Genomic DNA, 47,954 nt, shown 5'->3' with positions numbered 1-47,954 from the left:
CGATGGGTGTCTCGACTTCGCTCGACACGAACGGGTAGAGGGGTTGAATGGCGTTCTGGACCTATATCCTGCTCTGTGCCGACGGCCTCTACTACACCGGGCATACCGACAATCTCGAATATCGGATCGGCCAGCACCAATCGGGCCAGATTGGGGGTTTTACGTCGTCGCGATTGCCCGTTCGCCTGATGTGGTCACAGGATTTCCCGAGCCGATATGAAGCGCTGGACGCCGAAATGCGGATCAAGAAATGGTCGCGCGCCAAAAAGGAAGCGCTGATCCGGAGAGATTGGGAAGCCATGAGCTATTTCGCCAAGCCCCCCAGCGAGCGCCCTCATTTTCCGTTCGTGTCGAGCGAAGTCGAGACACCCATCGGGCCAGGCGTTACCTCGATGGGTGTCTCGACTTCGCTCGACACGAACGGGATTAGAGGATCTGCTAGACGGGAGGGAGATTAGTGGCCCTCACCCCGCAATGGCTGGACGAACTGCGCTCGCGCATCACCCTGTCGACCCTCATCGGCCGCACGGTGAAGATCACCCGCGCCGGCCGCGAGTATAAAGCCTGCTGCCCCTTCCATAACGAGAAGACCCCCAGCTTCACGATCAACGACGAAAAGGGTTTCTACCACTGCTTCGGCTGCTCGGCGCATGGCGATGCGATCCGCTGGATGACCGACCAGCGCGGCCTCTCCTTCATGGACGCGGTCAAGGAGCTCGCCGCCGAAGCCGGTATGGACGTCCCCGCCCCCGACCCGCGCGCCGCGAAAAAGGCCGAGGAGCAGGCGAGCCTGCGCGACGTGACGCAGGCGGCGGCCGACTGGTTCGTCCAGCAGCTCGGCAGCAGCAACGGTGCCCCCGCCCGCGATTATCTGAAGAAGCGCGGCATTTCGGACGCCACCCGCGCCGCCTTCGGCTTCGGCCTCGCCCCCGACAGCCGCAGCGCGCTCAAAGAGGCGCTCAAGAAATTCCCCACCGCGATGCTCGTCGAATCGGGGATGCTGATTTCGGTCGAGGACAAGGAGCCCTATGACCGTTTCCGCGGCCGGCTGATGATCCCGATCCGCGACGCGCGCGGGCGGGTGATCGCGTTCGGTGGGCGCATCCTCGGCGACGGCGAGCCCAAATATCTGAACTCGCCCGACACGCCTTTGTTCGACAAGGGCCGTACCCTCTTCAACCTCGACAAGGCGAGCCCCGCGTCGCGGCAGACCGACCGGATCATCGTCGTCGAGGGCTATATGGACGTGATCGCGCTCGCCGAGGCGGGGATCGCCGACGCGGTCGCGCCGCTCGGCACCGCGCTCACCGAGAATCAGCTCGGCCTGCTTTGGCGGATGGTACCGGTGCCCATCCTCTGCTTCGATGGCGATGCGCCGGGGCAGAAGGCGGCGATGCGCGCGGCGATGCGCGCGCTGCCGCTGCTCCGGCCGGGATTCAGCCTCGCCTTTGCGACGCTCCCCGCCGGGCAGGATCCCGACGACCTCGTCCGCACGCGCGGCGCCGAAGGCTTTGCGGCGGTCCTCGACGAAGCGCAGCCGCTCGTCGAACGGCTCTGGACGCACGAGGTCGCGGCGGGGCCGCTCGCGACGCCCGAGGAGCGCGCCGCCTTGAAGACGCGGCTCCTCGCCCACGCCGACGCGATCGAGGACGCCGACGTGCGCCACCATTATCGCGAAGCGTTCCGCGAAAAGCTCGACACGCTATTCGCACGGGCACGCCCTGATCGCGGCCCGCGCGTGCCCTGGGCGCCGCAGCCGCAGCGCGGTGGCCGCCGCTTCGCGCCCGACCCGCGACTTCAGCCCCCCGCCGATGAAACCCGCGCGCTCAGCCGGACCGGTATCGACGCGCCTTATGCGGCCGCGCTGCTCGGCGGATTGCTCCGCTATCCCGAGGCCATAAGGCGCAACGAGGAAGCGCTTTTCCGCCTCGCCATCCCCGATTCCGGCGACGCCGAATTGCTGGGCGCGATGCTTGACATCGCAAATGCCCAGGAAGGGCTTGATTGCGAGGGGTTGCTTGCCATATTGGAGCCCATGAAAGTGTATAATAGGGCGACGACATTGCTCAGAGCCGACGGAATGCACTTCTCATTCAATCGAAGGCTTGAAGGCGAAGAGGCTGATGCAGCACGCGAAATCGCGCTGCGCGACCTCGACGAATATATCGGCGTGCTGGTCACCCAGCCCGAAATCCGCGCCCGGCTGGCAGAGGCCACCGCGGATTTCCAGCGCACGATGGATGAGGAAGGATTTGCGCGGCAGCAAAAGCTGCGCGCGATCGACAAGGAACTGACCCGCCGCCTGGCCGCGCTGTCCGACAGCAGCAGCCAGTGAAGACCGACCCTTTTTGATGCCCCAAGGCAGGAAGATTTGATGGCCACCAAGAACGAAGCCGACACCGACGCCCCGCTGATCGACCTCAACGAAGCCGACGTCAAAAAGCTGATCGCGCGCGGCAAGAAGCGCGGTTACCTGACCTATGACGAGCTCAACGAGGCGCTGCCGCAGGATCAGATGTCGTCGGAGCAGATCGAGGACATCATGTCGGCGATTTCCGACATGGGCATCAACATCGTCGAAAGCGACGAGGATGTGCAGGAAGAGGCCGAGCAGGAGGTCGACGACGAGGTCGATGTCAGCGCCGGCACCGGATCGGTCTCCAACCCCGCGATCGAGAAGAAGAAGGAAACCATCGACCGCACCGACGACCCGGTGCGCATGTATCTGCGCGAGATGGGCGCGGTCGAACTGCTCAGCCGCGAGGGCGAAATCGCGATCGCGAAGCGCATCGAGGCGGGCCGCGACACGATGATCCTCGGGCTTTGCGAAAGCCCGCTGACCTTCAACGCGATCATCGAATGGTCGAACGCGCTCAACAACGGCGACATGCAGCTTCGCGAGATCGTCGATCTCGAGGCGATGCTCTCGAAGGACCCGGCGCCCGAAAACCTCGACGACGAGGCCGAGGGCGACGACGGCGAGATCAGCGAAAAGACCGCCGGCGTCTCGTTCAAGGACGAGGATGAGGTCGAGGAAGAACCGTCCGCCGACGGCGACGACGAGGACGGCGAAGGCACCTCGGGCAAGCGCGAGAGCTTCGAGGAAGACGACGAGGACAATACGCTGAGCCTCGCGGCGATGGAAGAATTGCTCAAGCCCGACGCGCTGGAGAAATTCGCCGCCATCACCAAAAGCTTCAAGGCGTTCCAGAAGCTGCAGGAAGCGCGGCTCGAATCGCTGTCGGGCGGCGAGGAGTTTCCCGCGGCGTCGGAGAAGAAATATCACAAGCTGCGCGAGGAACTGACCGCGCAGGTCGAGAGCGTGCAGTTCCACGGCACCAAGATCGAATATCTCGTCGACCAGCTCTACAGCTACAACCGCCGCCTGACCGCGCTCGGCGGCCAGATGCTCCGCCTCGCCGAGCGGCACAAGGTGCCGCGCAAGTCCTTCCTCGACAATTATGTCGGGCGCGAGCTCGAGGAAAACTGGCTCGACAGCGTCAGCGGCATCGACAAGAAATGGGCTGCTTTCGCCGAGAATGAAGCCGGCGCGGTCGACCGCATCCGCATCGAAATTTCGGAAATCGCGCAGGCCGCGGGCATGAGCCTGACCGAATTCCGCCGCGTCGTGAACATGGTGCAAAAGGGCGAGCGCGAGGCGCGCATCGCCAAGAAGGAAATGGTCGAGGCGAACCTGCGCCTCGTCATCTCGATCGCCAAGAAATATACGAACCGCGGCCTGCAGTTCCTCGACCTCATTCAGGAAGGCAATATCGGCCTGATGAAGGCAGTCGACAAGTTCGAGTATCGCCGCGGCTACAAGTTCTCGACCTATGCGACCTGGTGGATCCGGCAGGCGATCACCCGCTCGATCGCCGACCAGGCGCGCACGATCCGAATCCCGGTCCACATGATCGAGACGATCAACAAGCTGGTGCGCTGCAGCCGCCAGTTCCTCCACGAAAGCGGCCGCGAGCCGACGCCGGAGGAAATGGCCGAGCGCCTCTCGATGCCGCTCGAAAAAGTCCGCAAGGTGATGAAGATCGCCAAGGAGCCGATCAGCCTCGAAACGCCGATCGGCGACGAGGAAGACAGCCACCTCGGCGATTTCATCGAGGACAAGAATGCCGTCATCCCGGTCGACGCCGCGGTGCAGTCGAACCTCAAGGAAACGGTCACGCGAGTCCTGGCGTCGCTGACGCCGCGTGAGGAGCGTGTTCTGCGGATGCGCTTCGGCATCGGCATGAACACCGACCACACGCTGGAGGAAGTCGGCCAGCAGTTCAGCGTCACCCGCGAGCGCATCCGCCAGATTGAGGCGAAGGCGCTGAGGAAGCTGAAGCACCCGTCGCGGTCGCGAAAGATGCGGTCGTTTCTGGACCAATAGCGGAAATCAGGGGCGGCTCGGAAACGAGCCGCCCTTTTTCTGCACCTCGTCATGCTGAACTGGGTTCAGCCTCCATGATCCGCCCATTCCGTATGCGCGGCGCCAATTGATTTCACGCAAAGGCGCAAAGGCGCGAAGAAGAAAATCTCACACAAAGACACAAAGGGGGCGTGCCATCAACGCGACAATTTGTGCGCCACTTGCGCGAAGCGCGTTTCAAGGTCGCCTGCGGCGACGAGCCGGGCGCGCAATCGCACCCGACCTCTTTGTGTCTTTGTGTGAGGATTTTCCTGTTTCCTCTTCGCGCCTTTGCGCCTTTGCGTGAAATCAATTGGCGCCGCCCTGTCGAACGGGCGCCCTGCCATGAACGTGGCACCCGGCTCGCAACGGCGTTGATTTGCGCACCGCACAATTTTTTCGCCGTCATCCTTTAAATCTTCATATATCCTCGCCAGATAGCGCTCGTCATCGGATGCGGGGGCTTCATGCGCGGTTCAGGCGCCACCCATCAAATGGCGAACATTCCCACTCGATGGGAAATGATTCGAGGATCGGGGTGGGTGACCGGCATCGGCCGGCACGGGAAAAGCCCGGAAATTCGGGGGCTGCACAAATTGGCACGGCCTTTGCGATGCACTCGGCATCGGCACGGGGCGATGCCCGCAGCCAAAGGGAAAGACAATATAATGGAAAACGAAACCACCAATCTCTTCCGCCGCCGCGACACCTTCTTCGGTATCTGCGAGGCCGTGGGTCAGGATTTCGGCTTCAACCCGCTGTGGCTCCGCCTTGCCTTTATCGCGCCGCTTTTCTTTCTGCCCGTGCAGACCTTCATAGCCTATTTCGCGCTCGGTGCCGTCGTGTTGCTGTCGCGGCTCCTCTTCCCGAACAAGGCCGCCGCGGCTGCCGCGCAGCCGCTGCCGGTCGTCGTGGAGGATACCGCGCCGACTGGTGAAAAGGTCGGCGAAATGGCTCTCGCGGCCTGACGGGCGGCGGGCCGGCTCTCCCCTCTTCCCCCGCACCCCCGATCGGCGCTGCCCGGCGCCGTCACCGGACCGGCAAGCTTCCCCGGGCTTGCCGGTCCTTCTGTCTTCGCTTCCGGCCGGCCCGTCTCTATCCGGCACAGCAATGCGACGAATCGAAGGCTGCTCATAAACGGGGCGTTTACGACGTTGCCTTAAGAATGGACGCTCGACATCCACGCGATGGGGGGACCAGCCCACGCAACAGGCAAGGATCTAGCGTTGAGTTCTTCAACCCAGCCCCAATCGGCCCGGCCTGCCTCGCAACCGCGCGGCGTCGCCGAACTGCTCGATAATCTGGTCGCCAGCGACGGCACGGGCGCGCATCCCCACGTCCGATCGGGCGCGCTGTCGAGCGGGCCAGAGGCGATGCGCAATCTGGCCGACGCCGTCCATTTCCTCTGCCTGCTCCACGGCCGCTATCCCGGCGTCGTCGACAGCGCGGCGCGCAAGACAGTCGATCCCGCATCGCGCAAATGGATGGAGGAAGCGGCGCAGGCCTTTGCGCAGGAGCGCGCCTTCCTGTCGAAGATCGCCGCCGCGGTCGGCCCGGTGCCGAGCACGCAGGGCCAGGCGCAGTGCGAAGCCGCCGTCGCGGCGCAGCGCCGCGCGCTCGACATGCTCGCCGAATCGGACCGCCAGGGCTGCGCGATGGGCGCCGCGATCGCGCTGACGCTCGACTGGCGCACGATCCGCGTGCTGCTCGACATCAGCGCGCAGCGGCTCGAACTCACACCGCCGCGCTGCACCCTGCCCGACCTGCGCGACACCGCACGCGTCGCGGCGCAGATCGCGGACGGCCCTGCGGTCGAACGCGCGATCGTCTTTGGCGCCCAGCAACTGATCGCGCAGCACAGCGGCCTCTGGGACTTGTTGGCGGCGCGCGCCGCCAGCCGCGCACACCCCTGACCCTCCTCTCCCGCAAGCGGGAGGGGAGATTCTCTTGCGCCTCTTCCTCCGCTGTGCCATTCGCTTGACGTTCACGTTAAGGGAAAGGCAGCGCACCGATGCGTTTCGAAGGAACCAGCGCCTATATCGCGACCGACGACTTGAAGGTCGCGGTCAATGCCGCGACGATGCTTCGCCGGCCGCTGCTCGTGAAGGGCGAACCCGGCACCGGCAAGACCGTGCTGGCCGAAGAGATTGCCAAGGCCTTCGACGCGCCGCTGATCACCTGGAACATCAAGTCGACGACCAAGGCGCAGCAGGGCCTGTATGAATATGACGCGGTCGCGCGCCTGCGCGATGGCCAACTCGGCGAGGAACGCGTCCACGACATCCGCAATTACATCAAGAAGGGCAAGCTGTGGGAAGCGTTCACCAGCCCCAAGCTTCCCGTCCTGCTGATCGACGAGATCGACAAGGCCGATATCGAATTCCCGAACGACCTGCTTCAGGAACTCGATCGCATGGCCTTCCATGTCTATGAGACCGACGAGACGATCAGCGCGAAAGAGCGCCCGATTGTCGTCATCACCTCGAACAATGAAAAGGAACTGCCCGACGCCTTCCTGCGCCGCTGCTTCTTCCATTACATCAAATTCCCCGACCGCGACACGATGGCCGACATCGTCGAGGTCCACTTCCCCGGCATCCAGAAGACGCTGGTCAGCCGCGCGATGGACATCTTCTATGAGGTGCGCGACGTGCCGGGGCTCAAGAAAAAGCCCTCGACCAGCGAGCTGATCGACTGGCTGAAGCTGCTGCTGGCCGAGGACATGCCGCTGGAGGTGCTCCAGAACCGCGACGTCGGCAAGGCGATCCCGCCGCTCCACGGCGCGCTGCTCAAGAATGAGCAGGATGTGATGCTGTTCGAAAAGCTCGCCTTCATGGCGCGGCGTCAGGGCGCCTGATCTTTCATACACCTCGTCATTGCGAGCGCAGCGAAGCAATCTCCAGCCATCGACCTAACGCGATCTCGATAGCAGGAGATTGCTTCGTCGCTTTGCTCCTCGCAATGACGAAACTTAAAGCTGATACGCCACCTCGACGTCGCCCCAGCGGCGCCCGCCGATCACCGCGGGCATATAGACGTTGCGCACGGTCAGGTAATTGATCCCGTCGCCCTCCTGCCGATAGACGGTCATGAAGAAGGGCGCGCTGCTGCGCTTCGCCGCCATGTCGGTCTCGTCGAGCAGGATGCGGCCGTTGCGGCAATGCGCGGTGTCATGCTCCAGATCGCCGGTCGGCGCGCGCGAGCAATCGGTGATGTGCGTCGGCAGAAAGCCGTTCATGTCGCCCGCCGACGACATTTTGATCTCGGGATGCTCGGCGACGATCTGGTCGAACAGCGGACGCCAGTTGGCATCGGCCCAATCGCACAGGCTGGTGCGAAAGCGTTCGGGGTTCGAGCCCGGCACGCGAACATAGTCGGTGTCGAACAATTGCTCCATCGTCAGCTTGCCGTCAGCGATCGCATCTTCGGCCAGCGTCACGAAGCGGTCGCGCACGCGCGCCGCCAGTTCGACGATCGCCGAGTCCGCGGGGCTCACCCCGGCCGAAATCACCGCGTTGAACATGCGGCTCGACACATGTTCCATCGTCAGGATCGACGTGCGCGTGCCGTCGAGGATCGCGCTGTTGTCGCGCACCGACCCCACCACGCGGTCCATCGCCTCGCGCACCCTGGCGCCATTGGCATGAACCATCGCGCTCGACTGCGCGATGCGGTCGCTCTGGCCGTCGAGCAGCGCGACGAGGTGCGTCGCGTCGTGCAGCGCGTCGGTGATCGTCTCGAACTGCGCCTCGGCGCGGCTCGACTGCTCGACCCCCGATTGAATTTCGGTGACCAGCCCGCTCGCTTCGGCGGCAAGGCTGCCGATCGAGCGCCGGATTTCGTCGGTCGCGCCGCGCGTGTTCTGCGCCAGCTTCTTCACTTCGGAGGCGACGACCGCGAAGGTGCGGCCGGCATCGCCCGCGCGCTCGGCCTCGATCGCGGCATTGAGCGCGAGCATGTTGGTGGTCTTGGCAATCTGCTCGATCGACTGGCTGACCTGCTGCACCTGTTCCATCACCGCGGCGAAATTGGTGACATGCGTGCCGAGACGCGCGACGAGATCGATGACCGAACGGAATTCGCTGACGGCAAGATTGACGCGCTCCGCGCCCGCATCGAGCTGTTCGCACGCCCGCGCCGACAACAGCTTCGCTTCGTCGGTCGAATCGGCGATCTGGCGCTGGTCGGCCTCGAGCCCGACGACATATTCCTCGAGCCGCCCGAGTTCGGCAATCTGGCGCTCCATCTGATCGGTCGCGCGCTTGATCCGCCCCGCGGCATCGCTGCACCCGACGGCCAGCTCGCCGCAATCGCTGGCGACCGACTGGTCGAGCATCTGCGCCGCCGGATTGATCGGATCATATTTCATTGCGCCACCCGCGTCTTTGAATGATCGCAAAGCTATGCCCAACATTGGTTAATGGGGCGTCAATGGGTGGGCAGCGGCCATAACCTGCCCCTCCTCTTCAGAGGAGCGGATGAGGACGCCACGTCGGGGCCATCGTCAGTTCTGGCCGGTCGCCCCGACCGTCGCCACCGGCTTGGGCGCGATCGCCTCCGCCGCGACGACGCGCTTCGTGTCGCTGGTCGCGATCGCCTTTTCAAGCGCCGCGACCTGCGGGCATTTATCCTTGCACAGCCGCTGCGCCTCGGCGAGCTTTTCGCGTGCCAGTTCGAGCGCGCCCTTGTCGGCGAGCGCTTCGCCCTGGCCGGTCAGCGCGGTGAGATCATTGGGTTCGAGCAGCAGCGCCTCGCGATAGAGAGCGATCGCCTTGCCCGGCAGTCCCTGCGCCCGCGCGACCTGTGCCATCGCGATCACCGCCGAACGGTTGCGCGGATCAGCGGCGAGCGCCGATTCATAATAATCGACCGCGCCCTTCAGATCGCCCGCGCTCTGCGCCGCCTCGCCCTGCTTCTGCAAGGCGACCGAGGTCGGCGATATGTCGCTGTCGGCGCGTTGCGCATCGGAGGCGACCGGCATACTGGCGAGGATGAAGCCCGCACCCAGGGCCAGAAAACTGACGCGCATCGCATTCTCCCATGTCTTCATGCGGGGCGATGCTAACATGGCGCCGTCAGCCGTGCGAGAAAAAACCCGTCGCAGCCGTCGCGCGCCGGAGTCAGCAGAAAACCGCCGCCCGCCGCGCGGCCAACGCCTTCGGGAAGACAGGATTCGTCGGCGGTCCAGCCGGGATGCCGGTTCAGAAATTCGTCCACCTGAGCCCGCCCCTCGCGCGCGATGATCGAGCAGACGGCATAGAGGAGTTTGCCGCCCGGCGCCACCAGATCGGCGCCGATGTCGATCAGCTTCGCCTGATCGGCGAGATGGCGGTCGAGCCGCGCGGGCGTCAGGCGCCAGCGCAGTTCGGGGCTGCGCCGCCACGTCCCGCTTCCCGAGCAGGGCGCATCGACGAACACGCGGGTCGCCCGGCCCTGCCAGTCAGCGAGCATCGCGCTCTCCTGCCCCGGGTTGAGCAGGCGCGTCTCGATCCGCGTCGCGCCCGCGCGTTCGGCGCGCGGCGGGAGCTGCTGAAGGCGCGCGCGATTGGTGTCGCAGGCCAATATGTCGGCGTCATTGACGGTGCATGACGCGATGGCGAGCGTCTTGCCGCCACCGCCGGCGCAGAGGTCGACGATCGCCTGCCCCGGCGCAGCGTCCAGCGCCGCGGAGGCATATTGGCTCGCGGCATCCTGCACTTCGAAAAGGCCGTCGGCATAGGCGGGGTGCTGGACCGCTGCGGTCTCGGGCGGCAGGCGCCAGCCATCGGGCGCACCGGCGATCGCCTCGCCATCGGGAAACAGCGCCGCAAGCGCGTCACGATCGGCCCTGATGCGGTTGGCGCGCAGGTCGAGCGGCGCGCGGGCGAGCATCGCTCCGCCTTCGTCCGCATCGACGAGCGGATCGAACAGATCGACCAGCGCCTGTGCGGCAAGGCCGGTCTCGGCGCGCGCTTCGCCGGGCGCGATCGGGGCGGGGCCATAGGCCGAGCCATCGAACAGCCCGATCAGCGCGGGATCGGCATCGGCGAGCGCCAGCATCGCCGCGCGTCCCGACGCGGGCGCCGAACGCACCGCGCGGATCGCGTCATAGACATGGCCGCGGATCGCGCGCCGGTCCTTCGACCCCGCATAGCGGCGCGCGCGCATCGCCTCGGCAAAGATCGCATCGGCGGGCGCCCCGCCCTCGCGCGCCGCGGCGGCGATGGCGTCGAGGATTTCGATCGCGGTCTGGAGACGGGCGGCGGGGGTCATGGTTCAACCTACCTCGTCATTGCGAGCGAAGCGAAGCAATCTCCAGTTCGCGGATATTGGCGACGATAGCTGGAGATTGCTTCGTCGCTACGCTCCTCGCAATGACGAAGCATGAGAATCACCCCACCGGATAATTCGGCGCCTCGCGGGTGATCGCGACATCATGGACATGGCTTTCGCGCAGTCCCGCATTGGTGATGCGGACGAACTTCGCGCGCTCGCGCAGATCCTTGAGGGTGCGGCTGCCGGTATAGCCCATCGCCGCCTTCACGCCGCCGACGAGCTGGTGGATCACGTCCTTCGCGGCGCCCTTGAACGGCACCTGGCCCTCGATCCCCTCGGGGACCAGCTTCATCTGGTCCTTGATGTCCTGCTGGAAATAGCGGTCGGCGGAGCCGCGCGCCATCGCGCCGACGCTGCCCATGCCGCGATAGCTTTTGTAGGTGCGGCCCTGGAACAGGAAAGTTTCGCCCGGTGCCTCGGCAGTGCCTGCGAGCAGCGATCCGACCATGACGCTCGACGCACCCGCGGCCAGCGCCTTGGCGATGTCGCCCGAGGTGCGCAGGCCACCATCGGCGATCACCGGCACGCCCAGCTTTTCCGCCGCCTCGACGCTGTCGAGGATCGCGGTGAGCTGCGGCACGCCGACCCCCGCGACGACGCGCGTGGTGCAGATCGAGCCGGGGCCGATGCCGACCTTCACCCCGTCGGCGCCGCAGTCGATCAGCGCCTTGGTCGCGTCGCCGGTCGCGACGTTGCCCGCGAGTATCTGAACCCGGTTCGAGAGCTTCTTGATCTTCTCGACCGTCGCGCCGACGCCCTTGCTGTGGCCGTGCGCGGTGTCGACGACGATCAGGTCGCATTCGGCGTCGAGCAGCGCCTCGGCGCGCTCGATGCCGCTGTCGCCGGTATTGGTCGCCGCGGCAACGCGCAGGCGGCCGTTGCCGTCCTTGGTCGCGTCGGGGAAGTTGACCGCTTTCTCCATATCCTTGACGGTGATCAGGCCGATACAGCGATAATCATCGTCGACGACGAGCAGCTTTTCAATGCGGCGCTGGTGGAGCAGCTTGCGCGCCTCGTCCTGCCCGACGCCGGGACGAACGGTCGCGAGATTCTCGGCGGTCATCAGCTCGCGCACCGGCTGGCCCGGATTGTCGGCGAAGCGGACGTCGCGGTGGGTCAAGATGCCGACCAGCTTGCCGCCGGTTTCGACGACCGGAATGCCCGAAATCTTGTGCTGCGCCATCAGCGCGGTGGCGTAGGAAAGCGGCGCGTCGGGGGTGATGGTGATCGGATTGACGATCATCCCGCTCTCGAAGCGCTTGACCTGCCGCACCGCCGCCGCCTGCTCCTCGATCGTCAGATTGCGGTGGAGGACGCCGATGCCGCCGATCTGCGCCATCAAGATCGCCATGTCGGCCTCGGTCACCGTGTCCATCGCCGACGACAGGATCGGGATGTTGAGGCTGATCTCGCTGGTGAGCTGCGTCGACAGATTGGCGTCGGACGGCAGGATGTCCGACGCGCCGGGCACCAGCAGCACGTCGTCGAAGGTCAGGCCGGTGAAGATTTCCATGGGTGCCACTTTCTGATGCGGGCGGCGCCTGCCCGTGGGTTTCGGGCGGCACACGCGACTCGTTTGGTGGCGGCCCATGTAACCAGTCGGCGCCAAGCGCGCCAGTGGGGGAAGCACGATTATTTCGCGGCGCGGTGCTCGATCGCGAACGACCGGTTGCGACCGATTGCGGACGTCCGGCCTTTCCTGACTTTGTCATCCCCGCGAAAGCGGGGACCCAGAGCGTGCGTCGGCTAACCCCACACTGGGTTCCCGCTTTCGCGGGAATGACGAAGGTGGGGAATGGCCGCTCCCCACCCCAAAGCAGGCGTCGCCTTCAAATAGGCCTTTCCTACATTATCCGGCTGTGCCAGCTTTCATCCGGCTCTTTCATTCGGTGGATAAAGGTGGTTGCGGATGCGGTCACGGCGAGACGCACGGGGTGCGTTCAGCGCGCCGCGAGTCCCGATCGGAGGAATGCAATAGGCTGAACTTTCCTGAACTTTGGAATGATGACGCGGTCCGCGTGCCGGGCCGATCCCGGAACCAGACCGGGATGACGAAGATGGAGATGGCCGCTCCCCACCCCAAAGCCGCCACCGGGATTTTCACACCCCGTAAATCGAAAAAGCTTACCGCGCCCGATTGCGTCTCATCCCCGGCACAGCTACGCGCTTGATCTGTGAGCGCGACGCAAACCTCTTCCCCGCCTTCTTCCCTCGCTCCCTTTCGCTATCCCGCCTTCCGCGCGATCTGGATCGCCAACCTCGCCTCGAACATGGGATCGATGATCCAGTCGGTCGGCGCCGCCTGGCTGATGACCGAACTCACCACCTCGCATCAGCTCATCGCGCTGGTGCAGGCGGGCGCGACGATCCCGATCCTGCTGCTCGGCGTCTTCGCCGGGGCCATCGCCGACAATTTCGACCGCCGCCGCGTCATGCTCGCGGCACAGAGCGGGATGCTGATCGTCTCGGCCGCGCTGACGGTGACGACATGGATCGGCGCGATCTCGCCCTTGCTGCTGCTCTTCTTCACCCTCGCGGTCGGGTGCGGCACCGCGCTCAACGGCCCCGCGTGGCAGGCGTCGGTGCGGTTGCAGGTCGGTCCGAAGGATCTGCCGCAGGCGATCGCACTCAACAGCATCGCCTTCAACCTCGCGCGCAGCGTCGGCCCCGCGCTCGGCGGACTGCTCATTTCGCTCACCGGCCCCGCCCCCGCCTTTGCGATCAATTCGGTAAGCTACCTCGCGCTGATCGTCGTGCTGCTGCGCTGGCATCCCGAAGTCGCGCCGCCGCAGCGTTCGCCGATGCTCGCCGCGATCGCCACCGGAATCCGCTTCTGCGTCCAGTCGAACCCGGTGCGGCGCATCCTGACCCGCGGCTTCGCCTTCGGCATCGCGGCGATCAGTTTCCAGGCCTTGCTGCCCGCGCTCGTCCGCGACCGCCTCCACGGGACCGAGACAATTTACGGCCTCTGCCTCGCCGCCTTTGGCGCGGGGTCGATCGTCGCCGCGCTGCAGGTCGGCCATCTCCGCCGCCGCTGGGGCAGCGACCGGATCGTCAGCACATCGGCGCTGGTCTTCGCTGCGGCGCTCGTGCCGATGGCGCTCGTCCCGTCGCTCCCGGCGGTGATGGCGTCGACCTTCGTCGCGGGGCTCGCCTGGGTATCGACGCTCACCACGCTCAACGTTGCGATGCAGCTTCGCTCGCCCGAGGCGATCCTCGGCCGCTGCCTGTCGATCTATCAGGCGGTGACCTTTGGCGCGATGGCGCTCGGCGCCTGGCTGTTCGGCCTGCTCGCCGACCTCTGGTCGCTGTCCAGCGCGCTGCTGGCGTCGAGCGGCTGGCTGGTGCTGACCGCGGTGATCCTGCCGTTTCTGGCGGCGATGCCGGGCCGCGACGAAGGCCGCGTCGACCGCTGAGCAAATTTTGCGCCGGCACTTAAAACCGGGCCGCGCACGCCCGTTAAATGGCGCATGACCACTCACGCAACACCATCGACCGAGCCGGTAGGGCGGCTCCTGGGCTGGCTGGGGCTCCGCGCGCGCAGCGGGACCTATGAAGAAGGGAGCGAAGCCCCGCCCGGGTCGCGCAACCTGGTTCGCGAGGCGCGCGAGCAATTGCTCGGCGCGATAACGTCCTTCCTCCTCAATCACGATCTCGACATTTCGCCCGCCAACCTGCTGATCGCGCACAGCGCCTTTTCGGGGATCAACCCGCGGCTCGCGCGCCAGATCGCCGCACGCTCGCAGACGCACGAGGGCGTCACCCAGCAATGGCTCGACGAGCTGATGGAACAGGAGCCGGTCGTCGCCGATCGCGCCGATCTCGACCGCATGGTCGCCCGGCTCGAATCGAACCTCGAAACCTTCCACACCAGCACCAAGGCAGCGCGCAGCGCGACGCGCGAATATGGATCGAAGCTGGAGGCGCACGTCAGCGACCTCGAACAGGTGCAGAAGACCGGCGAGCTCGTCTCGCACCTCGCCGACATCGCCAAAGTGATGCTCGAACGCACGCGCCACGCCGAGGACGAGATGCGTAAGAGCGAGGATGAGACCAAGGCGCTGCGCCGCAGCCTCGCCCGCGCCAAGCGCGATGCCGAGATCGACTATCTGACCGGCCTGCCCAACCGCCGCGCCTTCGAGGTGCTGCTCGAACGCCATCACGAAGAAGCGCGCAGCGCGTGCGAGCCGCTGTCGGTCGCCTTCTGCGACATCGACGAGTTCAAGAAGGTCAACGACCTCCACGGGCATGAGGCGGGCGACCGCGTCATCAAGCTGATCGCCGACACGCTCGCGCGTATCTCCAACGATCATTGCCATGTCGCGCGCCATGGCGGCGAGGAGTTCGTGATGCTGTTCCGCGGCCTGCCGCCGAGCGAGGCGGCGAAACGGCTCGACGAGGCCCGCGAGGGCCTGTCCGAGCGGCGGCTGATCAACCGCAAGACCGACCAGCCTTTCGGGCAGATCACCTTCTCGGGCGGGGTCGCCGACGTCTTCGGCTATGCCGAGGTGCGCGCGGCGCTGAAAGCCGCCGACGATGCGCTCTATCGTGCCAAGGAGGGCGGACGCAACCGGATCGAACTGGCGACGCCAGAAGAATAGACGGCACAAAAAAGCGTGCTCCCCCGCGAAGGCGAGGGACCACGCTGTTCTTTCTACGTCGCCCCTATCGGCTCCACCGCGCAAAGATCGCGGTCGGGAGCAGCAGCCCCCGCGCCTCTTCGCGCACCGCGAGCTCACCACATTCGACCTTGCCCGGCAGGTCGGCGAAAAGCTGCGCGAGCAGTTCGCCGATCGCCAGCGCCGACATGCGCACGGCATAGACGGTCAGGAACAGCGCCCGGCTGTCGGCGTCGAGCAATTGGCGGCAATCGGCGAGCAAGGGAGCGAGCCCCTCTTCGAGCTGCCAGCGCTCATTGTTCGGCCCGCGCCCGAACTTCGGCGGGTCGAGCAGGATCGCATCGTAGCGCCGCTCGCGCCGCACTTCGCGCGCGGTGAATTTCCCCGCATCGTCGACGATCCAGCGGATCGGCTTCTCACCCATCCCCGCAAGCGCGGCATTGTCGCGCGCCTGCGCGACCGATTTCTTCGACGCGTCGACATGCGTCACCGCCGCGCCCGCCGCGGCGAGCGCCTGGCTGCCGACGCCGGTGTAGCCGAAGAGGTTGAGGAAGGCCGGGTCGGGCTTACCCTCGACCTGTACACGGAGCCAATCCCACACCGGCGCCATGTCGGGAAAGAAACCCAGATGGCGGAACGGGGTGCAACTCGCGGTGAAACGCGTCTCGCGCCAGCCGAGCGGCCAGCCCTCGGCCGGGACGGGCTTGTTGAAATACCAGCGGCCGCCGCCATCCTCGTCCGAGGCGGGAATGAACTCGCCATCGGCCTGTTCCCATTCGCTCGCCGGAAGCGCGGGTTGCCACATCGCCTGCGGTTCGGGGCGGATGAAGCGATAGGGACCATAGCGTTCGAGCTTGCGCCCGCCGCCGCTGTCGACCAGCCCATAATCGTCCCACGCCTCGCCGACGAGCGTGACGAGGGGCTGCAGATCAGCCACGCGCCGCCTCGGCCAGGATATGCGCCTTCACCGCGTCATAATCGCCCGGCAGCGTCACATAGCGCTCCTCGCGCTCGAACAGATTGCCGAGCCGTGCCGGGAGCGGCGGGCGCACGCCGGTCGCACGCTCGACGGCGTCGCGGAACTTCGCGGGATGCGCGGTCGCAAGCGTGACGACGGGAATATCGGCGTCGATCTCCAGCGTCCGCGCGGCGGCGAGGCCGACGGCGCTGTGCGGGTCGATGATCTGCCCGCCATGTTCCTGCGCCCAGCGCAGCGCGAGCGTCATCGCATCGCCGTCGATCCGCGCGCTGGTGAACAGGCCCCGCGCACCGCGCAGCATGTCCCCCGGGATCGTCATCGCGCGATTGGCGTCGAACTCGCCCATCATGCCGGTGATCGCGGCGCCGTCACGCCCCGACAGATCGAACAGCAGCCGTTCGAAATTGCTGCTGACCTGAATGTCCATGCTGGGAGTCGCGGTCGCGGTGACGATGCCCGCGCTATAGTCGCCCGACGACAGCGCGCGGTGGAGGATGTCGTTGACGTTGGTCGCCACCACCAGCCTTGCCACGGGCAGCCCCATGCGCGCCGCGACATAGCCCGCGAACACGTCGCCGAAATTCCCCGTCGGCACGCTGAACGCGACGGGGCGGTCGGGTGCGCTGAGGCGGACGGCGGCATAGAAATAATAGACAACCTGCGCCATCAGCCGCGCCCAGTTGATGCTGTTCACCGCCGACAGGGTGAGTTGGCCCCGCGCCTCGGCGTCGCCGAACAGCCGCTTCACCATCGCCTGCGCGTCGTCGAAGCTGCCGTCGATCGCGATATTATGGACGTTGGGAGCAAGCACGGTCGTCATCTGGCGGCGCTGGACGTCGCTGACCCGGCCTTCGGGATGGAGCATGAAGATGCGAATATGCTCGCGCCCCGCGACCGCCTCGATCGCCGCCGATCCGGTGTCGCCCGAGGTCGCGCCGACGATGGTGAGGTCGGTCTCGCCGCCCGCAAGGAATTTTTCGAAAAGCTGGCCGAGCAGTTGCAGCGCGACGTCCTTGAACGCCAGCGTCGGGCCGTGGAACAATTCGAGCAGCCAGTGGCGATGGTCGAGCTGCACCAGCGGCGTCACCGCATCATGGCTGAACCGGCCATAGGCGGCCTTGCAGAGACCCCGCAGTTCCTCCTCGCTCAATATGCCCGCAACGAAGGGCGCCATCACCCGCACCGCGGTTTCGACATAATCGAGCCCGGCAAGCGCGCGAATCTCGTCCGCCGACATCCGCGGCCATTCGGCTGGCACATAGAGCCCGCCGTCGCTGGCAAGGCCGGCAAGCGTGGCGGCGCGGAAGTCGAGGGTCGGCGCGGAGCCGCGGGTGCTGATATAGTCCATCACGGGAATGCGCCCTAACGGCGCGCCGTCACCGCTGCAAGCGGCGGCGCACCGCGAGGGCGTAGATAATCAGCGCGATCGCGGCAAAAAAGAACCATTGGACGGCATAGGCGAGGTGATTGTTCGGCACGTCGGCCCCCGACGGCACCTCGCTGGCGCGCAGCCCCGGAACGGGCGTATCGGCGACGAGCATCGCGCGCGCCGGCACCGCCTTCCCCGTCAGCCGCTGGATCAGCGTCGGCTGCTCCGGGCCGGGAACGATCGTCCCCTGCACCGTGCCGCCCTTCCAGTCGGGCGGCGTGAAATCGTCGGCGATCCCGACGTCGATCAGCACCCCCGGCCCCTCGGCGCCGGTGCGGCAGTCGGCGATCATGCGGATGCCCGTTTGCCCCTTGCGATCGGTGCCGCCGCGCGGGTCCCATTTGACCACCTCCAGGCAAACGACGCTGCTCTTGCGGAACAGAAAGGCGTCGGAGACCGGCGGCAGTTTGGGATAGGTCACGGGCGACGACATCGCCCGGTTGCGCTCGTAAAGCGCGATCAGCGCTTCCTTCTCGCCCTTGCGCTGAAGCTGCCAGATGCCGAGCGCGACCATCGCGGCAGCGGCGGCGAGGACAAGAATAGTCGGGATTACCGGCCAGCGGCGCGGCGCGTCAGGGCTTTCCGTCATCGCTGAGCTTTCCTTCGGCGGCCTGCCGCTGATGCTCGCTGGCGAGCAGCGCCGCCTTGCCGACGCGCAGACCATAGATCACCGCGACGATCGTCAACGGGACCCACAATATCACATGCACCCAGATCGGCGGCCGCACCGCGGCATCGAGCAGCAGCGCCAGCACGATCAGCAGCGCGCCGACGATCAGGGTCAGGAACGCCGCGGGGCCGTCGCCGACATTGTAGCGGCTATAATCGAGCCCGCACGACGGACAGCGCTCGCGAAAGCGGGCCGCGCCCTCGAACAGCCCCGGCGCCCCGCATTCGGGGCAGGTCGCAAAAAGGGCAGCGCGCCAGACCGGCGGCTGCCCCTTTGCTGCTGGCTTGTCGTCCGGCAACTTAGTGCGCGGCGACCGGCGCGCCCCAGCCGCCCCAAACATAGACGATGATGAAGAGGAACAGCCACACAACGTCGACGAAGTGCCAGTACCAGGCGGCGGCTTCGAAACCGAAATGCTGCTGCGGGGTGAAGTGGCCCTTGTAGGTGCGGACGAGGCAGACGATCAGGAAGATCGTGCCGACGAGCACGTGGAAACCGTGGAAGCCGGTCGCCATGAAAAAGGCCGAGGTATAGTTGATCGTGCCGAAGGGGAACGGCGCCTCGGCATATTCATAGGCCTGGATGCAGCTGAAGGTCACGCCGAGGATGATCGTCAGCCACAGGCCCTTCTTGAGACCTTCGCGATCGCCATGGATCAGCGAATGATGCGCCCAGGTGATCGTCGTGCCCGAGCAGAGCAGGATCAGCGTATTGAGCAAAGGCAACGAGAAAGCGTCGATGACATGGATGCCCTTCGGCGGCCAGACGGTGATCGCGGAGGCGCCGTCCTGCCCGAACAGCGAGGTCACCGCGCCGTCGACGATCTCGACCGGCACCGGAAAGAGCGAGAAATCGAACCACGCCCAGAACCAGCCGACGAAGAACATCACTTCGGACGCGATGAACAGGATCATGCCGTAGCGCATGTGAAGCTGGACGACCGGCGTGTGGTCGCCCGCGTGCGCCTCGGCGATGACGTCCGACCACCAGCTGAAGAAGGTGGCGATTACGCCCGCGACGCCCAGGCCGAACACCCACTTGCCGGCGCCGCCGAAATAGTCGGCGTGCATCCACATCACCCCGCCGAAGAACATGACGAGCGCCGCGATCGAGCCGATCATCGGCCAGACGCTGGGGTTTACGAGGTGATAGTCATGATGTTTGGCACCAGCCATGTCGCAGTTCCCGTTTTTTGCCCCAGCCCGGTGATTCCCCATCACCCGCCGGTCCTGGATTAAGACTCTTCGATCGCGGCCTTAGCTCGCCTTTTTGTCCCCGTCTACAGGGTGGAAGGTGTAGCTGAGGGTGATCTCTTCGATGTCGCGCGCGTCGGGGTCGTCCTTGATCTTGGGATCGACGAAGAACAGCACCGGCATCCGAATCTGCTCCCCCGCCTTCAGCGTCTGCTGCGTGAAGCAGAAGCACTGGATCTTGGTGAAATATTTGCCCGCGGCATCGGGGGTGACGTTGAAGCTCGCCGTGCCCGTCAGGTCGTGCGTCGATTCATTCCGGGCGATGAAGATCGCCATGTCGCGCGCGCCGATGCTGACCGTGTCGGTCGGATGCTCGGGATAGAATTTCCATGGCAGCCCCGGCGCGACATTGGAGTCGAAGCGCACCGAGATGGTGTCGCTGAGGACCTTCGGCGTTTCGGCCGCCGCGACGGGATCATAGCGCTGTGTCGTGCCGCCGAAGCCGGTGACGCGGCAGAAGAGATTGTAGAGCGGCACCGCCGCGAAACCGAGCCCGACCATCGCCACCGCGAGCAGCGCGGCGAGCGAAGCGGTCTTCGCATTCTTGGACATGCGGGCGATCGGGCGGGGCATCGGGGCAGTCATGAATGCGGCACCATCCGCGCCATCGTGATGAAGAAGAACAGCAGCGCGAGCGCGCCCAATATCCAGCCCATCAGGTTCGCCCGGCTGCGCTGGCGGCGACGATATTCGGCCTCGTCGAAGGGCTTTTGCGGATTTTCGTCGGTCATAGCGGCCACCAATGATCGGCGACGACCGCGCCGAACAGGATGAAGAGATAGGCGATCGAATAAGCGAAGAGCCGCTTTTCGGGCTGCATCCGGTCGTCCTCGCCCGTGCGGCGGGTGCCGACCTGGATCGAGAGCAACACGAAAAGCGCCGACAGCAGCACCGCGGCCCAGCCATAGAGCGCGCCGGTGTAGCCGAGCGGCCACGGCGCGATCGCCGCCGCCGCCATGATCAGCGCATAGAAGAGGATCTGGCGCCGGGTCGAGCTTTCGCCCGCGACGACCGGCATCATCGGAATGCCCGCGGCGGCATAGTCGGAGCGCACGAACAGTGCGAGCGCCCAGAAATGCGGCGGCGTCCACAGGAAGATGAGCAGGAAGAGCAGCACCGGCAGCGGCGCGACGCCGCCGGTCGCGGCGACCCAGCCGATCAGCGGCGGAAAGGCACCCGCGGCGCCGCCGATGACGATATTCTGCGGCGTCCGCGGCTTCAGCCACATGGTGTAGACGAAGACATAGAAGAGGATCGAGACGGTCAGCAACAGCGCCGCCTGCCAATTGGCGGCGAACAGCATCAGGAAGACCGAGAAGGCGGCGAGGCCGACCCCGAAATGGAGCGCGGTCTGCGGGTCGAGGCGCCCAGCGGGCAGCGGCCGCCCGGCGGTGCGCTTCATCTTCGCGTCGAGCCCCGCCTCATACCATTGGTTGAGCGCACCCGACGCCCCCGCCCCCAGCGCGATCGCGAGGATCGAAGAGAAAGCGAGCACCGGATGGACGTTGCCCGGCGCCGCGAGCAGGCCGCAAAGCGCCGTGAACACGACGAGCGACATCACGCGCGGCTTGGTCAGCGCGAACAGGTCGCGCCAATCGGCAGGCAGCGACATTTCGCCATGGGTCAGGCTCTGCGCCATCTCAACTCCGGCCTTCAGGGAAACGCCCCCGGCCGACATCCGGCAGGGGGCGGAACCGTTCAGGCGATAGACGTCACGCGATACGCGGCAGTTCGTTGAACTGGTGGAACGGCGGCGGGCTCGACAGCGTCCATTCGAGCGTCGTGGCACCCTCGCCCCACGGATTGTCGGCGGCCTTCCTGCCCGCGAACAGCGAATAGACGAGGTTCACGAAGAAGAAGATCATCCCGACCGCCATGATCGCATAACCGACCGACGAGATATAATGCCAGTAGGCAAAGCCTTCGGCATAGTCGGGATAGCGGCGCGGCATCCCCTGCTGGCCCAGGAAATGCTGGGGGAAGAACAGGACGTTCACGCCGATGAAGAAGACCCAGAAGTGCAGCTGGCCCAGCGCCTCGTTGTACATCCGGCCCGACATCTTCGGGAACCAGTAATAGAAACCGGCGAAGAGCGAGAAGACCGCGCCCAGCGACAGCACATAGTGGAAGTGCGCAACGACATAATAAGTGTCGTGCAGGTTGGTGTCGACGCCGCCGTTGGCGAGCACGACGCCGGTCACGCCGCCGACGGTGAACATGAAGATGAAGCCCAGCGCCCACAGCATCGGCGTCTTGAAGCTCAGCGAACCGCCCCACATGGTGGCGATCCAGCTGAAGATCTTGATGCCGGTCGGGACCGCGATGACCATCGTCGCCGCGGTGAAATACATCTTCAGGTTCACGTTCATGCCGACGGTGAACATGTGGTGCGCCCACACGATGAAGCCGACGACGCCGATCGCGACCATCGCATAGGCCATGCCAAGATAGCCGAACACCGGCTTCTTGCTGAAGGTCGAGATGACCTGGCTGACGATGCCGAAGCCCGGCAGGATCATGATGTAGACTTCGGGGTGACCGAAGAACCAGAAGAGATGCTGGTAGAGAATCGGATCGCCGCCGCCCGTCGCATCATAGAAGGTGGTGCCGAAGTTGCGGTCCGTGAGCAGCATCGTGATCGCCGCGGCGAGAACCGGCAGCGACAGCAGCAGCAGGAAGGCGGTGATCAGCACCGACCAGGCAAACAGCGGCATCTTGTGCAGCGTCATGCCAGGCGCGCGCATGTTGAAGATGGTGGTGATGAAGTTGATCGCGCCGAGGATCGACGCCGCGCCCGCGAGGTGGACCGAGAAGATCGCCATGTCGACCGCGGGGCCGACCGAACCGCTGGTCGACAGCGGCGCGTAGAGCGTCCAGCCGGTGCCCGCGCCAAGGCCGCTGCCGCCAGGGAAGAACATCGAGGCGACGAGCATGACGAACGCCACGGTGGTCAGCCAGTAGCTGACGTTGTTCATCCGCGGAAAGGCCATGTCGGGGGCGCCGATCATCAGCGGCACGAACCAGTTGCCGAAACCGCCGATCATCGCGGGCATGACCATGAAGAAGATCATGATCAGGCCGTGCGCGGTGATCATCACGTTCCAGAAATGCTTCGCCTGCACCTCGGTCGCGGCGGGGTCGAAGAACTGCGCCCAGCCGTGGAGATACTGGATGCCCGGTTCGGCGAGTTCGAGGCGCATCATCCCCGACAGGACGCCGCCGACGATGCCGGCGATGATCGCGAAGATCAGGTAGAGCGTGCCGATGTCCTTGTGGTTCGTAGACATGAACCAGCGGACGAAGAAGCCCGGCGTGTCGTGATCGTGGCCGTGATCATGCGCATGATCGTGGCCGTGGGATGGTGCAGTCGCTGCGATATCGGTCATCTGTCGGACCCCTTGATTAATTCTTGGCGGCAGGCGCGGCGGCGGGAGCCGCAGCCGGCGCTGCTTCGGGTGCGGTGGCGGCGGGCGCGGGAGCCGGCGCGGCGGTCGTGGTCGCGGGGATCGGACCGGCGGGCGCGGGCGCGCCCGGAGCCGCGGCGGCGGGCGCCGGACCGTCGGGATTGCCGCCCTTCGAGCGGACCCAGGCCTTCCACTTGTCGACCGGCAGAACCTCGACCGCGATCGGCATATAGCCGTGATCGACGCCGCAGAGTTCCGAGCATTGGCCGTAATAGACGCCGACCTTGTTCGCGGTGAACGTCGTTTCGTTGGCGCGGCCGGGGACCGCGTCCATCTTGGTCCAGAAGGCCGGGACCGCGAAGCTGTGGATCACGTCGGACCCGGTGATGATCAGCTTCACCTGGCGGCCGACGGGAACGACCATGCGGTTGTCGACGGCGAGGTGATAGGGTTCGCCGCGCGCCTTCGCCTGATCCTCGGGCAGGATCTTCGAGACATATTCGGCGATGCCCTGGTCGGGGTAGGCATAGCCCCAATACCATTGATAGCCGGTAACCTTGATCGTCAGAGCATCCTTCTTCGGCGGCTCATATTGCGCCGCGAGCAGGCGGATCGACGGCACCGCGATCACCGCGAGGATCAGCACCGGGATCGCGGTCCAGATCACTTCGATGAACGTGTTATGCGTCGTCTTCGACGGCACCGGGTTCGCGCCGGCACGGTAGCGCGCGATCACCCAGAGCAGCAGGCCGAGCACGAACAGCGTGATGACCGTGATCACCGGCAGCAGGATATAGTGGTTGAACGTATAGGCCTGCTGACCGATCGGGGTCACCTGCGGCTGGAAATTGATGTCGCCGTCGACCGGTTGGCCGATCCCGGCGGTGGGCTTCATGGGCACATAGGTCGCATCGCCGGCGGGCGTGGCCGCCTTGGCGGCGTCGGCCGGTGCGGGCGCCGCGGTGGTCGCCGCCGCATCGGGCGCTGCCGGAGCCGGAGTCGCCGTCGTCGGGACCGCCGGCGCCGCGGCGGGTGCTGCCGCCGGTGCCTGTGCCTGCGCGGCGCCCACCGCGCCGAGCGACAAAGCCGCTGCGATTACAAGGGATTTCAAGCTCTTCATAAGGATAGTGCCGCCCGTTGCCTGTTGTTCTTATCGATGCCCCAACCCCTTTGCACGGACACCGGACATGCGTCGCGGCAGCCGTCCCCAAGGCTGAATCTCGCGGGCGCTATAGACCCGCTTGCCGCTTGCCTCAAGCATCTCTAACACTATTTTCCGGCTGGCAAATCTTCGCCACCGAAACCTGCCTCTCGAAGGCGGGTCAACAGGAACAAAAGACCCTTCTCCCATGACCGACGATGAAATCCTGGCCGAATTTCGCGCCGCCGACGCGCTGTTGCAGGGGCATTTCCTGCTCTCCTCGGGCCGCCACAGCGAATATTATCTGCAATGCGCGCGCGTCCTGATGGACACCGAGCGCGCCGGACGGCTCGCCGTCGCGCTCGCCGCCAAGCTGCCGCGCGACCTGAGGCAAGCGATCGACCTGGTCGTCTCGCCCGCAATGGGCGGCGTCATCATCGGCCATGAGATGGGCCGCGCGCTCGGCAAGCCGGCGATCTTCGTCGAGCGCCCGACGGGCACCTTCGAACTGCGCCGCGGTTTCGCCATCCCCGCCGGCGCCAAGGTGCTGATGGTCGAGGACGTCGTCACCACCGGCCTCTCCTCGCGCGAAGCGATGGAGGCGGTGCGCGCCGCGGGCGGCGAGGTTCTCGCCGAGGCGGCGCTCGTCGATCGTTCGGCGGGGAGCAATATCGACCTCGGCGTTCCCTTCTATCCGCTCGTCGCGATCAATTTCCCGACCTATGCGGCGGACGAACTCCCGCCCGAACTCGCGGGCACGCAGGCGATCAAGCCCGGGAGCCGCGCGAATTGAACGCGCCCGCCGCCAGCCGCCTGCGCCTCGGCGTCAACATCGACCATGTCGCGACGATCCGCAACGCGCGCGGCAGCGACCATCCCGACCCGGTGCGCGCGGCGGAAATCGTCGCCGCAGTCGGCGGCGACGGCATCACCGCGCACCTGCGCGAAGACCGGCGCCACATCCGCGACGACGACCTCGCGCGCATCCAGGCCGCGACCAGCCTGCCGCTGAACCTCGAGATGGCAGCGACCGACGAGATGGTCGCCATCGCGCTCCGCCACGCGCCGCACGCCGCGTGCATCGTCCCCGAAAAGCGCGAGGAGCGCACGACCGAGGGCGGGCTCGACGCGGCGGGGCAGCATAACCACCTCGCGCCCATCGTGTCGCGGCTGAACGACGCCGGCATCCGCGTCAGCCTGTTCATCGAACCCGACGCGCGCCAGATCGAGGCGGCGATGCGCCTCAAGGCGCCGGTCGTCGAATTCCATACCGGCCGCTACGCCCATGCCGAGGGCGAGGATCGCGCCGCCGAACTCCGCCGCCTCGCCGACGCCGCGGCGCTGGCGTGGAAGAACGGCATCGAACCGCACGCGGGCCACGGGCTGACCTATGAGAATGTCGTCCCGGTCGCCGCGATCCCGCAGCTCGCCGAACTCAACATCGGCCATTATCTGATCGGCGAGGCGATCTTCACCGGCCTCGAAACCGCGGTGCGCCGGATGCGCGACCTGATGGACGAGGCCCGCGGGTGAGCGGAGCGCGACAGAGCCTCCCCGGCACGGGGAGGGGGACCATGCGAAGCATGGTGGAGGGGCACCTGCGGTTTGCTTGCCGCCGAGAGGCAGCGCGATGACGCGCCTGCCCCTCCACCGCCTTCGGCGGTCCCCCTCCCCGTGCCGGGGAGGATCGCTTTGATCATCGGCCTCGGCTCCGACCTCTGCAATATCGAGCGCATCCAGGCTTCGCTCGACCGTTTCGGCGAACGCTTCGAAAAGCGCGTCTTCACCGACATCGAGCGCGCCAAGGCGGCGCGGCGGCCCTTCACCCGCGCGGGCACCTATGCCAAGCGCTTCGCCGCCAAGGAGGCTTTTTCCAAGGCGGTCGGCACCGGCTTCAAGCGCGGCGTGTTCATGAAGGACATCGGCGTCGTCAACGCCCCCTCGGGCGCGCCGACACTCGCGCTGACAGGCGGCGCGGCGGCGCGGCTCGCGGAGATGATGCCTCCGGGACATAGCGCCCACATTCACCTGACGCTGACCGACGACCATCCCTGGGCGCAGGCCTTCGTCATCATCGAAGCAATCAAGGACTGAGCATGGCGAAGAACAAGGCGGACAAGGACGACGGCGGCTGGGGCAAGCTGATCCGCGATATCGTGGTGATCCTGATTCTCGTGCTCGGCATCCATAGCTGCGTCGCCAAGCCCTTCTACATCCCGTCCGATTCGATGATGCCGATCCTGCGCAACGGCGACCGGCTGATCGTCAGCAAATATCCCTATGGCTGGTCCTATGCCTCGGCGAGCTTCCACCTCGCGCCGAAAACGCCCGGCCGCTGGTTCGGTAAGCTGCCCGAGCGCGGCGATATCGTCGTCCTCGAACATCCGGTGACGCGCGTCGATTACATCAAGCGCGTGATCGGCCTGCCCGGCGACACGATCGAGCTGCGCGGCGGTGCGCTGATCATCAACGGCACGCCGATCAAGCGCGAGGTCGAACCGATGCTGTCGATCCCGGTCGATGCCAATATGCCCGGCACCGACAGCAGCCTCGGCCGCTTCCTGACCCGCGACGCGAGCGGCAGGCAAGTGCTCGAACTGCCGATCGTGCGCGAAACGCTGCCCGGCGGCGCGACTTTCGACACGATCGACATGGGTCCCGGTTACATGACCGACGATTATGGACCGATCAAGGTGCCCGCCGGTCACCTGTTCCTGATGGGCGACAACCGCGACGGCAGCGCCGACAGCCGCGTCGCCGTCAGCCAGAAGGGGCTCGGCGGCCCGGTGCCGTTCGATGCGATCGCGGGCCGCGCCGAAATCATCAGCTTTTCGACCGACGGCACCGCTGAATGGTATAATCCGCTGAGCTGGTTCGGCGCGCTGCGCGCGGACCGCGCCGGAACCAACTTGCGCCCCGCGCATGATGGAAACGCGAAATAGGAGCGACGGCATGGCGGCGACGACAAGGAAGACGAGCGCGACGCGCGCCAAGGCGTCCGCCACCTCTGCGCCGCGCGCCGACGAGCATGGGGACGAACATAAGGAGGCCCCCGGCCCCACCGAGATTCGCAGCCAGCTCGTCCGCACCGAGCTTTTGAAGGCCGGCGTCTGGCTGGGTCTCGCGCTGTTCATCGGCGTCTGCATCGTGCTGATCCAGCCGATCCTGCTCATCTTCGCCGCGATCGTCGTCGCCGCGATCCTCGACGGCGGCACGCGCCTGCTCGGCCGCATCCTGCCGATCGGCCGCGGCTGGCGGCTGCTGATCGTCTGCCTGTCGCTCGTCGCCTTCCTCGCCTGGACAGTGATGTTCGCGGGCTCGCAGATCGCCGATCAGGCCGCGACCTTGCAAAAGGTCGTCATGGGCCAGGTCGAGCGCATCGCCGCCTGGGCGAGCGCGCACGGCATGGGCGACGTCCAGTTCGACACCAAGACGATCACGGAAAATATCGCGGGCACCGTCGGGCGCGTCACCGCCGCGGTCGGCACCGTGCTCGGCGCGCTGACCAGCCTCGTCATGGTCGTCGTGCTCGGCATCTTCATCGCGATCGAACCGCGGCTCTATGAGCGCGGCGTCGCGTGGATGCTGCCGATGAAAAGCCGCGAGAATTTCTATATCACCACCGCGCGCATGGGCTTCACGCTGCGCCGGCTGATGGCGGGACGCCTGCTCGGCATGATCGTCGAGGGGATCGGCACTTGGCTCGCCTGTCTTGCGGTCGGCATTCCGATGGCGGCGCTGATGGGACTGCTCACCGGCCTGCTCGCCTTCATCCCCAATATCGGCGCGATCGTTTCGGGCGTGCTGCTGGTGCTCGTCGGCTTCTCGGCCGGAACCGACGCCGGCCTCTGGGCGATCGCCATCTATTTCATTGTCCAGACGGTCGACGGCTATCTGATCGTCCCGATGGTCGCGAAGCAGACGGTCGACCTCGCCCCGGCGCTCGTCCTCGGCGCGCAGATATTGTTCGGCGCGCTGCTCGGCATCATGGGGCTGTTCCTCGCCGACCCGATCGTCGCGATGATCAAGGTCGCGCTCGAACGCGAAGCCGAGCGCAACGCCGGCGCGCAGGCGAAAGCGGCGGCTTCCTTAGCCTAAAGCCCGTCGCCCCCGCGATGGGGGGCGACGATCAAATTACGGCTGCGGAGTCGGAGCGCCGGGCGCGCCCTGCTGCTGCATCTGCTGTTGCTGCATCATCTGTTGCATCGCGCGAACTTCGGCCTCGGATTTGAAATCGATCAGCTCGACGTCGAAATAGAGCGTGCTGTTCCCGGGGATCGGCCCCTTGGCTTCCGCGCCATAGCCCTTTTCCGGCGGAATGACGATCTTGTACTTTCCGCCCTTCTGCATCTTCTTGAGCGCTTCGCTGAAGCCCGGAACCACGCCGGTCACGGGCATCGGCGCCTGCTCCTGTTGGTCGAAGATCGTCCCGTTGCCGAGGCGGCCGGTATATTTGATGAGCACGATGTCGCCGTCGGTCGGGCTCTTGCCCTCGCCAGCCTTCACCACCTCGAACTCGCGCACGACGGTCTGGCACCAGGCGAAACCGGTGCCCGCGACGAGCAGCGCGATGAGGCCGATCCACATCAGCCAGAGGCCGCCCTTGCTCACCGGGCGCAGCGGAACCGTCGTGACGCTCATATCCTGTCCTTCCCCTGCCCCACGGATGATCCGGCGGGGCGACATATCGGCGTCGCCTATAGGCGGAGCGGCGTGGAACGGTCCAGAGGCAATTGCGGCCCATGGCCTGCGAGGCTTAAAGTCCGCTATGGGGTGGGAAGCGGACGTTCAACTCTTCCAGTGACCAGTAGGCCATTTTCCTGGTCGTCGCTTGGGACGAGGTCGTTTCCTCAGCCAGTCAAAAAGCACTGGAACAAGGAGCGTGATCGCAAGCACAATCGCAAATGCGCTCATCCCCATCCAGAGCCACGCCACCACTTCCGACTGCATGAAAGCCTGATCACCGAGAGCGATGCCGGTGAAAATTCCGGCCCATCCTAGGGGGAATAGTATGATGCCGACTATAACCCGGTGGCGCAATGAGAACCACCTTGGAAACAGGAGCATAGCAGCGATGAGGATGATCGCTCCCATCCATGTTGTTACTTCATTCCAGTCCATCGGTGCTCCTTTAACGATGAAGCAGCATAGCGATTAAGTGTGTGCTTGCTACGCAATAACGACCGCAATCAGTTGTTAGTCGCCGTAAAGCCCATCGCCCCCCCAAAATCATTCTCCTCCTTGCCCATCTCCTTTCCGTAAACGTAAAGTGATTGCACCGCGCGCCGCAACACGATAGGCCTGCACCATGTTTTTCGGCTTCCTCGACGAGCTTCGCGCCGCGGGCATTCCCGCCAGCCTGAAAGAGCATCTGCTGCTGCTGGAGGCGCTCGACCGCGAGGTCATCGACCGCAGTCCCGAACAATTCTATTATCTCTCCCGCGCCGTCTATGTGAAGGACGAGGGCCTGCTCGATCGCTTCGATCAGGTGTTCAACAAGGTCTTCAAGGGACTGCTCACCGATTACGGCCAGAACCCCGTCGATGTCCCCGAGGAATGGCTGAAGGCGGTCGCCGAAAAATATCTGACGCCCGAGGAGATGGAGGCGATCAAGTCGCTCGGCGACTGGGACGAGATCATGGAGACGCTGAAGAAGCGGCTCGAGGAACAGCAGAAGCGTCACCAAGGCGGCAACAAATGGGTCGGCACCGGCGGCACCAGTCCGTACGGCAATTCGGGCTATAACCCCGAGGGGGTGCGGATCGGCGGCGAGAGCAAGCACAAGCGTGCGCTGAAAGTCTGGGAAAAGCGCGAGTTCGCCAATCTCGACAACACCAAGGAGCTCGGCACCCGCAACATCAAGATCGCGCTCCGCCGCCTGCGCAAGTTCGCGCGCGAGGGCGCGGCCGACGAGCTTGACATTCCGGGCACGATCGACGGCTCCGCGCGGCAGGGCTGGCTCGACATCCACATGCGCCCCGAGCGGCGCAACGCGGTGAAACTCCTGCTGTTTCTCGACGTCGGCGGATCGATGGACCCGTTCATCAAGCTGTGTGAGGAATTGTTCAGCGCCGCGACGAGCGAGTTCAAGAATCTGGAATTCTTCTATTTCCACAATTGCCCCTATGAAGGGGTGTGGAAGGACAATAAGCGCCGCTGGTCCGAACGTCACCAGATGTGGGACATCCTCCACAAATATGGCCATGATTACAAGGTGATCTTCGTCGGCGACGCATCAATGAGCGCCTATGAGATCACCCATCCGGGCGGCAGCGTCGAGCATTTCAACGAGGAATCGGGCGCGGTCTGGCTCCAGCGGATCACTCACGTCTATCCCGCCGCGGTGTGGCTCAACCCGGTACCCGAGGCACATTGGGGCTACACCCAGTCGGTGAAGCTGATCAAACAGCTGATGAACGACCGCATGTATCCGCTGAGCCTCGCCGGGCTCGACAATGCGATGCGCGAGCTGACGCGGAAGCATTGACGATGGTCGGCCCCACTTAGGCCGTGACGATTTCAAGCTGATCCCCTAATCCCGTTCGCATCGAGCGAAGTCGAGATGCCCATTGGCGGTGCACGCCTTCGGGGTGTCTCGACTTCGCTCGACACGAACGGATTTTTTCAGATCCCGCTAGGCCCCCATGATCGACCTTCCCCTCGTCACCATCCTCCTGCTCACCGGCTTCATCAACCTGATCGGCGCGCTCGCCTATGCGGCGCGCATCGCCGGGGTGCGGACGCGGCGAATCGCGATGTCCTTTGCGCTGTTCAACATCCTCGTGCTCTTCTCGCGCACCTCGAACAGCTTCCTCGGCCCGTTCCTCGCCAAGCGGATCGAGACGCGAATCCACGACGGATCGGGTGCGTCGCTGTTCGTCGACATGCAGTTCGTGCTCGCCGCCGCGAGCATTGCGACGCTGATCGGCATCCTGCTCGTCCCCACCGGCCAGCGCATGTTCGCTGCCGCGATCGGCTGGTATCAGGACAATCGCTCGACGACGAAGCTCGCGCTGAAGGCCGCAAGCCCCGCCGGGCTGCGCACCCTGCGCCAGTCGCTTCGTTTCCCCAGCCTCGCGCATCTCAAAGGATGGCATATGCCGCAAGGGATCGGCTGGGGCGTGCTGATCGCCAACTGCCTTGCGCAATCGCTGCTCGCGGTCGGGGTCGTCGCGTCGCTCTACGCCGGCTATCTCGCCCCCGAGTTCCGGGTGACCGCGTCGCAATTATCGGCGCTGATCAATGGCTTCGCGACGATCCTGCTGTTCGCCTTCATCGACCCGCAACTGTCGGTGATGACCGACGATGCGGTCGAGGGCAAAGTCGACGAGGGCGATTTCCGCCGCGCGATCACCTTCATCTCGCTGAGCCGCCTCGCGGGCACGGTGCTCGCGCAGGCGTTGCTGCTCCCCGCGGCAACGCTGATCGCCTATTTCTCCGTGCATGTCTGAGGCGCCACGCGGCCACAGCCGCTTCCTCGCCGTCCGCGCCCGCCTCGAAGCGATGGCGGTCGAGCCGGGACCGCGCGGCTGGTTCCTCGAATTCCTCGTCTTCGGTTTCAAGCAGGGCTGGGCGTGCCTGTTCGGCGCACTGATGCTGGTGCTGCTGCTCGGCACGCATCTTTTCTGGCCCGAGAACGCGCCGATCCACCGCTACGACGCGATTACGATCGGCGCGGTTTTGATCCAGCTCGCCATGCTCGCTTTCCGGCTCGAAACGCCGAGGGAGGCGATCGTCATCCTGATCTTCCACATCGTCGGCACAGTGATGGAGCTGTTCAAGACCGCGGCGGGATCGTGGCAATATCCCGAAGGAAGCCTGCTCCACATCGGCGCGGTGCCGCTCTTCTCGGGCTTCATGTACGCTGCGGTCGGCAGCTATATTGCACGCGTCTGGCGCATCTTCGATTTCCGCTACACACGCTACCCGCCGCTATGGACGAGCTACGTCCTCGCCGCAGCCATCTATGTCAATTTCTTCGCGCACCATTGGCTGCCCGACATCCGCTGGCTGCTGTTCGCAGCGACCGCGCTGCTCTTCTGGCGCTGCCAGGTGTGGTTCCGCCCGCTCCACGTCCATCGCCGGATGCCCTTGCTCCTTGGCTGGGGCCTCGTCGCGCTGTTCATCTGGTTCGCCGAGAATATCGGCACCTTCGCCCGCGCTTGGACCTATCCGAGCCAGAAGGACGGTTGGCACATGGTCGGCGTGGAAAAATTGGGGAGCTGGTATCTGCTGATGATCATCAGCTTCGTGCTGGTGAGTCTGGTGCAGCGGCCGAAGGCGCCCGATGCCTATTCTCCCCTCCCTGAAAGGGAGGGGAATTACCCGAACGGCTGATCGATCGAGGGCGGCGGCTCGCTGAACCATTCCGGCCCGCGCTCGGTCATGTGGAAGCAATCCTCGATGCGAATGCCGAACTCGCCGGGGATATAGATGCCCGGCTCGTTCGAGAAGCACATGCCCGGCGCCAGCTTCACCGTCTCGCCATGCACCAGATTGACCGGCTCGTGCCCGTCGAGGCCGATGCCGTGCCCGGTGCGGTGCGAGGTGCCGGGCAGCCGATAACCCGGCCCCCAGCCGAGATTCTGATAGAATGCGCGCACCGCGTCGTCGACCTGCCCTGCCGGCGTGCCGATCTTCGCCGCGGCGAAGGCGACGTCCTGCCCCTTGCGCATCTCGTCCCACACCTGCCGCTGGCGCGCAGTCGCCTTGCCGTAAACGAAGGTTCGCGAAATATCCGACTGATAGCCGTGCACCGCCGCGCCGCAGTCCATCAGCACGACCTCGCCGTCGCGCACCGCCTGCGGCTTGCCCGACCCATGCGGATAGGCGCTCGCCTCGCCGAGCAGGATCAGCTCGAACTCGCTCGCACCGCCCAGCGCCACCGTCGCGGCGCGCATGATCGCGCCGATGTCGGCGGGCGTCATCCCCGCCTCGATCCGCGGCGCGGTGTGGCGATAGGCGGCGACGGTGATGTCGTTCGCGACCTGCATCAGCGCGATCTCTGCCGCCGACTTGTGCATCCGGCACCCGCGCACGACCGGCGCACCGTTGACGACGCTCGCGCCCGGCATCGCCTTTTGCAGGCCGTCGACGGCGAAATAACGCACCGTCTCCTCGACCCCGATCCGTCCCCTGGCAAGGCCGCGCTTGCCGAGCCATGCCGCGACCGCCGCGAGCGGATTTTCATCCTCGTTCCACGTCAGCACGTCGGCCGGCACGCCCAGCGTCTCGCGCACCGACGGCTCCTCGAAGAAGGGCGTGACGATCGCCACCTCGCCCTCGCGCGTCAGCACCGCGGCGGTCAGCCGCTCGCTCCGCCACCATTCGACCCCGGTGAAATAGATGAGGCTCGACCCCGGCTCGATCAGCAGCGCGCCGATATCGTTCGCGCGCATCAACTCCTTCGCCTTGGCAATCCGCGCCATGCGCTCCTCGCGCCCGATCGGCACCGCCTTGGCAGCGAGGTTGGGCAGGCCCGCCGTGTCGGCGGCAAGAACCGATGCTGGCAAACTCGCAGCCAGTCCGCCGAGCGTCGCTGTGGTGAGAAAATGCCTACGCCGCATCGCGCCATCCCTCCGTCAGTTTCGGGGCGTCATCGGTATCGATTGGATGGCAGGCGGCTCCTTCTCGAATCTGCGCCTCATCTCTTCGTTACGTCGATCACTATATTGTGTCGTCAAGTCGCGACACATCCGTTGGGTGGCCGGTGTGCCGAATGCGTAGGGGGCCGCCGCGACCTCGGCCCATGACAGACCATCGGCAACGCACATCAGGTTGGAGGACTCCATGGCGCTAAAAGCCCCATCGCTCCAATAAACAAGAAACCGGCCGCGCCGTGTGGCGACGGCCGACGCGGTTCGGCTATCGTCGATCAAAGGGATCGCCCATGTCACGCTGTCGCCGACTTCCATAATCTTGGCCGAAGCAGCAACGGCATCGAAGGGCCGATAAGCCGCCGATTTTGGTCGAATTTCTCGGATCAGCGTGACGTTTACCTTGCCGTCGGACGCCTTCCCTTCGACTACATAATCGGGTTTCGCCTTGCGAGTCTTCCATTCGTCCAGCATGGTCAGTTGTTCAGTCGGCGGTGGCTGACAATCGACGCCCGACATAGACATGCCCACCCAGATCATCCCCGGCGCGACCGGCCCGCCTGGCAGCCGGTCCCATTGGATTTCCATTCGGCACACGTCGACCTTGCCGTTGCGCTGTTCGATCCGGCCATGTTTATAATCGTCGAGTGTTGCATAGTCGCCGTAAGGCCTCGCGTAGAACACGCCCTTGCGGGGCGTCACCGCACCGATAACGATCCATGGACGCGAAGAGTCGATGGGATATATAGCATAAGAACCAACCTGCGGCTGATATTTGGGGTCGCGCGCTTCTTCCGTCGCTCTTTTTCTAAGCAAATCGGCGATATAGCGACCGGATTTCTGTCGACTTTCGCAATCGGTCCCGCCTGGAACAGGCAGCGTGATGACCTCACGCTCCACATAAGCAGCGGGCTCCTTGGCCGCGCAACCCGCAATCGGAAACGCGAGGGCCGCGCCAGCGACCACCGCAAGACATCGTATCCCCCTCCGCACCTTCCGTTCCCCTCATCGATACAACAGCAAATCCCCAATCTCTTCCCGCCACGCCGCCTCGTCTGGCAGCGCCAGCACATCGAGGTCGCCCGGCGCCGCGCCCGCGTCATCAACCCATTCACGCAAGTCCGGCCCGCCGTTGATCACGTCGATCGCAAGCACATCGTCGGTATATTCATATTTGAAATCCTTGCCGCGCCAGATCGGATAATCGGGATAGAGGCTGCGGATCGCCTTGAACCCCAGCGCCTGCACGCGCCACGGACGGAAGGCCGCAGGATCGTACCACGGCCCCTCGGCATGGATATGGATGCCGTTGTTGAGCTGGCCGACATGCTTGTGAAAGGTCGGCTGGAACCAGATGTCGCGCAGCTTGCACCCCGCCAGCCATTCGGGTGCGAGCCGTTGCATTTCGGCGATCACTGCCTTGGCATCGATGTCGGGCGCGCCGAACAGTTCGAGCGGGCGGGTCGTGCCGCGCCCCTCGCTCAGCGTCGCGCCCTCGACCATCACTGTCCCGGCATAGGCGCGCGCCATGTTGACGTTCGCCGCATTGGGGCTGGGGTTGATCCAGACGCGTGTCATAGGCCAGCCGAAGCCGGGACCGTCCGGCTCCCACCCCTCCATCGCGATCACGCGATAATCGACGTCGAGACCGAAATGCCGGATGAACCAATGCCCCATCTCGCCCATCGTCAGCCCATGCCGCATCGCCATCGGCCCAGCACCGACGAAGCTCTCCCAGCCTTCGCGCAGTAACGTGCCCTCGATGGGACGCCCCGCCGGGTTGGGTCGGTCGAGCACCCACACCGCCTTGCCGTGCGCCGCCGCAGCTTCGAGAATGTAGAGCAGAGTCGTCACATAAGTGTAGATGCGGCAACCCAAATCCTGCAGATCGACCAGCATCACGTCAAACGTGTGCATCGACTGGCCGCTCGGCCGCCGCACCTCGCCATAAAGGCTGAACACCGGCATACCATAGGTCGGATCGGTGAAGTCGGGCGACTCCATCATATTGTCCTGAAGGTCGCCGCGCACGCCATGCTGCGGCCCGAACACCGCGGTGATGTCGATCCCCGCCGCGGCGAGCGCGTCGAGGCTGTGCGTCAGGTCGGCGGTGACCGAGGCGGGATGCGCGAGCAGCGCGACGCGCTTTCCCTCCAGCGGCGCGCGAAGCGCAGGGTCGGCGAGCAGGCGGTCGATGCCGAAGGAAACAGTCATGCCGCGTCGGGTGCCCCAAGCGTCACCCTAAAGCAATCGGGATGATGAAAGTCGGGCTTTCCGGGCGGATGGCAAAGCGCCCAATAGCTTTTGGTGCCGTCGACTTCCTCGATCACCGCCGACAGCGCGAGCTTCGAGCCCTTGTCGGGGAAAATCCCCGGCTCGATGCGCAGCGCATAGCCATCATCGCTCCGCTCGGCCTCCATCCGCCACGGTGCGAGCTGGTCGGCGCGCAGCAGCGAACGGTAATCGTCGAACTGATAACAGGCCCAGCGCCCGTCGGGGGCATAGTTGAACTCGGTATAGTCGGGCTGGCCTTCCTCGGTCAGGAACGCCTCGAAGCAGGTGCTCTGCCAAAGCCCGTCGGTTCCGCTGTCGGCGATGACGAGTTCGCCCTCCCCCTGCGGCAGCACGACCGCACCGATCGCACCGTCGACGATGAAGCCGAGGGAGAAACCGTCGTCGAACGACAGGCCGATCTCGACCGCGATCGACCGCACCGCCTTTGCGGGCGTGTCGGGATGGCAGATGAGGGCAATGCGTGAGTTGCTTTCGGGGTCGGACACTCACTCTCTCCGTTTGTCCTGAGCCTGTTGAAGAACATGGTTCTTCGTCACCCCGGACTTGATCCGGGGTCCCGCTGTCCTTCTTGAGTAAGCGGGACCCCGGATCAAGTCCGGGATGACGATGATGAAGATATGAACAGGTTGGGTTTGCGCCTTTCGCGTGCTAAGCGCCCGCCCGCCATGACCAATTACAAATCCGACCTGCTGCGCCTGCTCGACGAGCGAGGCTATATCCATCAGATGACCGATGCGGAAGGGCTCGATGCGCTCGCCGCGAAACAGGTCGTCCCGGGATATATCGGTTTCGACGCGACCGCGCCGAGCCTGCACGTCGGCAGCCTCGTCCAGATCATGATGCTGCGCCGCCTGCAACAGACGGGGCACAAACCCGTCGTGCTGATGGGTGGCGGCACGACGCGGATCGGCGACCCGACCGGCCGCGACGAGAGCCGCAAGATGCTGTCGGACGAGACGATCGCCGCGAACATCGCCTCGATCCGCACGATCTTCGAACCCTTCCTGACCTTCGGCGACGGCCCGACCGACGCGGTGATGGTCGATAATCAGGACTGGCTTGGCAAGCTCGGCTATATCGAACTGCTCCAGGAAGTCGGCACCCATTTCACGATCAACCGCATGCTGACCTTCGATTCGGTCAAGCTGCGGCTCGAGCGCGAACAGCCGATGACCTTCCTCGAATTCAATTACATGATCCTGCAGGGATACGACTTCCGCTATCTGTCGAAGGAACGCGGCGTGCGGCTCCAGATGGGCGGGTCGGACCAGTGGGGCAATATCGTCAACGGGATGGAACTGGGACGCCGGATGGACGGGGCCGAGCTATACGGGCTGACGACTCCGCTGCTCACCACCGCCGCGGGCGCCAAAATGGGCAAGACCGCGGCGGGCGCCGTGTGGCTCAATTCGGGACAGCTGCCCCATTTCGATTATTGGCAATATTGGCGCAACTGCGACGACCGCGATGTCGGCAAATTCCTGAAGCTCTTCACCGACCTGCCGATGGACGAGATTGCGCGGCTGGAAGCGCTCGAGGGCGCCGAGATCAACGAGGCGAAAAAGATCCTCGCCAACGAAGCCACCGCGCTCTGCCGCGGCGCCGAGGCCGCGAAGACCGCCGCGGACACCGCCGCGCAAACCTTTGAAAAGGGACAGATCGGGGGCGACCTGCCGCACGTCGCGGCGCCGGCGGACGGCATCACCATCGTCGACGCCTTGCGCGAGCTCGGCTTCGCGGCGTCGAACAAGGAAGCGCGGCGCAAGCTCGACGAGGGTGCGGTCAAGGTCGACGGGGTCGTGGTCCGCGATCCGCAGCATCGAATCCAGCCTGCGGACGCCGACGTTCCGGTCAGCCTGGGATCGAAGAAACACGGCCTCGTGACCCGCTGATGCGGCAAAGTTCATTTACCGATTCTTCAGCAATGGCGTAGAACGATCCATGGCAAACGACAAAGGTCCGGGACGTATGCGTAAGATCGATACCAACAAGGCCCATTATGTCGGGCTCGACCAGCGGATTGCGCCGCGTAGCGACGTTTATTGCCGCTTGCCCTTCGTGCTGCCCGACGGGCGGCAGGAAATGTGCACCTGCGTCAACATCAGCGCCGACGGCATGCTGATGCGCTACGAACGCGGGCTGGAGATCGGCGACCTCGTCGTCTTCCGGATGCCGATCATCGGCCGCATCGCGGCGAAGGTGATCTGGTCGCTCGGCGGCAAGACCGGTGTCCAGTTCGACAAATCGATCGCCGCCGAAGATTATCTGCCGATGATCCGTGCGATGGGTGCGCGCGGGGACGTGAACTAACCGCTCCGCAGCAGCGGCACCGCCGCGTCACGCTCGAACAGATAGAGGCAGAGGCGCACCGCCTCGCCCCGCACGCCATCCATGCCGCCGTCGCGCTCGACGAACAGCCGTGCATCGTCGTGGGCCACAGGAAGCAGCCGCACCAGTTGCTCGGGCGTCGCGACGCGGTAATCGGCGTCGCCCGATTGCTTGAGTCCAAGCAGTTCGCCGCCGCCGCGCAGTTCGAGGTCCTTTTCGGCGATCACAAAGCCGTCGTTCGTCTCGCGCATCAGCGCCAGCCGCTCGCGCGCGGTTTCGGACAGATTCGGCGAACGCAGCAGCAGGCACACCGATTTCGCCGCGCCGCGCCCGACGCGACCGCGCAATTGGTGGAGCTGCGCGAGCCCGAAATTCTCGGCATGTTCGACGATCATCAGGCCGGCGGCAGGCACATCGACCCCGACCTCGATCACCGTCGTCGCGACGAGGACGCCGATCTCGCCCGCCTGAAAGCGCGCCATCACCTCGTCCTTGTCGGGCCCTTTCATGCGGCCGTGGACGAGCCCGACGCGATCCTCGCCGAGCCGGGTGCGGAGCAGCGCCGCCCGCTCCTCGGCCGCCGCAAGGTCGCTCCCCTCGCTCTCGGCGACGAGCGGGCACACCCAGTAAGCCTGCGCGCCGGTCGCCAGATGGCGGTCGAGCGAGGCCACCACTTCATCGAGCCGCTCGACCGAGACGACGCGCGTATCGACCGGGGTGCGCCCCGGCGGCATCTCGTCGAGCCGCGAGACGTCCATCTCGCCATGATTGGCGAGCAGCAGCGTGCGCGGGATCGGCGTCGCGGTCATCACCAGCAGGTGCGGCGGGCGCTGTCCCTTGGCGGTCAACATCAGCCGCTGCGCGACGCCGAAGCGATGCTGTTCGTCGACGACGACGAGCGACAAATCCCGGTAGGTCACCGCCTGCTGAAAGATCGCATGGGTGCCGACGAGAATGTCGATGCTGCCGTCGGCAAGCCCCATCAGCGTCGATTCGCGCGCCTTGCCCTTGTCGCGCCCGGTCAGAATCGCGAGATTGACCGGCAAGCCGCCAAGCATCCGCTGCAAGGTCGCATAATGCTGGCGCGCAAGGATTTCGGTCGGTGCGAGCAGCGCCGTCTGCGTCCCGGCCTCGACCGCGGTCAGCATCGCGCGCAGCGCGACGAGCGTCTTGCCCGATCCGACGTCGCCCTGCAGCATCCGCAGCATTGGCCGATCCTGCGCCATGTCGCCCGCGATCTCGCGCCCCACGCGCTCTTGTGCGCCGGTCAGCCCGAACGGCAGTTGCAGCGCGTCGGTCAGCCGCCCGTCGCCGGCGATCGCCCGGCCCTTGCGCGCGCGCAGCCCTTCGCGGATCAGCATCAGCGCGACCTGGCTCGCGAAAATCTCGTCATAGGCCAGCCGGTCGCGCGCCGCTTCGTCGCGCGGGCTCGCGTGCGCGCGCTCGACCGCCTCGCGCCACCCCGGCCAGCTCCGGCTGGCGAGCAACGGCGCGTCGATCCATTCGGCGAGATCGGGCCGCCGTTCGAGCGCGACCTGTCCAAGCTGCGACAGCCGCGCGTTGGTCAGGCCCTCGGTCAGCGGATAGACCGGCTCGTGCACCGCGATGCCCGCCTCGTCGCCCGGCTCGGCGACATGGTCGGGATGGACGATCTGACGCATGTCGCCATAGAGGTCGAGCCGCCCCGATACGCGGCGTTTCTCACCGAGCGGGAACAGCTTGCGCGCGAGCCCGGAGGTGCGCCCGAAATAGACGAGCCGGACATGGTCACCCGCCTGATCGAACGCCTCGACCCCGAAGGGCGCGCGGGGGCTACGGCCGGGGCGGTAATCCTGCGCGGTCAGCTCGACGATGATCGTCTGCCCCGCCTGCGCCTGATCGAGCCGGTCCACGGGCACGCGCGAGATGAGGCCGGTGGGCAGATGGAACAGCACATCGACGACGCGCTCCAGCCCCAGCCGGGTCAGCGGCTTGGCGAGCTGCGGCCCGACGCCCTTGAGGTCGGTCAGCGCGGCAAAGAGCGGGTTGAGGATTTCGGGTCGCATCGGTTGCTGCTGTCTAGCGCGGTAAATTCGAACTTGCACCTCCCCTCTCCCCTTGCGGGAGAGGGCGGCGAGACTTACGAGCTTGCTCGTTAGTCGCAGCGGGTGAGGGGTAGCGCTTGCAAAGCAAGCGCGCGCTCGCCATGCGAGCGCTCACCCTCATCCAACTTCGCCTAGCCGCACAGCGGCAAGGCTTCGTATCCTTCTCCCGTCAAGGGAGAAGGGAAAGAGAAACAGATGATCGACCGCCTGAAACGCCTCAAATTCCGCGCCTGGCACCGCGGCACGCGCGAGGCCGATTATATGATCGGCGGCTTTTTCGACCGCTATTCGCCCCAATGGGGCGAGGCGGAACTTGCCTGGTACGAAGCCGTCGTCGAGGAGGATGACGTCGACATCATGGCGTGGGCGCTCGGCACCGGCCATCCGCCCGCACATCTCGACAACCCGCCGCTGATCGCCGCGATGCGCCGACTGGACTATATCCCGCTGCCATGACCCGAAGCGCCGCCGACATCTTTGCCGCCATCGCGTCGGCCTCGGCGCCGCTGACGCTCGCGCGCGCGGCAGACGGCTTCCTGCCGCTGCTGCTCGCGGACCTAGCGCGGGCGAGCGACAAACGCCTGCTCTATGTCGCGACCGACGATGCGGCGATGCAGGCGATCGCCGACGCCGCGCCCTTCTTCGCGCCCGATCTTGTCGTGCATCGCTTCCCGGCGTGGGACTGCCTGCCCTACGACCGCGCGGGACCGTCGATGCGCGTCAGCGCCGACCGGCTCGCCACCTTGTCGGCATTACAGGCGCCGCCAAAGCGCGGCGAGCTGATCCTGACCACCGTCGCCGCGATCACCCAGCGCACGCTCACCCCCTTCCGCATCCGCCAGCTTGCGACGACGCTCGCGCCCGGCCAGCGGATCGACCGCGATGCGCTCGCCGAGCTGCTCGTCTCGAACGGCTTCAACCGCGTCGACACCGTCGCCGACCAGGGCGAGTTCGCGGTGCGCGGCGGCATCGTCGACCTGTTCCCGGCGGGCGAGGAAACCGGCCTTCGCGTCGATTTCTTCGGCGACGAGATCGAGAGCATTCGCCGCTTCGATCCCGCCGACCAGCGCAGCCTCGGCCCCGCCAAGGCGCTGCAACTGCTGCCCGCCGCCGAGACTTTGCTCGACGAGGCGACGATCAAGCGCTTTCGTTCCGCCTATCGCGAAATCTTCGGCGCGCAGGCGACCGGCGATCCGCTCTATCAGGCGGTCAGCGAAGGGCGGCGGCAGGCGGGGATGGACCATTGGCTGCCGCTGTTCGAGGAGCGGCTGGCGACTTTATTCGACCATATCGATCCCGCCACGCCCGTGCTACGGGGGCACCGCACCGACGCCACCGCCGAAACGCGCTTCGCGGCGATCGCCGACTATCACGCCAACCGCGTCGCCGCCGCGCAGGAGCAGGCGGGCAGCTACCGTCCCTTGAAACCCGAAGCGCTTTATCTGACCGAAGCCGAATGGGATGCGGCGGAGCGGCGCCCGATTCATATCGCCACTCCCTTCGACGTCCCGCCATCGGCGACGGTCATCGACCTCGAAAGCTTCGCCGCGCGCGATTTCACGCCCGAGCGCACCGCCGACCTCAACGTCTATGACAAGGTCGCCGACCATCTCTCGGACGAGCGCCGCAAGGGCCGCAAGACGATCATCGCCAGCTATTCGGGCGGCGCGCGCGAACGATTGGCAGGGTTGCTGAAAGAGCATGGCGTAACCGACCTTGCGCAGGTCGATACGTGGCAGGAGGCGCTGGGTTCCAGCGCATCCCCTATTCCCGTTCATGTCGAGCGAAGTCGAGACACCCCACAGGGCAGCGCCGCCCCGATGGGTGTCTCGACTTCGCTCGACACGAACGGAGATAGGAAGGCGGGCTTATCGGGGGTCAGCGTCGCCCTCATCGTCCTGCCGCTCGACCACGGCTTCGCCAGCGACGCGATCAGCCTGCTCACCGAACAGGACATCCTTGGCGAACGCCTCGTCCGCCGCGCCAAGCGCCGCAAGAGCGCCGACGCCTTTCTCGCCGAACTTGCGACGCTCAGCGTCGGCGATCTCGTCGTCCATCTCGACCATGGCATCGGCCGCTATGAGGGGCTGACCTCGATCCCGGTCGGCGACAGCCCGCACGATTGCGTCGCCCTCACCTATGCCGGCGGCGACAAGCTCTACGTCCCCGTCGAGAATCTCGACGTCCTGTCGCGCTATGGCGGCGAGAGCGAGGGGGTCGCGCTCGACAAGCTCGGCGGCGAGGCGTGGCAGCGCCGCAAGGCGCGGATGAAGGAGCGCATCCGCGAAATCGCAGGCGAACTGCTCGCCACCGCCGCGCAGCGCGCGCTCCGTCCCGGCGAAGTGCTCGCGCAGGACGCCGCCTATCCGGCCTTTGCCGACCGCTTCCCCTATCAGGAAACCGACGACCAGGACCGCGCGATCGGCGACGTGCTCGCCGACATGGCGTCGGGGCGCCCGATGGACCGGCTGGTCTGCGGCGACGTCGGCTTCGGCAAGACCGAGGTCGCTTTGCGCGCCGCCTTCGTCGCCGCCATGGCGGGGGTGCAGGTCGCGCTCGTCTGTCCGACCACCCTGCTCGCGCGCCAGCATTTCACCAATTTCGTCGAACGTTTCAAAGGCTTCCCGATCAACATCGGCAGGCTGTCACGCCTCGTCCCCGCCGCCGAAGCGCAGAAGACACGCGACGGGTTGTCGAACGGCCAGATCGACATCGTCGTCGGCACCCACGCGGTGATCGCCAAATCGGTCGAGTTCCAGAATCTCGGCCTCGTCATCGTCGACGAGGAGCAGCGCTTCGGCGTCGTCCACAAGGAGCGGCTGAAGCAGCTCAAGGCCGACGTCCATGTCCTGACCCTCACCGCGACCCCGATCCCGCGCACCTTGCAGATGGCGATGTCGGGGCTGCGCGAACTCAGCGTCATCCAGACGCCGCCGGTCGATCGCCTCGCGGTCCGCACTTACGTCGCGCCCTGGGATCCCGTCGTCATCCGCGAAGCCTTGCTCCGCGAGCACGACCGCGGCGGCCAGAGCTTCTTCGTTACCCCGCGCATCAAGGATTTGCCCGACATCGAGGAATTCCTGCGCACCCGGGTGCCCGAGATCAAATATGTCGTCGCGCACGGCCAGATGGCGCCGGGCGAGGTCGAGGAGCGGATGGGCGCCTTCTACGACCGCAAATATGACGTGCTCGTCTCGACGACGATCGTCGAATCGGGCCTCGACATTCCGAGCGCGAACACGCTGGTCGTCCACCGCGCCGACCGGTTCGGCCTCGCGCAGCTTTACCAGCTTCGCGGCCGCGTCGGGCGGTCGAAGACACGCGCCTATGCCTATCTGACGACGCCCGAGGGCGGCGCTATCACCGACACCGCCGAAAAGCGGCTGAAGCTGCTCGGCGATCTCGACACGCTCGGCGCGGGATTCCAGCTCGCAAGCCACGATCTCGACATTCGCGGCGCGGGCAACCTCGTCGGCGACGAGCAGTCGGGCCATATCCGCGAAGTCGGCTTCGAGCTCTATCAGTCGATGCTGGAGGAGGCGATCCTCGTCGCCAAGGCCGAGGGCATGGGCGCCGCGCCGCCGCGCGAAGCCTTGTCGCCCGTCATCACCGTCGACGCGCCAATCCTGATCCCGGAGGATTATGTCCCCGACCTGCCGCTCCGCATGGCGCTCTATCGCCGCCTCAACGAGGCCGAGGACCGCGCCGGGCTCGACGGCTTCGCGGCCGAAATGATCGACCGCTTCGGCCCGCTGCCGCCCGAAACCGCGAACCTGATCCAGCTCATGGAGATCAAGGCGAACGCCAAAGCCGCGGGCATCGCCAAGCTCGACGTCGGCACCAAGGGCGCGCTGGTCAGCTTCCATGGCGATCAGTTCGCCAACGTCCCCGGCCTGATCGCCTATGTCGAGCGGCTGAAGGGCCGCGCGCGCATCCGGCCCGACAACAGGCTGTCGGTGAGCGGCGACTGGGGCAGCGCGGGGGCACGGCTCAACGGCGCGCTGCAATTGTCGAAGGGACTGGGGAAGCTGGCGCGGCAGGCGACTTAAGACGAAGCCTATTCCATCAACGCCAGCAGCTCATCCCCCGGCACCGGCCCGGATTTCAGGAACCCCTGCCAGGTCGCAACCCCCAACTCCCGCAGCCTTTCGAGCTGCGCCTCATTCTCGATCCCCTCGGCCACGACCAGCAGGCCGAGCGCGCGCGCGAGGTCGACGATCGCGCGCACGACGATGCGGTCGCGGTCGCTACCGTCGAGGCTGCGGGTGAAACCGCTGTCGATCTTGAGATAGTCGATCGGCAGCCGCGCGAGCAGCGACAGGCTGGAATAGCCGGTGCCGAAATCGTCGATCGCGATCGCCGAGCCAAGCGCGCGGATCTGCGCAAGCTGCGCCGCCGCGCCGGTCGGATCGCTGAGCATCGCCTGTTCGGTGAGTTCGAGCGTCAGCCGGTCGGGATCGACCCCCGCCTTTTTCGCCATCGCCGCGAAGCGATCGGCGAATTCGGGGTCGCCAAGGTCGGCGGCGGTGATGTTCAGCGACACGCGCAGCCTGGCGAGCGCGCGCGGCCAGGCCGCGATCTCGGCCAGCGCGACATGATGCGCATGTTCGGTGAGCTCGCGCTCGAGCCGCGCGGCGCGCGCCGCGGTGACCAGCGGCCCCGCGCCCAGCAGCCCGAGTTCAGGGTGCCGCCAGCGCAGCAGCGCCTCGACCCCGGTCATCGCGCCGGTCGCGACGTCATATTGCGGCTGATAATGGATCACGACCTCGCCGCGCGACAGCGCCGACGTCACCATCGCGCCGTCGCGCGCCGACGCGGGGCGCGCGAGCTGGTCGCCGGCGGTGCGGAGCTGATCGACGATCGGCTCGTCGCGAACGATCAATGCCGCGGCGATGCGGATCGCGAGGCGGCCCTTGGGATCGCCGACCATCGGCTCGGCGAGCGCAACATGCAGCGCGCGTTCCTGCGCGCGCAGAGCGCCGAGCGACAGCGGCACCGCCGGAACGATCAGGAAGCGCGGCCCGTCGAGGCGCTGGACGCAGCTTCCGTGCCCGAACTCGTCGCCGGCGAAATTTTCCAGCCGCCGCCCGATCTCGTCGAGCACGGCGTCGCCCGCCGCGGTCCCGGCGCTGTTGTTGATGCGCGCCATCTGGTCGACCTGCACCAGCATGACGCCGGCGTCGGTTTCGTGTCGGATATGCAGGTCTTCGAGCATCCGGACACAGCCGGACACGGAGTCGGGTACGCGATTCATCGCGCCCCCTTATCAGGCTTTTCTTGCCAAGCCCTTCCCTTTTGCATCACAATCGCATCGATGGCCGCGCTTTCGCCTTTCCCTGCCCCGCTCACCGACGGCCACGGCCGCCGGATCGATTATCTGCGGCTGTCGGTGACCGATCGCTGCGACCTGCGCTGCCGCTATTGCATGGCCGAGGACATGACCTTCCTGCCCCGCGCCGCGGTGCTGAGCATCGAGGAAATGGGCGATCTCGCGGCGCGTTTCGTCGCGCGCGGCATCCGCCGCATCCGCCTGACCGGCGGCGAACCGCTGGTGCGGCGCGGAATCGACATGCTGGCGGCACGGCTCGGCGCACTGATCGGGCATGGGCTCGACGAACTGACGCTGACCACCAACGCGATGCGGCTCGCCGAGCACGCGCCGATGCTGGCGGCGGCGAGGGTGCGGCGGATCAACGTCAGCCTCGACACGCTCGATCCGGAGGCTTTTCGCCATATCACCCGCGTCGGCGACCTCGCGGTCGCGCTGCGCGGGATCGACGCGGCGCGGAACGCGGGTCTCGCGGTCAAGATCAACACGGTCGCGCTCGCGGGGCTCAACGAGGATCAGTTGCTGCCGATACTCGATTATTGCGGCGCGAACGGCTTCGACCTGACGCTGATCGAGACGATGCCGCTCGGCGAGGTCGCCGAGGACCGCAGCGACCATTATATCCCGCTCCATCACTTCATCGCCCCGCTGCGCGCCGAGCGCGAAATCTTCCCCGTCGACAAGCGCACCGGCGGTCCCGCGCGCTATTTCGCGGTCGAGGGCAGCCCCGTAACCCTCGGCCTCATCACGCCGCTCAGCGACAATTTCTGCGCGACCTGCAACCGCATCCGCCTGACCGTCGAGGGGCGCATCTATATGTGCCTCGGTCAGGACGACCATGTCGACCTGCGCGCGGCGCTGCGTGACGGGGGCGACGTCGACGGCTTGATTGATGCCGCATTGGCTGGCAAACCCCGCGCGCACGACTTTCATATCGAACGAAAGTCCAGACCGGCGGTCGCGCGTCATATGAGTGCAACGGGCGGCTGACGCGTCGCCCAGGAATGGGGGCACGGGGACCGAATGCAACGCAAGATCGCACTGGTGGCGTCGAACGCGCCCGCGGGGCTGGAGGCCGAGGCCGAACTGCGCCCGCTCTACGACTTCGTCGACCTCGCCGAGGCCGACATGCTGATCGCGCTCGGCGGCGACGGCTTCCTGCTCCACATGCTGCATCAGTTGCTCGACCAGCGGCGCAGCCTGCCGGTGTTCGGGATGAATCGCGGCACCATCGGCTTCCTGATGAACGAGTTCCGCGTCGAGGGGCTGCTCGATCGCATCGCGGCGGCGCGGCCCTTTCTGATTCATCCCCTGTCGGGCGATATCACGACGATCAGCGGCGAACGCCATATCCTGCCCGCGATCAACGAGATCTCGCTGCTCCGCGAAACGCGCCAGGCCGCGAAGCTCGAGGTGATGATCAACGAGAAGACGATGCTCGAGGAACTCGCCTGCGACGGCGTACTGGTATCAACCCCGGCGGGATCGACCGCCTATAACCTCAGCGCCAACGGTCCGATCCTGCCGCTCGAATCGGAGATGCTGGCACTGACCCCGATCAGCCCCTTCCGCCCGCGGCGCTGGCGCGGCGCGCTCGTCCCCGAATCGACGAGCATCCGCTTCAACGTCCGCGAGGCCGCAAAACGCCCGGTCAGCGCCGTCGCCGACCAACGCGAAATCCGCGATGTGAAGACGGTATTGGTGACGACCGACCGCAGCCGCCCGCTGACCTTGCTGTTCGATCCCGACCAGGGCCTGGACGAACGCATCGCGATGGAACAATTTATCGTTTGAGGGCTTGATTAATCCCGCGACCGGCGGCAAAGGGACCGCCTTCCCGCTTCGGCGGCGTGTTCCTCGGTAGCTCAGCGGTAGAGCAATCGACTGTTAATCGATCGGTCGTAGGTTCGAATCCTACCCGGGGAGCCATACTCATCCAAAGCGTGGAATCCTTAAGGATTTCGCGCTTTTTTGGTGTGCCAGGCATGGCGTTGATGTTGGAGGTGCAAGTCCTTTGCGGGCCGGCTGAACGGAACCGCTAGCCAATGGCAACTGCGTCGTCGCGAGGCGAGGTGGGGAGGAAGCCGGAGGCAAAGCTCGGAGCTGA

The 47,954-nt window shown here is 65.8% G+C and carries 44 protein-coding genes and 1 tRNA gene; 23 read left to right on the top strand and 22 right to left on the bottom strand.

From position 1 onward, the window contains the following. Positions 1-47: 47 nt before the first annotated feature. The 6 genes from VHO04_RS14125 to VHO04_RS14100 all read left to right on the top strand — a co-directional run bounded on the left by VHO04_RS14125 (position 48) and on the right by VHO04_RS14100 (position 7,262). Positions 48-458, top strand: coding sequence for a GIY-YIG nuclease family protein (locus VHO04_RS14125; protein WP_329628879.1), 411 nt, complete (start codon positions 48-50; stop codon positions 456-458). Next, complete coding sequence (dnaG, locus tag VHO04_RS14120; protein WP_329628878.1) at positions 458-2,335, top strand: DNA primase; 1,878 nt, start codon at positions 458-460, stop codon at positions 2,333-2,335. Before VHO04_RS14125 ends, dnaG begins: the two co-directional genes overlap by 1 nt. A 39-nt stretch (positions 2,336-2,374) precedes the next feature. Beyond that, complete coding sequence (gene rpoD, locus VHO04_RS14115) at positions 2,375-4,387, top strand: RNA polymerase sigma factor RpoD (protein ID WP_329628877.1); 2,013 nt, start codon at positions 2,375-2,377, stop codon at positions 4,385-4,387. 560 nt (positions 4,388-4,947) lie between these two features. After that, positions 4,948-5,373, top strand: coding sequence for a PspC domain-containing protein (locus VHO04_RS14110; RefSeq protein WP_329628876.1), 426 nt, complete (start codon positions 4,948-4,950; stop codon positions 5,371-5,373). Positions 5,374-5,631: 258 nt separating this feature from the next. Beyond that, the gene (locus VHO04_RS14105; protein WP_329628875.1) at positions 5,632-6,318 is read left to right on the top strand and encodes a DUF6975 family protein; all 687 of its coding nucleotides are present in this window, start codon (positions 5,632-5,634) and stop codon (positions 6,316-6,318) included. Positions 6,319-6,416: 98 nt separating this feature from the next. After that, a complete protein-coding gene (locus VHO04_RS14100) occupies positions 6,417-7,262 on the top strand; it encodes an AAA family ATPase (RefSeq protein ID WP_257543723.1) in 846 nt (281 codons plus the stop codon). A 114-nt stretch (positions 7,263-7,376) separates the two neighbouring features. Here the strand turns inward: VHO04_RS14100 and VHO04_RS14095 are convergent, their stop codons facing one another. The 4 genes from VHO04_RS14095 to guaB all read right to left on the bottom strand — a co-directional run bounded on the left by VHO04_RS14095 (position 7,377) and on the right by guaB (position 12,233). Continuing rightward, positions 7,377-8,774 carry a methyl-accepting chemotaxis protein gene (locus tag VHO04_RS14095; protein ID WP_329628874.1) on the bottom strand — a complete coding sequence of 466 codons (1,398 nt, stop codon included), beginning with the start codon at positions 8,772-8,774 and terminating at the stop codon, positions 7,377-7,379. 135 nt (positions 8,775-8,909) lie between these two features. Beyond that, a complete protein-coding gene (locus VHO04_RS14090; protein WP_414713119.1) occupies positions 8,910-9,455 on the bottom strand; it encodes a tetratricopeptide repeat protein in 546 nt (181 codons plus the stop codon). A gap of 11 nt (positions 9,456-9,466) precedes the next feature. Further along, positions 9,467-10,657: an RsmB/NOP family class I SAM-dependent RNA methyltransferase gene (locus VHO04_RS14085; RefSeq protein WP_329628873.1), complete on the bottom strand. Its 1,191-nt coding sequence runs from the start codon at positions 10,655-10,657 to the stop codon at positions 9,467-9,469. Between the two features lie 118 nt (positions 10,658-10,775). Next, complete coding sequence (guaB, locus tag VHO04_RS14080) at positions 10,776-12,233, bottom strand: IMP dehydrogenase (protein ID WP_329628872.1); 1,458 nt, start codon at positions 12,231-12,233, stop codon at positions 10,776-10,778. Between the two features lie 661 nt (positions 12,234-12,894). Between guaB and VHO04_RS14075 the strand changes: the two genes are divergently transcribed. Further along, on the top strand, positions 12,895-14,136 hold the full coding sequence (locus VHO04_RS14075) for an MFS transporter (RefSeq protein ID WP_329628871.1): 1,242 nt from the start codon (positions 12,895-12,897) through the stop codon (positions 14,134-14,136). A gap of 54 nt (positions 14,137-14,190) precedes the next feature. Beyond that, positions 14,191-15,321, top strand: a complete 1,131-nt coding sequence (locus VHO04_RS14070; protein WP_329628870.1) for a GGDEF domain-containing protein — start codon at positions 14,191-14,193, stop codon at positions 15,319-15,321. Positions 15,322-15,385: 64 nt separating this feature from the next. Here the strand turns inward: VHO04_RS14070 and VHO04_RS14065 are convergent, their stop codons facing one another. From VHO04_RS14065 to coxB, 10 genes are all read right to left on the bottom strand, one after another. After that, a complete protein-coding gene (locus VHO04_RS14065) occupies positions 15,386-16,276 on the bottom strand; it encodes a class I SAM-dependent methyltransferase (protein ID WP_329628869.1) in 891 nt (296 codons plus the stop codon). Then, the gene (gene thrC, locus VHO04_RS14060) at positions 16,269-17,666 is read right to left on the bottom strand and encodes a threonine synthase (protein ID WP_329628868.1); all 1,398 of its coding nucleotides are present in this window, start codon (positions 17,664-17,666) and stop codon (positions 16,269-16,271) included. Before thrC ends, VHO04_RS14065 begins: the two co-directional genes overlap by 8 nt. Before the next feature lie 28 nt (positions 17,667-17,694). Continuing rightward, positions 17,695-18,336, bottom strand: coding sequence for an SURF1 family protein (locus tag VHO04_RS14055; protein ID WP_329628867.1), 642 nt, complete (start codon positions 18,334-18,336; stop codon positions 17,695-17,697). Next, positions 18,320-18,715 carry a DUF983 domain-containing protein gene (locus VHO04_RS14050; RefSeq protein WP_297666084.1) on the bottom strand — a complete coding sequence of 132 codons (396 nt, stop codon included), beginning with the start codon at positions 18,713-18,715 and terminating at the stop codon, positions 18,320-18,322. The genes VHO04_RS14055 and VHO04_RS14050 overlap by 17 nt, the downstream gene beginning before the upstream one ends. Position 18,716: 1 nt before the next feature. After that, entirely contained in the window at positions 18,717-19,592 is an 876-nt protein-coding gene (locus tag VHO04_RS14045) for a cytochrome c oxidase subunit 3 (RefSeq protein ID WP_257543746.1), read from the bottom strand. An 81-nt stretch (positions 19,593-19,673) separates the two neighbouring features. Then, positions 19,674-20,255 (bottom strand): cytochrome c oxidase assembly protein, encoded by a 582-nt coding sequence (locus VHO04_RS14040; protein WP_414713118.1) that lies wholly within the window; start codon positions 20,253-20,255, stop codon positions 19,674-19,676. Next, entirely contained in the window at positions 20,252-20,401 is a 150-nt protein-coding gene (locus tag VHO04_RS14035) for a hypothetical protein (protein ID WP_297666078.1), read from the bottom strand. Before VHO04_RS14035 ends, VHO04_RS14040 begins: the two co-directional genes overlap by 4 nt. Beyond that, positions 20,398-21,309: a heme o synthase gene (locus tag VHO04_RS14030; RefSeq protein ID WP_329628865.1), complete on the bottom strand. Its 912-nt coding sequence runs from the start codon at positions 21,307-21,309 to the stop codon at positions 20,398-20,400. The genes VHO04_RS14035 and VHO04_RS14030 overlap by 4 nt, the downstream gene beginning before the upstream one ends. A 73-nt stretch (positions 21,310-21,382) precedes the next feature. Further along, a complete protein-coding gene (gene ctaD / locus VHO04_RS14025) occupies positions 21,383-23,056 on the bottom strand; it encodes a cytochrome c oxidase subunit I (protein WP_329628864.1) in 1,674 nt (557 codons plus the stop codon). A gap of 16 nt (positions 23,057-23,072) precedes the next feature. Beyond that, positions 23,073-24,194: a cytochrome c oxidase subunit II gene (coxB, locus tag VHO04_RS14020; RefSeq protein ID WP_329628863.1), complete on the bottom strand. Its 1,122-nt coding sequence runs from the start codon at positions 24,192-24,194 to the stop codon at positions 23,073-23,075. A gap of 229 nt (positions 24,195-24,423) precedes the next feature. Between coxB and pyrE the strand changes: the two genes are divergently transcribed. From pyrE to VHO04_RS13995, 5 genes are all read left to right on the top strand, one after another. Then, positions 24,424-25,008: an orotate phosphoribosyltransferase gene (gene pyrE, locus VHO04_RS14015; RefSeq protein ID WP_329628862.1), complete on the top strand. Its 585-nt coding sequence runs from the start codon at positions 24,424-24,426 to the stop codon at positions 25,006-25,008. Continuing rightward, positions 25,005-25,748: a pyridoxine 5'-phosphate synthase gene (locus VHO04_RS14010; RefSeq protein WP_329628861.1), complete on the top strand. Its 744-nt coding sequence runs from the start codon at positions 25,005-25,007 to the stop codon at positions 25,746-25,748. Before pyrE ends, VHO04_RS14010 begins: the two co-directional genes overlap by 4 nt. A 159-nt stretch (positions 25,749-25,907) precedes the next feature. Then, positions 25,908-26,309 (top strand): holo-ACP synthase, encoded by a 402-nt coding sequence (acpS, locus tag VHO04_RS14005; protein ID WP_329628860.1) that lies wholly within the window; start codon positions 25,908-25,910, stop codon positions 26,307-26,309. A 2-nt stretch (positions 26,310-26,311) separates the two neighbouring features. After that, positions 26,312-27,157: a signal peptidase I gene (gene lepB, locus VHO04_RS14000; protein WP_329628859.1), complete on the top strand. Its 846-nt coding sequence runs from the start codon at positions 26,312-26,314 to the stop codon at positions 27,155-27,157. A gap of 10 nt (positions 27,158-27,167) precedes the next feature. Then, positions 27,168-28,313, top strand: a complete 1,146-nt coding sequence (locus VHO04_RS13995) for an AI-2E family transporter (RefSeq protein ID WP_329628858.1) — start codon at positions 27,168-27,170, stop codon at positions 28,311-28,313. Between the two features lie 36 nt (positions 28,314-28,349). Here VHO04_RS13995 and VHO04_RS13990 read toward each other — a convergent pair whose 3' ends face one another. Together VHO04_RS13990 and VHO04_RS13985 are read right to left on the bottom strand one after the other, a co-directional pair. After that, on the bottom strand, positions 28,350-28,856 hold the full coding sequence (locus VHO04_RS13990) for an FKBP-type peptidyl-prolyl cis-trans isomerase (RefSeq protein WP_329628857.1): 507 nt from the start codon (positions 28,854-28,856) through the stop codon (positions 28,350-28,352). Positions 28,857-29,003: 147 nt separating this feature from the next. Further along, entirely contained in the window at positions 29,004-29,336 is a 333-nt protein-coding gene (locus VHO04_RS13985) for a hypothetical protein (protein WP_329628856.1), read from the bottom strand. 187 nt (positions 29,337-29,523) lie between these two features. Between VHO04_RS13985 and VHO04_RS13980 the strand changes: the two genes are divergently transcribed. From VHO04_RS13980 to VHO04_RS13970, 3 genes are all read left to right on the top strand, one after another. Then, positions 29,524-30,702, top strand: a complete 1,179-nt coding sequence (locus VHO04_RS13980; RefSeq protein ID WP_329628855.1) for a vWA domain-containing protein — start codon at positions 29,524-29,526, stop codon at positions 30,700-30,702. A gap of 157 nt (positions 30,703-30,859) precedes the next feature. Beyond that, complete coding sequence (locus VHO04_RS13975; RefSeq protein WP_329628854.1) at positions 30,860-31,666, top strand: lipid II flippase Amj family protein; 807 nt, start codon at positions 30,860-30,862, stop codon at positions 31,664-31,666. Next, on the top strand, positions 31,659-32,552 hold the full coding sequence (locus tag VHO04_RS13970; RefSeq protein ID WP_329628853.1) for a DUF817 domain-containing protein: 894 nt from the start codon (positions 31,659-31,661) through the stop codon (positions 32,550-32,552). The genes VHO04_RS13975 and VHO04_RS13970 overlap by 8 nt, the downstream gene beginning before the upstream one ends. Here the strand turns inward: VHO04_RS13970 and VHO04_RS13965 are convergent. From VHO04_RS13965 to VHO04_RS13950, 4 genes are all read right to left on the bottom strand, one after another. Continuing rightward, entirely contained in the window at positions 32,537-33,781 is a 1,245-nt protein-coding gene (locus VHO04_RS13965) for a Xaa-Pro peptidase family protein (protein WP_329628852.1), read from the bottom strand. The two genes, VHO04_RS13970 and VHO04_RS13965, sit on opposite strands and share 16 nt — an antisense overlap. 15 nt (positions 33,782-33,796) lie before the next feature. Then, positions 33,797-34,711 carry a hypothetical protein gene (locus VHO04_RS13960; protein ID WP_329628851.1) on the bottom strand — a complete coding sequence of 305 codons (915 nt, stop codon included), beginning with the start codon at positions 34,709-34,711 and terminating at the stop codon, positions 33,797-33,799. Positions 34,712-34,816: 105 nt separating this feature from the next. Continuing rightward, positions 34,817-36,025: a DUF1343 domain-containing protein gene (locus VHO04_RS13955; RefSeq protein ID WP_329628850.1), complete on the bottom strand. Its 1,209-nt coding sequence runs from the start codon at positions 36,023-36,025 to the stop codon at positions 34,817-34,819. Then, positions 36,022-36,591: a DOMON-like domain-containing protein gene (locus VHO04_RS13950; protein ID WP_329628849.1), complete on the bottom strand. Its 570-nt coding sequence runs from the start codon at positions 36,589-36,591 to the stop codon at positions 36,022-36,024. Before VHO04_RS13950 ends, VHO04_RS13955 begins: the two co-directional genes overlap by 4 nt. Positions 36,592-36,771: 180 nt before the next feature. On the opposite strand from VHO04_RS13950, the gene tyrS reads away from it, so the two are divergent. Next, positions 36,772-37,998: a tyrosine--tRNA ligase gene (tyrS, locus tag VHO04_RS13945; protein ID WP_329628848.1), complete on the top strand. Its 1,227-nt coding sequence runs from the start codon at positions 36,772-36,774 to the stop codon at positions 37,996-37,998. Between the two features lie 76 nt (positions 37,999-38,074). Next, a complete protein-coding gene (locus tag VHO04_RS13940) occupies positions 38,075-38,416 on the top strand; it encodes a PilZ domain-containing protein (RefSeq protein ID WP_329628847.1) in 342 nt (113 codons plus the stop codon). Here VHO04_RS13940 and recG read toward each other — a convergent pair. Continuing rightward, positions 38,413-40,479: an ATP-dependent DNA helicase RecG gene (gene recG, locus VHO04_RS13935; RefSeq protein ID WP_329628846.1), complete on the bottom strand. Its 2,067-nt coding sequence runs from the start codon at positions 40,477-40,479 to the stop codon at positions 38,413-38,415. The genes VHO04_RS13940 and recG overlap by 4 nt on opposite strands. Positions 40,480-40,713: 234 nt before the next feature. Here recG and VHO04_RS13930 point away from each other — a divergent pair, with 234 nt between their 5' ends. Both VHO04_RS13930 and mfd read left to right on the top strand, forming a co-directional pair. Continuing rightward, positions 40,714-40,974, top strand: coding sequence for a succinate dehydrogenase assembly factor 2 (locus tag VHO04_RS13930; protein WP_329628845.1), 261 nt, complete (start codon positions 40,714-40,716; stop codon positions 40,972-40,974). Then, positions 40,971-44,567, top strand: coding sequence for a transcription-repair coupling factor (gene mfd, locus VHO04_RS13925; protein ID WP_329628844.1), 3,597 nt, complete (start codon positions 40,971-40,973; stop codon positions 44,565-44,567). Before VHO04_RS13930 ends, mfd begins: the two co-directional genes overlap by 4 nt. 8 nt (positions 44,568-44,575) lie before the next feature. On the opposite strand, the gene VHO04_RS13920 is transcribed toward mfd, so the two are convergent. After that, positions 44,576-45,751 (bottom strand): GGDEF domain-containing phosphodiesterase, encoded by a 1,176-nt coding sequence (locus VHO04_RS13920; RefSeq protein WP_329628843.1) that lies wholly within the window; start codon positions 45,749-45,751, stop codon positions 44,576-44,578. Between the two features lie 81 nt (positions 45,752-45,832). On the opposite strand from VHO04_RS13920, the gene moaA reads away from it, so the two are divergent. The 3 genes from moaA to VHO04_RS13905 all read left to right on the top strand — a co-directional run bounded on the left by moaA (position 45,833) and on the right by VHO04_RS13905 (position 47,776). Next, the gene (gene moaA / locus VHO04_RS13915; RefSeq protein WP_329628842.1) at positions 45,833-46,837 is read left to right on the top strand and encodes a GTP 3',8-cyclase MoaA; all 1,005 of its coding nucleotides are present in this window, start codon (positions 45,833-45,835) and stop codon (positions 46,835-46,837) included. A gap of 33 nt (positions 46,838-46,870) precedes the next feature. Next, the gene (locus VHO04_RS13910) at positions 46,871-47,641 is read left to right on the top strand and encodes an NAD kinase (RefSeq protein ID WP_257548529.1); all 771 of its coding nucleotides are present in this window, start codon (positions 46,871-46,873) and stop codon (positions 47,639-47,641) included. A gap of 60 nt (positions 47,642-47,701) precedes the next feature. Further along, a tRNA-Asn gene (locus tag VHO04_RS13905) sits at positions 47,702-47,776 on the top strand. Positions 47,777-47,954: the final 178 nt, after the last annotated feature.

Source organism: Sphingopyxis sp., assembly GCF_036261875.1.
Classification (GTDB): domain Bacteria; phylum Pseudomonadota; class Alphaproteobacteria; order Sphingomonadales; family Sphingomonadaceae; genus Sphingopyxis.
This window is presented reverse-complemented; position numbering and strand designations above follow the sequence as displayed.

Bases quoted from the DNA above. Each gene is read 5' to 3' on its own strand.
- VHO04_RS14125 (WP_329628879.1), top strand. From the start codon at position 48: ATGGCGTTCTGGACCTATATCCTGCTCTGTGCCGACGGCCTCTACTAC.
- rpoD (WP_329628877.1), top strand. From the start codon at position 2,375: ATGGCCACCAAGAACGAAGCCGACACCGACGCCCCGCTGATCGACCTC.
- VHO04_RS14100 (WP_257543723.1), top strand. From the start codon at position 6,417: ATGCGTTTCGAAGGAACCAGCGCCTATATCGCGACCGACGACTTGAAG.
- VHO04_RS14095 (WP_329628874.1), bottom strand. From the start codon at position 8,774: ATGAAATATGATCCGATCAATCCGGCGGCGCAGATGCTCGACCAGTCG.
- VHO04_RS14090 (WP_414713119.1), bottom strand. From the start codon at position 9,455: ATGAAGACATGGGAGAATGCGATGCGCGTCAGTTTTCTGGCCCTGGGT.
- VHO04_RS14085 (WP_329628873.1), bottom strand. From the start codon at position 10,657: ATGACCCCCGCCGCCCGTCTCCAGACCGCGATCGAAATCCTCGACGCC.
- guaB (WP_329628872.1), bottom strand. From the start codon at position 12,233: ATGGAAATCTTCACCGGCCTGACCTTCGACGACGTGCTGCTGGTGCCC.
- VHO04_RS14070 (WP_329628870.1), top strand. From the start codon at position 14,191: ATGACCACTCACGCAACACCATCGACCGAGCCGGTAGGGCGGCTCCTG.
- thrC (WP_329628868.1), bottom strand. From the start codon at position 17,666: ATGGACTATATCAGCACCCGCGGCTCCGCGCCGACCCTCGACTTCCGC.
- VHO04_RS14055 (WP_329628867.1), bottom strand. From the start codon at position 18,336: ATGACGGAAAGCCCTGACGCGCCGCGCCGCTGGCCGGTAATCCCGACT.
- VHO04_RS14045 (WP_257543746.1), bottom strand. From the start codon at position 19,592: ATGGCTGGTGCCAAACATCATGACTATCACCTCGTAAACCCCAGCGTC.
- VHO04_RS14040 (WP_414713118.1), bottom strand. From the start codon at position 20,255: ATGACTGCCCCGATGCCCCGCCCGATCGCCCGCATGTCCAAGAATGCG.
- VHO04_RS14035 (WP_297666078.1), bottom strand. From the start codon at position 20,401: ATGACCGACGAAAATCCGCAAAAGCCCTTCGACGAGGCCGAATATCGT.
- VHO04_RS14030 (WP_329628865.1), bottom strand. From the start codon at position 21,309: ATGGCGCAGAGCCTGACCCATGGCGAAATGTCGCTGCCTGCCGATTGG.
- ctaD (WP_329628864.1), bottom strand. From the start codon at position 23,056: ATGACCGATATCGCAGCGACTGCACCATCCCACGGCCACGATCATGCG.
- coxB (WP_329628863.1), bottom strand. From the start codon at position 24,194: ATGAAGAGCTTGAAATCCCTTGTAATCGCAGCGGCTTTGTCGCTCGGC.
- pyrE (WP_329628862.1), top strand. From the start codon at position 24,424: ATGACCGACGATGAAATCCTGGCCGAATTTCGCGCCGCCGACGCGCTG.
- lepB (WP_329628859.1), top strand. From the start codon at position 26,312: ATGGCGAAGAACAAGGCGGACAAGGACGACGGCGGCTGGGGCAAGCTG.
- VHO04_RS13995 (WP_329628858.1), top strand. From the start codon at position 27,168: ATGGCGGCGACGACAAGGAAGACGAGCGCGACGCGCGCCAAGGCGTCC.
- VHO04_RS13990 (WP_329628857.1), bottom strand. From the start codon at position 28,856: ATGAGCGTCACGACGGTTCCGCTGCGCCCGGTGAGCAAGGGCGGCCTC.
- VHO04_RS13985 (WP_329628856.1), bottom strand. From the start codon at position 29,336: ATGGACTGGAATGAAGTAACAACATGGATGGGAGCGATCATCCTCATC.
- VHO04_RS13980 (WP_329628855.1), top strand. From the start codon at position 29,524: ATGTTTTTCGGCTTCCTCGACGAGCTTCGCGCCGCGGGCATTCCCGCC.
- VHO04_RS13975 (WP_329628854.1), top strand. From the start codon at position 30,860: ATGATCGACCTTCCCCTCGTCACCATCCTCCTGCTCACCGGCTTCATC.
- VHO04_RS13970 (WP_329628853.1), top strand. From the start codon at position 31,659: ATGTCTGAGGCGCCACGCGGCCACAGCCGCTTCCTCGCCGTCCGCGCC.
- VHO04_RS13965 (WP_329628852.1), bottom strand. From the start codon at position 33,781: ATGCGGCGTAGGCATTTTCTCACCACAGCGACGCTCGGCGGACTGGCT.
- VHO04_RS13955 (WP_329628850.1), bottom strand. From the start codon at position 36,025: ATGACTGTTTCCTTCGGCATCGACCGCCTGCTCGCCGACCCTGCGCTT.
- tyrS (WP_329628848.1), top strand. From the start codon at position 36,772: ATGACCAATTACAAATCCGACCTGCTGCGCCTGCTCGACGAGCGAGGC.
- VHO04_RS13940 (WP_329628847.1), top strand. From the start codon at position 38,075: ATGCGTAAGATCGATACCAACAAGGCCCATTATGTCGGGCTCGACCAG.
- recG (WP_329628846.1), bottom strand. From the start codon at position 40,479: ATGCGACCCGAAATCCTCAACCCGCTCTTTGCCGCGCTGACCGACCTC.
- VHO04_RS13930 (WP_329628845.1), top strand. From the start codon at position 40,714: ATGATCGACCGCCTGAAACGCCTCAAATTCCGCGCCTGGCACCGCGGC.
- mfd (WP_329628844.1), top strand. From the start codon at position 40,971: ATGACCCGAAGCGCCGCCGACATCTTTGCCGCCATCGCGTCGGCCTCG.
- moaA (WP_329628842.1), top strand. From the start codon at position 45,833: ATGGCCGCGCTTTCGCCTTTCCCTGCCCCGCTCACCGACGGCCACGGC.
- VHO04_RS13910 (WP_257548529.1), top strand. From the start codon at position 46,871: ATGCAACGCAAGATCGCACTGGTGGCGTCGAACGCGCCCGCGGGGCTG.